General features: G+C 71.7%; 50 protein-coding genes and 1 riboswitch (2 of these 51 only partly in view). Of the genes, 27 read left to right on the top strand and 23 right to left on the bottom strand.

The window, feature by feature from the left end; all coding sequences use genetic code 11:
• Nucleotides 1-405, top strand: partial view of an HIT domain-containing protein gene (locus ASF49_RS00775; protein WP_056466228.1) — the 3' portion only. It extends 12 nt beyond the left edge of the window; 405 of the gene's 417 nt are visible here — the last part of the coding sequence; its start codon lies off the left edge, out of view; its stop codon occupies nt 403-405.
• 3 nt (nt 406-408) lie between these two features.
• Entirely contained in the window at nt 409-1,314 is a 906-nt protein-coding gene (gene nudC, locus ASF49_RS00770; protein WP_056466226.1) for an NAD(+) diphosphatase, read from the top strand.
• Between the two features lie 19 nt (nt 1,315-1,333).
• On the opposite strand, the gene ASF49_RS00765 is transcribed toward nudC, so the two are convergent.
• A complete protein-coding gene (locus tag ASF49_RS00765; protein WP_056466223.1) occupies nt 1,334-2,290 on the bottom strand; it encodes a D-2-hydroxyacid dehydrogenase family protein in 957 nt (318 codons plus the stop codon).
• 178 nt (nt 2,291-2,468) lie between these two features.
• Between ASF49_RS00765 and ASF49_RS00760 the strand changes: the two genes are divergently transcribed.
• From ASF49_RS00760 to ASF49_RS00745, 4 genes are all read left to right on the top strand, one after another.
• The gene (locus tag ASF49_RS00760) at nt 2,469-5,774 is read left to right on the top strand and encodes an error-prone DNA polymerase (protein ID WP_431739883.1); all 3,306 of its coding nucleotides are present in this window, start codon (nt 2,469-2,471) and stop codon (nt 5,772-5,774) included.
• Between the two features lie 91 nt (nt 5,775-5,865).
• Nucleotides 5,866-6,897 (top strand): sensor histidine kinase, encoded by a 1,032-nt coding sequence (locus tag ASF49_RS00755; protein WP_056466221.1) that lies wholly within the window; start codon nt 5,866-5,868, stop codon nt 6,895-6,897.
• A 36-nt stretch (nt 6,898-6,933) separates the two neighbouring features.
• A complete protein-coding gene (locus ASF49_RS00750; RefSeq protein ID WP_056466218.1) occupies nt 6,934-7,389 on the top strand; it encodes a hypothetical protein in 456 nt (151 codons plus the stop codon).
• A 260-nt stretch (nt 7,390-7,649) separates the two neighbouring features.
• Nucleotides 7,650-9,266 carry an FAD-dependent oxidoreductase gene (locus ASF49_RS00745; RefSeq protein ID WP_056466215.1) on the top strand — a complete coding sequence of 539 codons (1,617 nt, stop codon included), beginning with the start codon at nt 7,650-7,652 and terminating at the stop codon, nt 9,264-9,266.
• A 64-nt stretch (nt 9,267-9,330) separates the two neighbouring features.
• Here ASF49_RS00745 and fae read toward each other — a convergent pair whose 3' ends face one another.
• Complete coding sequence (gene fae, locus ASF49_RS00740; protein WP_056466213.1) at nt 9,331-9,870, bottom strand: formaldehyde-activating enzyme; 540 nt, start codon at nt 9,868-9,870, stop codon at nt 9,331-9,333.
• A gap of 204 nt (nt 9,871-10,074) precedes the next feature.
• Between fae and ASF49_RS00735 the strand changes: the two genes are divergently transcribed.
• Nucleotides 10,075-10,290, top strand: a complete 216-nt coding sequence (locus tag ASF49_RS00735; RefSeq protein ID WP_056466210.1) for a hypothetical protein — start codon at nt 10,075-10,077, stop codon at nt 10,288-10,290.
• On the opposite strand, the gene ASF49_RS00730 is transcribed toward ASF49_RS00735, so the two are convergent.
• The 9 genes from ASF49_RS00730 to ASF49_RS00690 form a co-directional block, all read right to left on the bottom strand.
• Entirely contained in the window at nt 10,287-10,733 is a 447-nt protein-coding gene (locus ASF49_RS00730) for a hypothetical protein (protein WP_056466207.1), read from the bottom strand. The two genes, ASF49_RS00735 and ASF49_RS00730, sit on opposite strands and share 4 nt — an antisense overlap.
• A gap of 152 nt (nt 10,734-10,885) precedes the next feature.
• Complete coding sequence (gene metH / locus ASF49_RS00725; RefSeq protein ID WP_056466204.1) at nt 10,886-14,638, bottom strand: methionine synthase; 3,753 nt, start codon at nt 14,636-14,638, stop codon at nt 10,886-10,888.
• Nucleotides 14,639-14,776: 138 nt separating this feature from the next.
• Nucleotides 14,777-15,694 (bottom strand): methylenetetrahydrofolate reductase [NAD(P)H], encoded by a 918-nt coding sequence (metF, locus tag ASF49_RS00720; protein WP_056466200.1) that lies wholly within the window; start codon nt 15,692-15,694, stop codon nt 14,777-14,779.
• An 84-nt stretch (nt 15,695-15,778) separates the two neighbouring features.
• Complete coding sequence (locus ASF49_RS00715; RefSeq protein ID WP_056466197.1) at nt 15,779-16,798, bottom strand: ArsR/SmtB family transcription factor; 1,020 nt, start codon at nt 16,796-16,798, stop codon at nt 15,779-15,781.
• A gap of 77 nt (nt 16,799-16,875) precedes the next feature.
• The gene (locus tag ASF49_RS00710; RefSeq protein WP_056466194.1) at nt 16,876-17,775 is read right to left on the bottom strand and encodes an ROK family protein; all 900 of its coding nucleotides are present in this window, start codon (nt 17,773-17,775) and stop codon (nt 16,876-16,878) included.
• Between the two features lie 24 nt (nt 17,776-17,799).
• A complete protein-coding gene (locus ASF49_RS00705; RefSeq protein WP_056466191.1) occupies nt 17,800-19,203 on the bottom strand; it encodes a dicarboxylate/amino acid:cation symporter in 1,404 nt (467 codons plus the stop codon).
• Nucleotides 19,204-19,645: 442 nt separating this feature from the next.
• Nucleotides 19,646-20,587, bottom strand: a complete 942-nt coding sequence (locus tag ASF49_RS00700; protein ID WP_056466189.1) for a hypothetical protein — start codon at nt 20,585-20,587, stop codon at nt 19,646-19,648.
• Nucleotides 20,588-20,898: 311 nt separating this feature from the next.
• Nucleotides 20,899-21,324, bottom strand: a complete 426-nt coding sequence (gene msrB / locus ASF49_RS00695) for a peptide-methionine (R)-S-oxide reductase MsrB (RefSeq protein ID WP_056466187.1) — start codon at nt 21,322-21,324, stop codon at nt 20,899-20,901.
• A gap of 77 nt (nt 21,325-21,401) precedes the next feature.
• Nucleotides 21,402-22,556 carry a YihY/virulence factor BrkB family protein gene (locus ASF49_RS00690; RefSeq protein WP_056466184.1) on the bottom strand — a complete coding sequence of 385 codons (1,155 nt, stop codon included), beginning with the start codon at nt 22,554-22,556 and terminating at the stop codon, nt 21,402-21,404.
• A gap of 466 nt (nt 22,557-23,022) precedes the next feature.
• Here ASF49_RS00690 and ASF49_RS00685 point away from each other — a divergent pair, with 466 nt between their 5' ends.
• On the top strand, nt 23,023-24,720 hold the full coding sequence (locus ASF49_RS00685) for a methyl-accepting chemotaxis protein (protein WP_056466180.1): 1,698 nt from the start codon (nt 23,023-23,025) through the stop codon (nt 24,718-24,720).
• A 102-nt stretch (nt 24,721-24,822) separates the two neighbouring features.
• Here the strand turns inward: ASF49_RS00685 and ASF49_RS00680 are convergent, their stop codons facing one another.
• The 3 genes from ASF49_RS00680 to ASF49_RS00670 form a co-directional block, all read right to left on the bottom strand.
• Entirely contained in the window at nt 24,823-26,352 is a 1,530-nt protein-coding gene (locus tag ASF49_RS00680) for a malonate--CoA ligase (RefSeq protein WP_056466177.1), read from the bottom strand.
• Between the two features lie 146 nt (nt 26,353-26,498).
• Nucleotides 26,499-27,905, bottom strand: coding sequence for a malonyl-CoA decarboxylase (locus tag ASF49_RS00675; protein WP_056466174.1), 1,407 nt, complete (start codon nt 27,903-27,905; stop codon nt 26,499-26,501).
• Nucleotides 27,906-28,071: 166 nt separating this feature from the next.
• Nucleotides 28,072-28,272 carry a hypothetical protein gene (locus tag ASF49_RS00670; protein WP_056214779.1) on the bottom strand — a complete coding sequence of 67 codons (201 nt, stop codon included), beginning with the start codon at nt 28,270-28,272 and terminating at the stop codon, nt 28,072-28,074.
• Between the two features lie 496 nt (nt 28,273-28,768).
• Between ASF49_RS00670 and ASF49_RS00665 the strand changes: the two genes are divergently transcribed.
• Entirely contained in the window at nt 28,769-29,962 is a 1,194-nt protein-coding gene (locus ASF49_RS00665; protein ID WP_082510708.1) for an MFS transporter, read from the top strand.
• A gap of 7 nt (nt 29,963-29,969) precedes the next feature.
• On the opposite strand, the gene cobD is transcribed toward ASF49_RS00665, so the two are convergent.
• A complete protein-coding gene (gene cobD, locus ASF49_RS00660; protein WP_056466171.1) occupies nt 29,970-30,974 on the bottom strand; it encodes a threonine-phosphate decarboxylase CobD in 1,005 nt (334 codons plus the stop codon).
• Nucleotides 30,975-30,986: 12 nt separating this feature from the next.
• Here cobD and cbiB point away from each other — a divergent pair, with 12 nt between their 5' ends.
• Both cbiB and ASF49_RS00650 read left to right on the top strand, forming a co-directional pair.
• Entirely contained in the window at nt 30,987-31,988 is a 1,002-nt protein-coding gene (gene cbiB / locus ASF49_RS00655) for an adenosylcobinamide-phosphate synthase CbiB (RefSeq protein WP_056466167.1), read from the top strand.
• Nucleotides 31,989-31,996: 8 nt separating this feature from the next.
• On the top strand, nt 31,997-33,136 hold the full coding sequence (locus tag ASF49_RS00650; RefSeq protein WP_056466164.1) for a DUF3616 domain-containing protein: 1,140 nt from the start codon (nt 31,997-31,999) through the stop codon (nt 33,134-33,136).
• Here the strand turns inward: ASF49_RS00650 and ASF49_RS00645 are convergent.
• From ASF49_RS00645 to cobU, 5 genes are all read right to left on the bottom strand, one after another.
• Nucleotides 33,123-34,466, bottom strand: coding sequence for an MFS transporter (locus ASF49_RS00645; protein ID WP_056466161.1), 1,344 nt, complete (start codon nt 34,464-34,466; stop codon nt 33,123-33,125). The genes ASF49_RS00650 and ASF49_RS00645 overlap by 14 nt on opposite strands.
• Nucleotides 34,467-34,531: 65 nt before the next feature.
• A complete protein-coding gene (locus ASF49_RS00640; RefSeq protein ID WP_200929993.1) occupies nt 34,532-35,986 on the bottom strand; it encodes a cobyric acid synthase in 1,455 nt (484 codons plus the stop codon).
• Nucleotides 35,983-36,699: a hypothetical protein gene (locus ASF49_RS00635; RefSeq protein ID WP_156652740.1), complete on the bottom strand. Its 717-nt coding sequence runs from the start codon at nt 36,697-36,699 to the stop codon at nt 35,983-35,985. The genes ASF49_RS00640 and ASF49_RS00635 overlap by 4 nt, the downstream gene beginning before the upstream one ends.
• The gene (gene cobO, locus ASF49_RS00630; RefSeq protein WP_056466158.1) at nt 36,699-37,298 is read right to left on the bottom strand and encodes a cob(I)yrinic acid a,c-diamide adenosyltransferase; all 600 of its coding nucleotides are present in this window, start codon (nt 37,296-37,298) and stop codon (nt 36,699-36,701) included. Before cobO ends, ASF49_RS00635 begins: the two co-directional genes overlap by 1 nt.
• Nucleotides 37,295-37,828 carry a bifunctional adenosylcobinamide kinase/adenosylcobinamide-phosphate guanylyltransferase gene (gene cobU / locus ASF49_RS00625; protein ID WP_431739878.1) on the bottom strand — a complete coding sequence of 178 codons (534 nt, stop codon included), beginning with the start codon at nt 37,826-37,828 and terminating at the stop codon, nt 37,295-37,297. Before cobU ends, cobO begins: the two co-directional genes overlap by 4 nt.
• Before the next feature lie 85 nt (nt 37,829-37,913).
• Nucleotides 37,914-38,106: riboswitch (cobalamin riboswitch) on the top strand.
• 52 nt (nt 38,107-38,158) lie between these two features.
• Between cobU and ASF49_RS00620 the strand changes: the two genes are divergently transcribed.
• Genes ASF49_RS00620 through cobJ form a run of 10 tightly spaced genes read left to right on the top strand, consistent with a single transcriptional unit; the run spans nt 38,159 to nt 48,441 of the window.
• Nucleotides 38,159-38,335, top strand: a complete 177-nt coding sequence (locus tag ASF49_RS00620) for a CbtB domain-containing protein (protein ID WP_056466150.1) — start codon at nt 38,159-38,161, stop codon at nt 38,333-38,335.
• A gap of 27 nt (nt 38,336-38,362) precedes the next feature.
• The gene (locus tag ASF49_RS00615; RefSeq protein ID WP_056466144.1) at nt 38,363-39,121 is read left to right on the top strand and encodes a CbtA family protein; all 759 of its coding nucleotides are present in this window, start codon (nt 38,363-38,365) and stop codon (nt 39,119-39,121) included.
• The gene (locus ASF49_RS00610) at nt 39,114-39,542 is read left to right on the top strand and encodes a DUF1636 family protein (RefSeq protein WP_056466142.1); all 429 of its coding nucleotides are present in this window, start codon (nt 39,114-39,116) and stop codon (nt 39,540-39,542) included. Before ASF49_RS00615 ends, ASF49_RS00610 begins: the two co-directional genes overlap by 8 nt.
• The gene (gene cobW / locus ASF49_RS00605) at nt 39,539-40,573 is read left to right on the top strand and encodes a cobalamin biosynthesis protein CobW (protein ID WP_056466138.1); all 1,035 of its coding nucleotides are present in this window, start codon (nt 39,539-39,541) and stop codon (nt 40,571-40,573) included. Before ASF49_RS00610 ends, cobW begins: the two co-directional genes overlap by 4 nt.
• Nucleotides 40,570-41,490 (top strand): DUF4349 domain-containing protein, encoded by a 921-nt coding sequence (locus tag ASF49_RS00600; protein WP_056466135.1) that lies wholly within the window; start codon nt 40,570-40,572, stop codon nt 41,488-41,490. Before cobW ends, ASF49_RS00600 begins: the two co-directional genes overlap by 4 nt.
• A 52-nt stretch (nt 41,491-41,542) precedes the next feature.
• A complete protein-coding gene (gene cobN, locus ASF49_RS00595; RefSeq protein WP_056466130.1) occupies nt 41,543-44,911 on the top strand; it encodes a cobaltochelatase subunit CobN in 3,369 nt (1,122 codons plus the stop codon).
• Nucleotides 44,908-46,254 carry a precorrin-3B synthase gene (cobG, locus tag ASF49_RS00590; protein WP_056466127.1) on the top strand — a complete coding sequence of 449 codons (1,347 nt, stop codon included), beginning with the start codon at nt 44,908-44,910 and terminating at the stop codon, nt 46,252-46,254. Before cobN ends, cobG begins: the two co-directional genes overlap by 4 nt.
• Nucleotides 46,251-46,883 carry a precorrin-8X methylmutase gene (locus ASF49_RS00585; RefSeq protein ID WP_056466124.1) on the top strand — a complete coding sequence of 211 codons (633 nt, stop codon included), beginning with the start codon at nt 46,251-46,253 and terminating at the stop codon, nt 46,881-46,883. Before cobG ends, ASF49_RS00585 begins: the two co-directional genes overlap by 4 nt.
• Complete coding sequence (locus tag ASF49_RS00580) at nt 46,883-47,674, top strand: precorrin-2 C(20)-methyltransferase (RefSeq protein ID WP_056466121.1); 792 nt, start codon at nt 46,883-46,885, stop codon at nt 47,672-47,674. Before ASF49_RS00585 ends, ASF49_RS00580 begins: the two co-directional genes overlap by 1 nt.
• Nucleotides 47,671-48,441, top strand: a complete 771-nt coding sequence (cobJ, locus tag ASF49_RS00575; RefSeq protein WP_056466119.1) for a precorrin-3B C(17)-methyltransferase — start codon at nt 47,671-47,673, stop codon at nt 48,439-48,441. The genes ASF49_RS00580 and cobJ overlap by 4 nt, the downstream gene beginning before the upstream one ends.
• Nucleotides 48,442-48,647: 206 nt before the next feature.
• On the opposite strand, the gene ASF49_RS00570 is transcribed toward cobJ, so the two are convergent.
• Nucleotides 48,648-49,409, bottom strand: coding sequence for a cobalt-precorrin-6A reductase (locus ASF49_RS00570; RefSeq protein ID WP_056467855.1), 762 nt, complete (start codon nt 49,407-49,409; stop codon nt 48,648-48,650).
• Between ASF49_RS00570 and cbiE the strand changes: the two genes are divergently transcribed.
• From cbiE to ASF49_RS00550, 4 genes are read left to right on the top strand one after another with little or no spacing between them, the layout of a single operon-like run.
• A complete protein-coding gene (cbiE, locus tag ASF49_RS00565) occupies nt 49,408-50,646 on the top strand; it encodes a precorrin-6y C5,15-methyltransferase (decarboxylating) subunit CbiE (protein WP_156652739.1) in 1,239 nt (412 codons plus the stop codon). The genes ASF49_RS00570 and cbiE overlap by 2 nt on opposite strands.
• Nucleotides 50,625-51,059 (top strand): cobalamin biosynthesis protein, encoded by a 435-nt coding sequence (locus tag ASF49_RS00560; RefSeq protein WP_056466116.1) that lies wholly within the window; start codon nt 50,625-50,627, stop codon nt 51,057-51,059. The genes cbiE and ASF49_RS00560 overlap by 22 nt, the downstream gene beginning before the upstream one ends.
• Nucleotides 51,056-51,853 carry a precorrin-4 C(11)-methyltransferase gene (gene cobM / locus ASF49_RS00555; RefSeq protein WP_056466111.1) on the top strand — a complete coding sequence of 266 codons (798 nt, stop codon included), beginning with the start codon at nt 51,056-51,058 and terminating at the stop codon, nt 51,851-51,853. Before ASF49_RS00560 ends, cobM begins: the two co-directional genes overlap by 4 nt.
• Nucleotides 51,850-53,160 carry a cobyrinate a,c-diamide synthase gene (locus tag ASF49_RS00550; protein ID WP_056466108.1) on the top strand — a complete coding sequence of 437 codons (1,311 nt, stop codon included), beginning with the start codon at nt 51,850-51,852 and terminating at the stop codon, nt 53,158-53,160. Before cobM ends, ASF49_RS00550 begins: the two co-directional genes overlap by 4 nt.
• A gap of 19 nt (nt 53,161-53,179) precedes the next feature.
• Here the strand turns inward: ASF49_RS00550 and ASF49_RS00545 are convergent, their stop codons facing one another.
• The gene (locus tag ASF49_RS00545) at nt 53,180-53,602 is read right to left on the bottom strand and encodes a helix-turn-helix domain-containing protein (protein ID WP_056466107.1); all 423 of its coding nucleotides are present in this window, start codon (nt 53,600-53,602) and stop codon (nt 53,180-53,182) included.
• A gap of 481 nt (nt 53,603-54,083) precedes the next feature.
• On the opposite strand from ASF49_RS00545, the gene ASF49_RS00540 reads away from it, so the two are divergent.
• Both ASF49_RS00540 and ASF49_RS00535 read left to right on the top strand, forming a co-directional pair.
• A complete protein-coding gene (locus ASF49_RS00540; RefSeq protein ID WP_056466106.1) occupies nt 54,084-54,398 on the top strand; it encodes an antibiotic biosynthesis monooxygenase family protein in 315 nt (104 codons plus the stop codon).
• A gap of 453 nt (nt 54,399-54,851) precedes the next feature.
• Nucleotides 54,852-56,354, top strand: coding sequence for an exopolysaccharide biosynthesis polyprenyl glycosylphosphotransferase (locus ASF49_RS00535; RefSeq protein WP_056467847.1), 1,503 nt, complete (start codon nt 54,852-54,854; stop codon nt 56,352-56,354).
• A 22-nt stretch (nt 56,355-56,376) separates the two neighbouring features.
• Here the strand turns inward: ASF49_RS00535 and ASF49_RS00530 are convergent, their stop codons facing one another.
• Nucleotides 56,377-56,385 carry the 3' portion of a Fur family transcriptional regulator gene (locus ASF49_RS00530; protein WP_056467844.1) on the bottom strand. 480 nt of this gene lie beyond the right edge of the window, so 9 of the gene's 489 nt are visible here — the last part of the coding sequence; its start codon lies beyond the right edge, outside the window; the stop codon is at nt 56,377-56,379.

Raw genomic sequence — 56,385 nt, 5'->3', positions numbered from 1 at the left:
TTCACCCTCGATCCGCAACTGGCCGCCGACACCGTGCATGTGGGCGACCTCGCCCTGTGCAACGTCCTCCTGATGGACGACGCCCGCTTTCCCTGGCTGATCCTCGTGCCGCGGCGGGCCGGCGCCAGCGAACTCACCGACCTGTCGCCGGCCGATGCACAGGCGCTGATGGACGAGATGCGGATCGCGACGGACGTGATGCTGACCCTCGCCAAGCCCGACAAGGTCAACGTCGCGGCTTTGGGCAACGTCGTGGCCCAGCTCCATGTCCACGTGATCGGACGCTTCCGCTCCGATCCCGCCTGGCCGAAGCCGGTCTGGGGCATCGGCACCGCGACCCCCTACCCGCACCATGCCCGCGCCCAAATGATCGAGCGCATCGGCGCCCTGTTCGCGGCGGCCTGAGGCATGGCCGATCTCCAGGGCCGGCTCGGCTACGTCCACAACCGCCTCGTGCGCCACTCCGCCAAGAGCGCGTCCGCGATCCCCGACCTCACCGCGCCCCATGCCCGCATCGTCCTCCTGGCCGGCGACCGCGTCGTCCTCACGGGCGACACGGCGCTCCTGACGCCGGAGGCGGCCGCCCGGACGGGCCCGCGCAGCCTGACGCTCTATCTCGGGCGCCTCGAGGGCGACCCGGTCTTCGCCGCTGCCGTACCGGCGGAGATGGCCGAGCCTCTCGAGGCCGACCCGGACTTCCGCACCAACGACCTGCGCAGCCTCGCCGGCGAGGGCCGGATCGCGCCCCACGAACTCGGGCTCCTCGCCACCGCGAAGTCGCTGCTCGGCTGGCACGCGCGCCACGGCTTCTGCGCGAATTGCGGAAGCCCGACCACCCTCGCGGCCGGCGGCTACCGCCGCGAATGCACGGCCTGCGGGACGCACCACTTTCCCCGCACCGACCCGGTGGTGATCATGCTGATCACCCGGGGCGATTCCTGCCTGCTCGGGCGCTCGCCGCGCTTCCACGAGAGCATGTATTCCTGCCTCGCCGGCTTCCTCGAGCCCGGCGAGACCGTCGAGGACGCCGTGCGGCGCGAGACCTTCGAGGAGGTCGGCCTGACCATCGGGGCGGTGCGCTACCACGCCTCGCAGCCCTGGCCGTTCCCGTCCTCGCTGATGATCGGCTGCGTGGCCGAAAGCCTCGACGCGGCCATCACCCTCGACCCTGAGGAGCTCGCCGACGCGCAATGGTTCTCGCGGGACACCGTCGCGGCGATGCTCGAGGGCCACCATCCCGCCGGCCTGACCACGCCGCCGCCGCTCGCGATCGCCAACCTGCTGATGCGGGCCTTCGTCGAGGGGCGGGCCTGAGGCTCGCTCCGGACGGTTTTCAGCCCAGGACGCGGATCGGCGCCCCGTCGAGGAACGCGCGGATGTCCTCCACGATCTCGGGGAAGTAGGTGCGGTAGTTCCGCTCCGTGACGTAGCCCAGATGCGGCGTCGCCAGCAAGTTGGGCAGGGTGCGCCAGGGTGAATCCGGCGGCAGCGGCTCGGTCTCGAAGACGTCGAGGCCGGCGCCGGCGATCCGGTTCTCGGTGAGGGCCGCCAGCAGCGCGGCCTCGTCCACGATCGCGGCGCGGGAGGTGTTGACCAGGAATGCGTCCGGCCGCATCCGGCGCAGCGCCGCGTCGTCGACGAGGCCGCGGGTGCGCTCGCCGAGGACGAGGTGGATCGAGACGACGTGGCTCACCGCCAGCAGCGCCTCCAGGGAGGGCGCGAGGGCGACGCCCTCGGCCGCGGCCCGCTCGGCCGTGAGGTTGGGGCTCCAGGCGCCGACCTCCATCCCGAAGGCCTGACCGATCCGGGCGACGCGGGCGCCCGTCTTGCCGAGGCCGAGGAGGCCGAGACGGCGGCCGGCCAGGTCGCTGCCGACGCTGCCCTGCCAGGGGCCGCCCGTCCGCAGGGCCTGCACCTCGGGGACGAGGTGCCGGGCGAGGCCGAGGATCAGCGCCCAGGTCAGCTCCACCGGCGGCTCGGGGTGGCTGGCGGTGCCGCAGACCGTGACGCCGTGCGCCCTCGCGGCGGCCAGGTCGATCGACAGGTTGCGCATCCCGCTGGTCAGGAGGAGCCGCAGCTTCGGCAGCCGCGCGAAGAGCTCGGCCGGGAACGGCGTGCGCTCGCGCATCATCACCACGATCTCGCAATCCTGGATCGCGTCGACGAGCGCATCCCGCGTCGCGAAGGTGGTGCGCAGGTCCCGCAAGGTGAGGCGGTCCGCCAGGCCAGACCAATCTGCCATGGTGGGGCCGACACCCTGGTAATCGTCGAGGATCGCGCAGCGAAGCATGGGACATCCTGTCTGGGGAGGACCGGGCTAGCGCACCCCGAACAGCTTGGCCAGCCGCTTTGGGACTTTGACTCCTCGGCGCGAAACCGGCACGTCGGGATCCGAAACGATCACGATTCGTTCTCAGCCCCGAGTCGGGTGCAGCGGAGCCGGGAGGGAGATGACGTCGATGTCCGGGCTGCCCGCCTATGCCGAGCTCGCCGTCACCACGAACTTCTCCTTCCTGCGTGGGGCCTCGCATCCCGGCGAGATGGTGGGTCAGGCCGCCGAGCTCGGCCTGCACGCCATCGGCATCGCCGACCGGAACACCCTGGCGGGGGTGGTGCGCGGCCATGCCGAGGCGAAGCGGCGGGCCGCGGCCGGCGAGCCCGGCATCCGCTTCCTGCCCGGCGTGCGCCTCGTCACGCACGAGGGCTTCGAGGCCGTGGCCTACCCGATGGACCGGGCCGCCTACGGCCGCCTGTGCCGGCTCCTCACCCTCGGCAACCGCCGCTCCGAGAAGGGCCTATGCCGGTTCGACTTTTCGGAGCTCCTGGCCGCCAGCGAAGGCCAGATGCTGATCGCGGTCCCGCCGGAGCGCCTCGGGGACGAGGATCCCTTCCTCGGCCATGTCCGCCAGCTCGCCGCCGAAGCCCCCGGCCGGGTCGCCCTGGCGGGGAGCCACCGGCGGCGGGGCGACGAGCGCCGCCGCCTCGGGCGCCTCGCCGAACTGGGGCTGCGCCTCGGCGCGCCCCTGGTGGCGGTGTCGGACGCGCTCTACCACCACCCCGACCGGCGCCCCCTTCAGGACATCGTCGCCTGCATCCGCGAGGGCTGTACGCTGAACGGGGCGGGCTACCGCCTGGAGGCCAATGCCGAGCGCCACCTGCGGCCGGCCGAAGAGATGGCGCGCCTGTTCGCCGACCATCCCGAGGCCGTCGCCCGCACGATCGAGATCGCGCAGGCCTGCGACTTTTCCCTCGACGAACTCAAATACGAGTATCCCGACGAGCCGGTCCCCCCCGGCTTCGGGGCGCAGGATTACCTCACCCACCGGGTCATGGAGCGCGCAGGCTGGCGCTATCCCGACGGCATACCCGAACAAATCGTGAACACGATCCAGGACGAGCTGCGCCTCATCGCGAAGATGGACTATGCGCGCTACTTCCTCACCCTGTTCGACATCGTCGAGTTCGCGCGCAAGCGGGGCATCCTGTGCCAGGGGCGCGGCTCGGCGGCCAATTCCGTGGTCTGCTACTGCCTCGGCATCACGGCGGTCGACCCCACCGAGATCCGCCTGCTCTTCGCCCGCTTCATCTCGGAGAACCGGGCCGAGCCCCCCGACATCGACGTGGATTTCGAGCACGAGCGCCGCGAGGAGGTGATCCAGTACCTCTACGACCGCTACGGCCGCGACCGCGCCGCGATCTGCGCCACGGTGATCCACTACCGTCCGCGCAGCGCCATCCGGGAAGTCGGCAAGGTCCTGGGGTTGCCCCCCGACATCACCGGTGTGATGGCCGACACGGTCTGGGGCTCCTGGGGCAAGGACCTGCCCGACGCGCATATCCGTCAGGCCGGCCTCGACCCGGACAACCCGTCGATCCGGCAGGCGCTGGAACTCGCCCACGCGCTGATCGGCTTCCCGCGCCACCTGTCGCAGCATGTCGGCGGCTTCGTGCTGACCCGCGGCCGCCTCGACGAGACCGTGCCGGTGGGCAACGCCGCCATGGCGGACCGCACCTTCATCGAGTGGGACAAGGACGACATCGACGTGCTCGGCCTGATGAAGGTCGACGTGCTGGCGCTCGGCATGCTGAGCTGCCTGCGCCGGGGCGTGGATTTCCTGGCACGGGACTACGGGCACGACTACCCGACCCTGGCCGACCTGCCGCGCGAGGACGAAGCCACCTACGCGATGCTGGCCGAGGCCGATTCCGTCGGCGTGTTCCAGGTCGAGAGCCGGGCGCAGATGTCGATGCTGCCGCGCCTGAAACCGAAGGAATTCTACGACCTCGTGGTGCAGGTGGCGATAGTCCGGCCGGGGCCGATCCAGGGCGACATGGTCCACCCCTACCTGCGCCGGCGCCAGGGGCTGGAGCCCGTCAGCTACCCCTCCCCCCATCCCGCGCACGGTCCGGCGAACGAACTCGAGGACGTCCTGAAGCGGACCTACGGCGTGCCCCTGTTCCAGGAGCACGCCATGCAGATCGCCATCACCGCGGCCGGCTTCCAGCCGCACGAGGCCGACGGCCTGCGCCGGGCGATGGCGACCTTCCGGCACAACGGCCAGATCGTGAACTTCCGCACCAAGTTCGTGGAGGGCATGGTGGCACGGGGCTACCCCCGCGACTTCACCGAGCGCTGCTTCAAGCAGATCGAGGGCTTCTCCACCTACGGCTTCCCGGAGAGCCACGCGGCGAGCTTCGCCCTGTTGGTCTACGCCTCGGCCTGGATGAAGTGCCGGCATCCCGACGTCTTCCTGGCCGCGATCCTGAATTCCCAGCCGATGGGCTTCTACCAGCCGGCGCAGCTCGTGCGCGACGCCCGCGCCCACGGGGTCGAGGTGCGCGGCGTCGACGTCAATGCCAGCGCCTGGGACTGCACCCTGGAGCCGGCCTCGGAACCGCCGCCGCCCGGCATCGCGCGCCGCTTCGCCGTGCGCCTCGGCCTGCGCCAGGTGAGCGGCGTGCCGCGGGCCGCGATGCACCGCCTCGTCGCGTTGCGGGGCAACGGCTACGCCAGCATCGAGGGCCTGCAGGCGGCCCTCGCCCTGCCCCGCAACGCCCTGGAACGGCTGGCCGAGGCGGATGCATTCCGCTCCCTCGACCTCGACCGGCGGGCCGCCCTGTGGGCGGTGCGAGCCCTGGAGGGCAGCTCCGCCCGCAAGGCCGCCCTGCGGGCCGATGGCGACCGGCGGGCGCATCTCCTCGACGCGCCGATGCCGCTCTTCGCCTTCCACGCCGATGACGGACTGTTCCGGGGCGAGCCCTTCGTGGCCCTGCCCGCCATGGCGGCCTCCGAGCACGTGGCGGAGGATTACGCCGCCACCGGCCTTTCCCTGAAGGGCCACCCGGTGGCGTTCTTCCGGACGCGGCTCGCCCGGATCGGCGCGATCCCCGCCCGCGACCACCACGACGGGACCCGCGTCGCGAACAACGCCCGGGTCACCGTGGCGGGCCTCGTCCTCACCCGGCAGCGGCCGGGCACGGCGCGCGGCACCGTGTTCCTGACCCTGGAGGACGAGACCGGCATCGCCAACGTCATCGTCTGGCGCGACGTGTTCGAGGCCAACCGCGCGACCGCCATGGGCGCGCGGTTCCTCGCGGTGCGCGGCCGGGTGCAGCGCCAGGGCCTCGTGGTGCACCTGCTGGCCGAGCAGTTCCGCGACCTCTCGGCGGCCCTGCGCGATCTGCGCGCCGGAGGCCTGCGGCTGCCGCCCGAGACCACCGATTTCGGCGTGCCGGAGGATCGGCGCATTTACCGCAGCCGCGATTTCCATTGAGGCCGAATCGCGGCCGCGGACCGGAGCCGCTGGTCACGGGGACCGGCCCAGACTAGAGCAGTTCCAATCCCTGACGAGACCGACGACCCTGTTGCGATCATCGACACACGTACCCTGGTGGAAAGGCTGGCAGGTCGTCCATGCGACCGAGCGGCTGCGCGCGCGCCCGTGGCTCGGCGAGGGCGCCGCCGTGGCCGCGTCGAGCCTCGCCCTCGGCCTGCGCTTCGCCCTCGACGACGTGCTGCCACCGGGCTTTCCCTACCTGACGTTCTTCCCGGCCGTGATCCTCACGACCTTCTTCTTCGGCCTGCGGCCGGGCATCACCTGCGCCGCCCTCAGCGGGCTCGCCGCCTGGTACTTCTTCATCCCACCCGCCAGCACCTTCATCATCGACGGGCCGACCGCCCTGGCCCTGTGCTTCTACGTCTTCATCGTCGCCGTCGACATCGCGCTGATCCACGTCATGCACCGGGCGGGCGAGCGGCTGCGCGCCGAGCGGCAGATCTCGGCGGGCCTCTACGAGCAGCAACGCACGATGTTCCAGGAGCTGCAGCACCGGGTCGCCAACAACATGCAGTTCGTGGCCGCCCTGCTGACCCTGCAGAAGCGCAAGGTCGGCAACGATCCGAAGGCGGCGCTCACCGCCCTCGACGAGGCGCGGGTGCGACTCGAAACCATCTCGCGCATCCACCGCCGCCTCTACGACCCGAGCAGCATCGAGCGCCCGGTCGGGCAGTACCTCAAGGAACTCTGCACCGACCTCCTCGACGCCACGGGGGCCCAGAACATCGTCTGCCTCGTCGACACGCCGCCCCTGCGCTTCGATCTCACCCAGCTCACCACCCTGTCGCTGCTGGTGGTCGAGGTGGTGACCAACGCCCTGAAGCACGCCTTCCCGGACGGCCGGCGCGGCACCATCACGATCCAGCTCGAACGGCTCGATGCGGAGCGCCTGCAGCTCACCATCGCGGATGACGGGCGCGGCATGCCGGCGGATTTCGATCCGGACACCACCCGCAGCCTCGGCTTCCGCATCGCGCAGGGCCTCGCCGGACAGCTCGGCGGCCAGCTCGCCTACAGCAATGCGGGCGGCACGGTGGTCCGGCTCGTCTTCATCCCCTGACACCCCCCCTTCCGACCGGACAGCCGGAGCCCGCCCATGCGACTGCGTAGCGCCCTCCTCCCTCTTCTCCTCGGCGCGAGCCTGCTCGGCCCCGGCCGCGCGCGGGCCGACGAATGCGATGGCCTCGCCGCCCGGATCGCCGGCGCCATGGGCGGAAAGGTCGGCCGGCGAACCGGCCCGAGCATCGACCTACGAGTACCCGGCGGCCTGAAGCTCGACCTGACCTGCCGGGCCGAACCCATCGTGCAGGCGGCCTCCTCCGACCCGACGCCCTCGGCGGCCTACTTCGCCGACCTCGCCCTGGCGGCCGAGATCGTGGTCGGCGAGAGCGCCGGCGCGGTCCAGACCGCCATCGCCACGGCGCACGCCACCGCCCTGAAGGAACGGCGCAAGTCCTTCATCCAGCAGAACGGCTGGTCGGCGAGTTGCTACACCGACAGCAGCGGCTCGATCCGGACGCTCTGCTCGGTGGGGCGGATCCCACCGGGGTGATCCGCGGCGCGCGCGATGCGCGTCGCAGCTCCGCGAGCCTTCGCTGCCGGCCTCCGGAGGCGGCGGAACCGTATCCGGCGCCGTTAGGCCAGCAATACCCGCGGCATCGTAGGAGGCCGTGCAGGCATTCGTCATGCGCCCGCAGGCAAGCTCGTGAACGAGCGACCGGGGCGGTGATTTTTCGCGTTCGCACAGCTTGTCTGTCACGGAGGCGTGATCGATGCTGCATTGCACCGACCCCGATCCGACGGAAGCCACACATGGAAACGATTGGCCGTGACCTGCGCGAGATGCAGCGGGTTCCCCTCGCCGCCTCTCACGTCACCGCTCTTCGGACCGCCGGAACGGAGCGGCTCTACCCGGCCGGGACGTTCCTGGCCCGTGCCGGCGAACCGGCCGACCGCTTCGTCTATGTCGAGGACGGCGAGGTCGAGGTGGTCAACCCGTTCACGGACGAACGCCACCTTCCATCCACCCTCGGACCGACGCAGTTCATGGGCGAGATCGCGTTCCTGAACGGCGGCAACTGGTCGATGCCCATGCGGGCGGTGCGGGATACCCGGGTGGTCGAGGTGCCGCGGCTCGCGATGCTGCGGCTGATGTCCGAGATCCCCGAGATGTCGGACATCGTCATCACGGTCCTGGCCGCGCGGCGGCGGCGCCAGCTCGATTCGCAGGACGGCACCCTGGTGCTCGTCGGCGAGGACGACGATCGAGCCGTCCGCCGCATCGCGGAATTCGCGAGCCGCAACCGGCTGCCCTATCGCTCCTACGCCCTGGGCAGCCCGGACGCCGTAGCCGTCGCGACGAGTTGCGCGATCGCCTCCGACCGGCCGGCCGTGATCTTCGGCCGTGAGATCGTCGTGGCGGACCCGACCCCCGACAAGGTCGCGCAGCTGCTGGGCCTCAACCACGACCTCATCGACGACGAGGCCTTCGACGTGCTCATCGTGGGTGGCGGCCCGGCCGGCGTGGCCGCCGGCGTCTATGCCGGCGCGGAAGGCCTGCATGCCCTGGTGATCGAGGATATCGCGATCGGCGGGCAGGCCGGCACGTCGAGCCGGATCGAGAACTACATGGGCTTTCCGACCGGCATCTCCGGGGCGGACCTCGTCTGGCGGGGCGAGGTGCAGGCGCTGAAGTTCGGCACGCGGTTCGCGATGCCGCGCCGGGTCGCCAAGCTGGAACGCCTCGCGGACGGCACCTTCTGCGCGACCTTCGACAACGACCAGCGCGTTCGCGGGCACGCCATCGTGGTGGCCACCGGCGTCCAGTACCGCCGCCTGCCGATCGATCGCCTCGAATCCTTCGAGGGCGCCGGCGTCTACTACGCCGCGACCGAGATCGAGGCCCGCTACTGCAAGAACGCCGAGATCGTCATCATCGGTGGCGGTAACTCGGCGGGTCAGGCGGCGATGTTCCTCAGCCGCTCGGCCGGGCATGTCCGCCTGCTGGTGCGTGGGCCCTCGCTGGCGACCTCGATGTCCAGCTACCTGTCCAGCCGGCTGGAGGCAGACCCGGCGATCACCATCGAGTACGGCGCCGAGATCAGCGCCCTCCACGGCACGGACCGGCTCGACGCCGTGACGATCCGCAATGTGGGCGACGGAAGCGTCCGCACCCTCCCGACCTGCGCAGTGTTCGTGATGGTGGGGGCCGCCCCCAACACCCGCTGGCTCTCGGGCCTCGTCGACCTCGACCACCACGGCTTCGTACTGACCGGGGAGGCCATCGGCGCGACCTCGCCCTACGCCACCTCGCAGCCCGGGATCTTCGCGGTCGGCGACGTCCGCGCCGGTTCCGTCAAGCGGGTGGCGTCGTCGGTGGGCGAGGGCTCGGTCGTCATCTCCAAGGTCTGGGAGCATGTCCGCGCCTGAAGATCGTCCTGCTGCGGACGCGAACGCGGAGGTTTCGAAGCCTCCGCGCACCATCTGGAAAAGCTCAGTACTCGATCACGTCTTCCAGGGCGTAGTGCTTCACCGTCTTCCGGTTGGCGATGAGCTCGTCGATCGTCGGTTCGCCCTTCATGGCGCGGGCGATGGCGAGTTTCGTCGCCTCGTAGTTCGTCCGGTAGAGGTCCTTGCGGTCGACGTTCGGGTCGGATCCGCAGCGCTCGTCCAGCCAGATCATGATGATCATGCAGAGCTCGTCGAGCCCGTCCTTGGGCAGGACGCCCTCGATCACGCAGTCGATGATGGCGTCGCCGGTGGCCGCCTGAACCACACCGCCGAGCAATTCGGCATACTCGGCCGTATGAATCGTGACCTTCGTCGTCATGATCGTGGCCGGGCGCACGAGCTGGTTGAGGTCGCGCACCACGAACATCCGGGTGTGGCCCTGGACCTGGCCCATCATGCCGGCGAAGGCGTGGCCCGCCGGACCGCGGGTCGAGCCGATCAGCACCTCGGGCATCGCGTCGGTGTACTGTCCTTCGGCCGCGAGCACGGTCGCCTCGCCGGTCCGGAACCAGATCTCGGACATGGGGTCTTCCTCCACTGTATGGTTGCCACGCCCGGAGGCCGGGATGGGTCGGGGCGCACAAACACCAGGGGGCGGCACGGCGTCAATCGCGGGCCGCCTTCCGCGGCCCCTGGCCTCGCGCCGGCGGATCGGTCATGCAGGACCGGTCATGCGGGATCGCCGTCGACCGGGAGAGTCGGCGGCACGGGAGAGGTGCGAGAGCCCATGAGCGGAGAACGGGACTGGAGCATCGCGGTGGCGGCCGCGCCCGACGGCGTCCGGATCGAGATCGGGCTGCCCGGCATGAGCGGGGCGCCGGTCACGGCGATCCTGGCCCTCGACCGGGACGAGGCCCGCACCCTGGCGCGGGCCTTGCTGGCGGCCTCCGGCGACGCGATGGAGCGGACGTTTCCGCGCGCCTCCGGTTCAGGCGAGCCTTAGAGACCGACGCGGTTGCTGCGGCCCGGCAGGGTCTGCACCTTCGTGTCGCGGGGCTCGACCGGCCCGGCACAGATATAGGTGAACTCGGTCTGCAGATCGGTGAACACGGCCTCGCCGCGGATCCGGCAATCCTCGCGCCCCGTCTCGTTCAGGTAGGTGCGCGCCGCCTCGCGGAAGCGCTTGACCCGGGTCAGGGCCGGGTCGCCCCCGGCGAGCGCATCGTCGATGCCGCAACCCGTGGTCTCGCGCAGGGCGTTGGACACGATCAGCATCTTGCGCACCCGGCGCTGGTCGTAGACCTCGTAGGGGTCCTTGCAGCCGATGGTGACGACCTGGGGCGTCACGCTGACATAGGTCTTCGAGATATAGGCGAAGCCCGTGCAGCCCGAGGCGATGAGGCCGAGCGCGACGGTGGCGACGAGGGAGCCGGTGAGCCGGTACACGATCGGGGCGCCCTTCGCTGGTCTCGGGCCATGGTTGAGCCGGGCCGGCATTGAAGCGCAGCCGCGCCCACGGTCAAGCCTCGCCCGGCCACACTCCAGCGGTTTCGGGTGCCGCCGCCCCGCCGGAGGGGGGAGACGGCGGCACCGGCACCCTACTCGGCGGCGGCCGCGAGATAGCGGGCCGGGTCGTAGTTCAGGATCGGGCCGAGCCAGCGCTCGACCTCCCGCAGGTCCATGCCCTTGCGGACCGCGTAATCCTCGACCTGATCGCGCTCGACCTTGGCGACGCCGAAGTAATGCGCCTCCGGGTGGGCGATGTAGAGGCCCGAGACCGAGGAGCCCGGCCACATGGCGTAGGACTCGGTGAGCTTCACGCCGATGCGCGATTCCGCCTTGAGGAGGTCGAACAGCGTGACCTTCTCGGTGTGGTCGGGTTGCGAGGGGTAGCCGGGGGCGGGACGGATGCCGGCATATTCCTCGCGCACGAGGTCCTCCGGCGTGAAGGTCTCGTCGGCGGCGTAGCCCCAGAACTCGCGGCGGACCCGCTCGTGCATGCGCTCGGCGAGCGCCTCGGCGATGCGGTCGGCCAGCGCCTTGACCAGGATCGAGCGGTAATCGTCGTTGGCCCGCTCGAAGCGCTCGGCGATGCGCACCTCCTCCAGGCCCGCCGTGACGACGAAGCCGCCGACATAGTCGGCGATGCCGGTCTCGGCCGGGGCCACGAAGTCGGACAGGCAGGTATTGGCGCGTCCGTCGCGCTTCGTCAGCTGCTGGCGCAGCCCGAAGAAGGTCGCGAGCGTCTCGGACCGGCTCTCGCCGGTATAGAGCGCGATGTCGTCGCCCACGCTGTTGGCCGGCCAGAAGCCGATGATGGCCTTCGGGTTGAACCAGCGCTCGGCGACGATCTGCGCCAGCATCTCCTGCGCGTCGTCGAACAGGGCCTTGGCGGCCGGCCCCTGGTTCGGGTCCTCGAAGATCGCCGGGTAGCGGCCCTTGAACTCGTAGGTCTGCAGGAACGGCGTCCAATCGATATAGGGCACGAGGTCGGCGACCTTGTAGGACGAGTAGACCCGCACGCCGGTGAAGCTCGGCTTCTTCGGCTGGTACCCCGTCCAGTCGATCTCGAATGGGTTGGCGCGGGCCTTCGCCAGCGGCAGGCGCTGCTTGTCGAGCTCCGAGCGGGCATGGGCGTCCGAGACCTTGCGGTACTCGGCGCGGATGTTGGCGATGGTCGAATCCCGCGTCTCCTTCGAGAGCAGGCTGGAGACGACGCCGACGGCCCGGCTCGCATCGGTCACGTAGACGGTCTGGCCCCGGTTGTACGAGGGATGGATCTTCACCGCCGTGTGGACGCGGCTCGTGGTGGCGCCGCCGATGAGGAGCGGCACGTCGAAGCCCTCGCGCTCCATCTCGGCCGCGACGTGCACCATCTCGTCGAGCGACGGGGTGATGAGGCCGGACAGGCCGACGATGTCGACGTTCTCGCGCTTGGCGACGTCGAGGATCTTGGCCGCCGGCACCATCACGCCGAGGTCGATGATCTCGTAGTTGTTGCAGGCGAGCACGACGCCGACGATGTTCTTGCCGATGTCGTGGACGTCGCCCTTCACGGTCGCCATCAGGATCTTGCCGGCGGCCTGGCGCTTGCCGTCGCCGCCGTTGGCGAGCTTCTCCGCCTCCATGAAGGGCTCGAGATAGGCCACCGCCTGCTTCATCACGCGGGCCGACTTCACGACCTGCGGCAGGAACATTTTCCCGGAACCGAACAGGTCGCCGACCACGTTCATGCCCGCCATGAGCGGGCCCTCGATGACGTGGAGCGGGCGCGCGGACTTCAGGCGCGCCTCCTCGGTGTCGGCCACCACGAATTCGGTGATGCCGTTGACCAGCGCATGCTCCAGGCGCTTCTCGACGGGCGCCTCGCGCCAGGACAGGTCGGCGGTCTTGGCCTGGACGCCGCCGCCGGACTTGAAGCGCTCGGCCGCCTCCAGCAGGCGGTCGGTGGAATCCTCGCGGCGGTTGAGGACGACGTCCTCGCAGAGCTCGCGCAGCTCGGCCGGGAGCTCTGCGTAGATCGCGAGCTGGCCCGCATTCACGATGCCCATGTCCATGCCGACCTGGATCGCATGGTAGAGGAACACCGCGTGCATCGCTTCGCGCACGGGCTCGTTGCCCCGGAAGGCGAAGCTGAGATTCGAGATGCCGCCCGAGATGTGGGCGTGGGGCAGCGTCTCGCGAATGGTCTTCGTGGCCTCGATGAAGGCGACGCCGTAGCCGTTATGCTCCTCGATGCCGGTGGCCACCGCGAACACGTTGGGATCGAAGATGATGTCTTCCGGCGGGAAGCCGATCTCCTCCGTCAGGACCCGGTAGGCCTTGCTGCAGATCTCGACCTTGCGCTCGTAGGAATCGGCCTGGCCCTGCTCGTCGAAGGCCATCACCACCACCGCGGCGCCGTAGGAGCGGCAGACTCGGGCATCGGCGATGAACTTCTCGACGCCCTCCTTCATGGAGATCGAGTTCACGATCGCCTTGCCCTGGACGCACTTGAGCCCGGCCTCAATGACGTGGAACTTCGAGGAATCGATCATCACTGGCACGCGCGCGATGTCGGGCTCGGCGGCGACGAGGTTGAGGAACTCCACCATCGCCTTCTCGGAATCGAGCAGGCCCTCGTCCATGTTCACGTCGATGATGCTGGCGCCCGCCGCGACCTGGTCGCGGGCGACGTCGAGGGCGGCGGCGTAATCGCCGGTGGTGATGAGCTTCCTGAACTTGGCCGAGCCGGTGACGTTGGTGCGCTCGCCCACGTTCACGAAGGGGATCTCCTTCGTGAGCGTGAAGGGCTCCAGGCCCGACAGGCGCATCAGGCGGGGCACCTCGGGGATGGCACGGGGCTTCACGCCCTCCACGGCCTGCGCGATGGCGCGGATGTGGTCCGGCGTGGTGCCGCAGCAGCCGCCGACCATGTTGACGAGGCCGGCGGTGGCGAACTCGCCCACCAGCTTGCCCATGGCCTCGGGGCTCTCGTCGTAGAGTCCGAACTCGTTGGGCAGGCCGGCATTCGGATAGGCGCAGACCAGGGTGTCGGCGATGCGCGACAGCTCCGAGATGTGGCCGCGCATTTCCTTGGCGCCGAGCGCGCAGTTCAGCCCGATGGTGAGCGGGCTGGCGTGGCGGAGCGCATTCCAGAACGCCTCCGGGGTCTGGCCCGAGAGGGTGCGGCCGGACAGATCGGTGATCGTGCCCGAGATCATGATCGGCAGGACCATGCCCCGCTCCGCGAACACCGCCCAGGCGGCGGCGACCGCGGCCTTGGCGTTCAGCGTGTCGAAGATGGTCTCGATCAGGATGAGCTCGGCGCCGCCATCCATCAGGCCGCGCACCTGCTCCTCGTAGGCCTGGCGGACCTGATCGAAGGTCACGGCCCGGTAGCCGGGATTGTTCACGTCGGGCGAGATCGACAGGGTGCGGTTCGTCGGGCCGATGGCGCCGGCCACGAAGCGGCGGCGGCCGTCCTGCTTTTCGGCCAGGGCCGCGGCCTCGCGGGCGAGGCGCGCGCCTTCCGCGTTCAGCTCGTGGATGATCGATTCCATGCCGTAATCGGCCTGGGCGATCGTCGTGCCCGAGAAAGTGTTGGTCTCGCAGACGTCGGCGCCGGCCAGGAAGTAGTCCAGGTGAATCTGCCGGATGGCGTCGGGCTGGGTCAGGATCAGGAGGTCGTTGTTGCCCTTCTGGTCATGGCCGTGATCCGGGAAACGCGTGCCACGGAAGTCCGCCTCGCCGTAGCCGAGGCGCTGGATCACCGTCCCCATCGCTCCGTCGAGGACGAGGATTTTCTCGCCCGCACGCTGGCGCAGGGCGGCTTCGATCTCTTTTCCATCGACGGGGCGTAGGTCGGTCATGGGTTTCTCACGCGTCATTCCGGGGCCGCGGAGCGGCGCCCGGAATCCAGAACCGCGACGGGTCCGGAGAGTGAAGTTCGACAGGGTCGGCGTGTCGGGATCCCGGGCGCGCCTTCGGCGTCCCGGAATGACGTCGGGTCAGGCCGCCTCGGCCGCGACCTTGGGCGCCTGGGCCCGCAGGCCGAGCACGTGGCAGATGGCGTAGACGAGGTCGGAACGGTTCATCGAGTAGAAGTGGAAGTCGTTGACGCCGTGGTCGACGAGGTCGAGCACCTGCTCGGCGGCCACCGCCGCCGCCACGAGGCGCCGGGTCTCGACGTCGTTGTCCAGGCCCTCGAACCGGGCCGCGAGCCAGTACGGCACCGAGGCGCCGGTGCGGCGGGCGAAGTTCGCCGCCTGCTTGAAGTTCTGCACCGGCAGGATGCCGGGGATGATCGGGATGTCGATGCCGGCCGCCCGCACCTTGTCGACGTAGCGCAGGTAGATGTCGTTCTCGAAGAAGAACTGCGTGATCGCCTGGTCGGCACCGGCATCGACCTTGGCCTTCAGGGCGTCGATGTCGGCATCGAGGGAGGAGGCCTCCGGGTGCTTCTCGGGATAGGCCGAGACCGAGACCTTGAAGTCGCCGATGCGCTTGATACCGGCCACGAGGTCGGAGGTCTGGGCGTAGCCACCCGGATGCGGCCGGTAGGCGGTGCCGATGCCGTCCTGCGGGTCGCCGCGCAGGGCCACGATGTGGCGCACGCCGGCATCCCAGTAGGACTGCACGACGGCGTCGATCTCCTCGCGGGTGGCGTCGACGCAGGTCAGGTGGGCGGCCGGCTGGAGGCTCGTTTCCTTGACCATCCGGGCGACGGTGTTGTGGGTGCGCTCGCGGGTGGAGCCGCCGGCGCCGTAGGTCACCGAGACGAATTTCGGCTGCAGCGGCGCGAGGCGCTCGATCGAGGACCAGAGGATCTTCTCCATCTCCTCGGTCTTCGGCGGAAAGAACTCGATGGAGACCCGGATCGGACGATAGCTGTCGCGGCTGGCGCGATGGTGGGAAGCGGATGGCATCGGGTCGTCCTCTATGTCGGTCGGTTCAGACGGGCGTCGAAAGGTTTGGCTTAAAAGGGTTTCACTGGCCGCGGGATGCCGCTCTCAGGCGACGGCCAACTCCGGTTCGAGCGCGGGCGCCGCCATCTCGGCCGCATCGGTGGCGAGCCAGAGCGTCACGGTCAACTGGTCCTCGACCTCGCCGGTGGGGGCGAGGTCCCGGGTGGTGACGGTGGGCAGGCCCGCATCGTTCAACCAGCCCGTCACCTGCTCGGGCGCGAAGCCGAGCCGGCGATGGGCCTGGGCCTCGCGCAGGAATTCGAGGTCGTGGGGAGCGAAATCCACCACCAGCAGGCGCCCGCCGGGCGCGACGAGGCGGGCCGCCTCGCGCAGGGCGCGGGCCGGATCGTCGAGGTAGTGCAGCACCTGATGGACCACGACGAGGTCGAACCCGCCGCGCCCGAAGGGCGGCGCGTGGATGTCGCCCTGGCGCAGGTCGACCCGCGACAGGCCCATCCGCTCCAGGTTCGCCCGCGCCACCGAGAGCATGGCGTGGTTCGAGTCGAGCCCGACCGCGCGGGCGGCGCGTCCGGCCAGGAGCCCGAGCATGCGCCCGGTTCCAGTGCCGAGGTCGACGAGGTTCTGGATCGGCCGGTCGCCGAGCACGTCGAGCACTGCGGCCTCGACGGTCGCCTCCGGCACGTGCAGGGAGCGCAGGCGGTCCCATTTCGGCGCGAGGCGGGCGAAGAAGGCCTGGGCGGCCTCGGCCCGCTGGGCGCGCACGGCCTGCAGACGGGCGAAATCCTCGGAGAGCGGCGCGCGGGTGGCGTCGAGCCCGGCCACCAGCGGCTCGACCAGGACGGCGCGGTCCTCGACCAGGCGGAAGAAGGCCCAGGCGCCCTCGCGATGGCGCTCCACCAGACCCGCCTCTACGAGCAGCTTGAGATGGCGCGAGATGCGCGGCTGCGACTGGCCCAGGATGTCGGTGAGATCGGAGACCGAGAGTTCCCCGGCGGCCAGCAGCGCGAGGATGCGCAGGCGCGTCTCCTCCGCCGCCGCCCGCAGGATGGCGAGGGCGTCGGGAAACGGCAGGGCCGTCGTCGGCGAAGAACCCGTGTTAGACATAAAGATATCTTTATGTGAAAACGAGAGCCCTGACAAGCGTCTCCGGCATCAGCTTCGGCCGCAGCGCCGCCGGCGCGTCAGGGCGCGTTCCAGAGCCAGGCCGCCCCGCGGACGCCCGAGGCATCGCCGTGCAGACTCGCGCGGATCGGCGTGTCGAACGCATCCGAGAACACGTGCGGCGCCACCCGCGCCGGCAGGCCCGCGAGGATCTCCGGCACGCGCGAGAGGCCGCCGCCGATGACGACGACGTCGGGATCGAGCAGGTTGATCACCTGGGCCATGCCGCGCCCGAGGCGATCGAGGTAGCGTTCGAGGGTCACCCCGGCCTCGACGTCGCCCGACCGCAGGGCCGAGATCACGGCCTCGCCGCGCAGCATCGCCCCCGTGCGGCGGCCGTGATCGGCGGCGAGCGCTGGGCCGGAGACCCAGGTTTCGAGGCAGCCGTGCCGGCCGCAATAGCAGGCGGGGCCGGGGCGCTCGTCGTCGCGGGGCGCGGGCAGCGGGTTGTGGCCCCACTCGCCGGCGATCCGGTCGCGCCCCGAGAGGGCGCGGCCCTGCAGGGCGATGCCGGAGCCGACGCCGGTGCCGAGGATGATGGCCCAGACGACGGGCAGGCCGGCCCCGGCTCCGTCGATGGACTCGGACACGGCGAGGCAGTTGGCGTCGTTCTCCAGGCGCACCGGGCGGGCCAGGGCGCGCTCGAGATCCCGGGCGAAGGGCCGGCCGTTCAGCCAGACCGAGTTGGCGTTCTTGACGAGGCCGGTGCGCGGCGAGATCGCGCCGGGCATGCCGATGCCGACGGTGCCGGTGGCGCCCGCCTGCGCCTCCAGGTCCCGCACCAGATCCGCAATGGCCGCGAGGGTCGCCGCGTAGTCGTCACGCGGCGTGGCGACCCGGTGCTCGGCCCGGGTCGAGCCATCGGGCGCGAGGGCGATCCCGGCGATCTTGGTGCCGCCGAGATCGATGCCGATGCGCAGGGTTTCGGACAGGTCCGGGTCCCGTCAGCGCGCCGCGGCCGGGATCGGAGCCGCCGGGCTCGCGGCGGTGCCCGAGTCCATCTCGGGGGCGTGGTCGGAGATGTCGGTGCCGATCGAGACCGGATGCGCCATGACCTGGCGCAGCTTCTCCGTGTCGAGTTCGCCCTCCCAGCGGCTGACCACCACCGTGGCGACGCCGTTGCCGATGAGGTTGGTGATCGCGCGGCACTCCGACATGAACTTGTCGACGCCGAGGATCAGGGTCATGGCCGCCACCGGCACCGGGTTGTTGGGGATGGCGCTCAGCGTCGCCGCCAGGGTGATGAAGCCCGCGCCGGTGACGCCGGAGGCGCCCTTGGAGGTCAGCATCGCCACCAGGATGATCGTGGCGTACTGGCCGAAGGACAGGTCGGCTCCCACGGCCTGGGCCAGGAACAGCGAGGCCAGGGTCATGTAGATGTTCGTGCCGTCGAGGTTGAACGAGTAGCCCGTCGGGATCACGAGGCCGACCACCGAATCCGAGGCGCCGAGGCGGCGCATCTTCGTCATCATGTGCGGCAGCACCGTCTCGGAGGACGAGGTGCCCAGCACGATGAGGAGTTCGTCCTTGATGTAGGCCAGGAACTTGAAGATCGAGAAGCCGGCCACCCGGGCGATGCCGCCGAGAACCAGGATCACGAACAGGAACGCGGTGACGTAGAAGGTGCCGACGAGCCAGGCGAGGTCGATCACCTTGCCGATGCCGTACTGGCCGATGGTGAAGGCCATGGCGCCGAAGGCGCCGATCGGCGCGAGCTTCACCACGAGGCCGATGATGCGGAAGAAGATCTGCCCCATCGTGTCGATGGCGTGGGTGATGGCCTCGCCGCGCTGGCCCATGCCGGTGACGACGACGCCGGTGAGGATCGAGATCAGCAGCACCTGCAGCAGGTCACCGGTGGCGAAGGCGTCGAAGAAGCTCTTCGGGATCAGCGCCATGATGTGGCCGGTCACCGAATCGTCGGCGGCCATCTTGGCGTATTTCTCGACCGCCTTGCCGTCGAGCTTCGTCACGTCGGCGTTGAAGCCGGCGCCCGGCTTGACGACCTCGCCGACCAGGACGCCGATGAGCAGCGCGATGGTGGAGACTACCTCGAAGTAGACCAGTGCCTTCAGGCCGACGCGACCGACCTTCTTCAGGTCACCGATCGAGGCGATGCCGTGCACGATGGTACAGAAGATGATCGGCGCGATCATCATCTTGATCAGGGCAATGAAGGCGTCGCCGAGCCACTTGACCGACTTGCCCCATTCGGGATGCAACCAACCAAGGAGCACGCCGAGAGCGATCGCGATCAGAACCTGGATATAGAGTACCTTGTACCAGGGTTCCTTGACCGGACGAGGGACTGCGGCCGGTGCCGTTCCATAGGTCGTCGTCTGGGCCATGATCCCTCCCGCTGCGCTCTGCGCAACCCACTGATTGTTAATCCCGACGCTAGCCAGTTTATTCGCGCCGCTCAATCGCAGGCGGTGGTCAGCGATGACAATCGGCGAGGGCTTACATGCCCTTCGCGGTCAAAGGGGCGGGAGGACGCCCTCCGGTGCGGGCAGGCCGGCGCCGGAGGGCGCACGCAGCCGTGGCGCCCCGGTCCGGCATCGGTGGCCGATGTCAGGCGACGAAAGGCACCGCCAGTCCGAGCCATGGCAGGGAGGGACGGACCGGGAGGGGCGCGCCGGCGGTGTGCGATCCGGAGGAGCCGAGGCTGGAGCGGCCGGCGCGACGCGCACGGATCCCGGGCGCTGCGCGCAGGATCTGGGGACGATGCCCCGGATCGGCGGTCGCCCTCCCCTCGGCGAGGGCGACCGGGCCGTGGACCCGTCCTTCGGATCAGGTCTGCTGCGTGCGGCGCGGACGGACGGTCCAGCGCTCGAATTCGGCGGCGATATCGTCCTCGCCGCGCGCGCCGCCCTTGGACTGGGGCTGCGGATTGCCGAGGGCCTGCGACAGACTCTCGATCACGTCGTCGATGCGCGAGTCGATGTGCGACGGGGTCTCGGCATGCGCTTCGGTCGCACCGGAATCGGGCTGCGCATGGGCCTCCGCGGCTTCGGGCTCGGCGACGACGTGCCCCTCCACCGGGGCAGGCTCCGCGGGCGGGGGAGCGGGCACGGGCACCACCTCGGCAGCGACCGGGGCCGCGGCCGCGCCGCTGCCCACGACCCGGCGCAGGGCCTTCATCGTCCCGTCGCCCTCGCCGCTGGCGCTGCTGCTGGTCTTCGGAGCGCCAAAGCGGCCGAAGCCGAAGCGCGGCTCGACCAGGTCCAGCACGGCATCAAGGGCGGCGTTGGACAGGGCGATCTCGCCGGGTTGCGGCACGCCCTGGAGGGCGACCGCGTGGCGGTCGTAGCTCGGATCGCCCGAGACCTCGGGGCCGAACCAGGACGGCACCGCGAATGCCTGCGCCTCGTCGGCTCCGTCGAACGACACGCTCACGAGGTCGAACTCGCCCGGGGCCACGTAGCGGTCGATCAGCGCCTCGCGGCCGCCCCCGAGGGCCAGGGCCGTGCGGTCATAGGCGGCCTTGCCGGAGCAGACATCCATCAGCGCGTCGCCATGGGCGCGCGGCACGTCGGTGCGCTCCTCGCTCGCGGTGCCGTCCGGGGCCGAGGTCACCAGGACGAGATGGCAGGTCTGCCCGTCGACCCGGACGTAGGAGACCCGACCGGCCTGGGGCGCGAAGTAGCCCTCGGTGATCCGGGCGCCGCCGCGCTCCTTGCGGATGAGGCGCACCAGGGAGGGGGCCACGAGAAACCGGCGTACGAGGCTCATCGACATTCTCCGCGAGGTCGGTCGGCCCGGGGGCGTGGGTCCGGGCAGACGCTGACGTCAGGGCCGCAGACCTCCGACGACGCGAGGCGGGCGGACCGGGTTCCGGGTGTCCCCGCGCCGGGCCGGCGGCCCTCCACGTGGAACGATGACGTAGGCTATGATCTATGATCATTCCCAGCCGCGCCGGGACAGATCGGCCAATAGTTCGTCGTTCCGGACTAAGCAAAACGACGGCGAAATCAAGACCATCCTCGCCGCCGCACCGCCTCGGGCCTCGCTCCGTCCCCACCGAAACACGGCGGAGGGGCGCGTCATGCCTCCGGTTCGAAGCGCAGCGAGAGCCCGTTCATGCAATACCGTAGACCGGTGGGCGGCGGCCCGTCGTCGAAGACGTGGCCGAGATGGCCCTTGCAGCGGGCGCAATGGACCTCGGTGCGGGTCATCCAGTGGCTGCGATCGACGGTGGTCTCCACCGCCTCGTCGAGGGGGTCGAAGAAGCTCGGCCAGCCGGTGCCGCTCTCGAACTTGGTGCCGGTGACGAAGAGCGGCGCGTCGCAGCCCGCGCAGTGGAAGACGCCCGGGCGCTTCTCGGCGTTGAGGCAGCTGGTGCCGGCGCGCTCGGTGCCGTGCTCGCGCAGCACGCGGTACTGGTCCGGCGTGAGGCGCTCGCGCCACTCCGCCTCGCTGCGGGCCTGGATCTCGTCCAGGGACTGTGAAGACGTCGAAGGGGAAGACATCGGGCCTGTGTGCTCCTCAGGGGCTCGGGGGGCTGCCCCTTAGATAGGCGCCCGGCGCCCGCGTGGGGAGACCGCCCTCAGGCCACGGCCCCGAGCGTGTCGGCCATCCGTGCCCGGCGCGCGCCCATGGGCAGCTCGGGTCCGGTGGTGGTGTCGCGCGCCGTCTGGTGCTCCATCTCGGCGTTGATCTCGCCGCCGAGCAGAACGATCGTGGTGGAGATCCAGATCCAGGTCATGAAACCGATGGCCGCCCCGAGGGAACCGTAGGTCTCGTTGTAGTTGCCGAAGCTGGAGACGTACCAAGAGAACAGGATCGAAGCGCCGAGCCAGAGCAGGCCGGCCACCGCGCCGCCGACGCCGACCCAGCGCCAGCGCGGGCGCTCGCGGCTCGGACCGTAGCGGTAGAGCAGGGACAGGCCCCCGAGCAGGACGAGCAGGAGGGCCGGCCAGCGCAGCAGGGCGACGAGCCAGGCGGTGTCGCTCAGGCCCACGAACGTGAACACCACCGGCAGCACGACGATGCCGGTGAGCGCCAGGATGGTGAAGATCAGAGCCCCGATGGTGAAGGTGAGCGAGCGCAGGTTCAGCATGATGAAGGAGCGCTTCTCCTCCTCCTCGTAGACCACGTTCAGGGCGTCGAACATCGCCTTCATGGCGGCATTGGCGCTCCAGAGGGAGAGGAGAAGGCTGGTGAAGAAGGTCAGTCCGAGGCTGCCGGTGCCCTTGGCGGCGATGCGCTTGACCTGGTCGCCGATGATCTCGATGGCGCCGGATGGCAGCACGCCCTGCATGCTGGCCAGGTGCTCGTTGATGGAATTCACGTCCGCCACGAGGCCGTAGCAGGAGACCAGCGCGGCGACGGCCGGGAACAGCGAGAGAAGGGAGTAGAAGGTCACCCCCGCCGCGACCGAGAGCACCCGGTCCTGATTAAACTCCAGGTAGACCCGGTAGAGGATGTCCTTCCAGCCCGAGGCGGTGATCTCGGCGGGCGAGCGCGCGGCGCGGCCCCGCTCGATCTGTGTGGCTGCGACGTAGGCCGCCGCCGTCCCCTCGTGCGAGCGGGCGCCCCGCTCCGTCGAGGGCGGATCCGGCGCGACGGCGGGACGCGTCCGGGTCGCGCGCCCGGATGCGGCCGCGAGCGCGATCAGCGTGGTCCCGAGCAGCAGCGTCCACAGAACGGGATTCGCCGCCTCGCCATCGGGTGCGGGACTGCGGCGGAGGGAAGAGGGCATGGCGGGACCGGAACGGGATGGACGGCGCTTTGGCGCCTCGTCGTCTCGGCGCCCGGGATCAACGTGACGCAGGCTTGACCGTTCCGGCTCCGACCACTCGTCCACGGGCTTCCGCGTCGCGCCCGATTTCGCAAGCTCATCGTCTCATCGGCCGAGTTCGGCGCAGACGAAGTGATGGCGGACTCGACTGGAACGCGCTGTGTACTTCCTCGACGGCGTCAGCGCGTAGCCCTGAATCTTCCAGGCATCCCGGCCGGAGGCGGACACGCCTCGGGTTCCACACAATCAAATCCAAGGAAAGCTCGGAAGATGACACCCAAGTCAGGATGACTGCACATCTCCCAGAGATAGATACTATAACCGCAAACCCTAAAGACATAAAGTGTATTTTAATCAAAAACCATCAATCTTCCGCATCACGAAAGCTCTCCTGTTCGATCGCCTTTCAACTCGCGGAGCCAAGCACGTGCGTTTCGTCAATCGAGTCAGCATCCTGGCGAAGATCGCCCTCCCCCTGTTCGCCCTGGGGATCCTCGCCGTCGGGCTCGTCCTCTACGCCCGGATGTCGATGAACCACATGGCCGACCAGGCGAAGCAAGTGATCGAAGTCCTCAGCGTGCGGCAGGAATCGTACCTCAAGATCCAGCTGAACATCGCGGACGCAGGCCTGCTGGTCCGGAACATCATCCAGGAAACCGAAGAGGCCCCGATGGCGCGATACAAGGCACAGTATGTGTCGACGGAGAAACGGGCGCTGGACATCATCGATCAGCTGATCGCAATGACCGAAACGCCGGAACGTCGCAAGATCGGTGAGAATCTGCGAAGCCTGGCACAGACTTATTTCGCGGTCATCGCCCGAGCCATGGAGCATGGGCTCCGGAACGAGAATACGATCGCAACCCAGATCGTCCAGCGCGATGCGCAACCCGCCCGGTACAATCTCAACAGCTTCGTGGAGCAGCGCTTGCAGCGGGTCACGGAGGAGATGAAGGCCGGCAAGCAGGCACTCGAGGCAGGCATCTCCACCGCGGTCGAACGGCTGGTCACCGCCACCGCCATCGGTCTCGGTCTGGCCGCCCTCCTGTGCGGCGCCATCGTGGTGTTCGGAATCACTCGGCCGCTCGGCCGACTGGTCTCGATCCTGAACCGCATGGCCCGGGGTGAGATCGATGCAGAGATCCCGGAGGCCCGGCGCGGCGATGAGATCGGCGCCGTCGGCAAGGCGGTGGACGGCATCAAGGCGATGGTCGCTCGGAAGAGCGCGGAAGAGGCGCAGATCCGCCGCCTTGCCGACGAGGCCGCCATCGCCGCACGCCGCGCGACGATGATCGAACTTGCGGACAGCTTCGAGGGTGCCGTGGGCGGCATCATCGGCATGGTCTCCGCGTCGTCCACCGAACTGCAGGCGACGGCGGGGACCCTGACCACCACCGCCAGCGAGACCGCATCGCAATCCATCACCGTGGCGGCGGCGGCCGAGGAAGCCTCCGTCAACGTGGGCACCGTGGCGGCGGCGGCGGAGGAACTCGGCAACTCGGTGCAGGAGATCGGCCGGCAGGTCTCGAACTCCTCCCAGATGGCTCAGTCCGCCGTGACCGAGGCGGACACCACCTCGGCCCTGGTCCAGGAACTGAGCGGTGCCGTATCGCGGATCGGCGACGTGGTGAGCCTGATCTCGACCATCGCCGGCCAGACCAATCTGCTGGCCCTCAACGCCACCATTGAGGCGGCCCGCGCCGGCGAGGCCGGCCGCGGCTTCGCCGTGGTCGCGGCGGAAGTGAAGGAACTCGCCAACCAGACCGCCCGGGCCACCGAGGAGATCGGAAGCCAGATCGGCCATATCCAGGGGGCCACGGGCCAGGCGGTCTCGGCGATCGGCTCGATCACGACGCGCATCCGCGACATCAGTGCGGTGGCGACGGCGATCGCCGCAGCGGTGGAGCAGCAGAGCGCCGCGACGCAGGAGATCGTCCGCAACGTGGCCCAGGCCTCGGTGGGCACCGCGGAGGTCACCACCACCATTTCGGGCGTCGCCCTCGCGGCCGAGGAGACCGGTGCCGCCGCGAGCCAGGTCCTGGGGGCCGCGGGCGAACTGTCCCGCCAGTCGGAGCATCTCAGCGCCGAGGTGCAGCGTTTCCTCGGCACCGTTCGCGCCGCCTAGCGTCCGGACGTCGCGCGGCCCATTCGGACCGTGCGGCCCCACCCAGGCGCCGGGGGAGCATCGGACACGATGCCCGGCGGGTCCGCCGTCTCGCCTCGGCGTTCAGGCGCCGCCGGTCCCGTAGAGCCCGGCATGGGTCTCCCGCAGGACGTTCTTCTGGACCTTGCCCATGGTGTTGCGCGGCAATTCGTCGACGAAGAGCACGCGTTTGGGACACTTGTAGCGGGCGAGACGCCCCTCGAGGATGCGCAGGATGGCGGCCTCGTCCGGCACGTCGGCCCGGCCCACCACCACCGCGGTGACGCCCTCGCCGAAATCCGGGTGCGAGACCCCGATCACCGCGGATTCCACCACGCCGGGGAGCGCGTCGATCTCGTTCTCGATCTCCTTCGGGTAGACGTTGTAGCCGCCCGTGATGATGAGGTCCTTGCCGCGCCCGACGATGTGGACGTAGCCGTCCGGATCGATCTTGCCGAGGTCGCCGGTGATGAAGAATCCGTCGGCCTTGAACTCGGCCGCCGTCTTCTCGGGCATGCGCCAGTAGCCCTGGAAGACGTTGGGGCCCTTCACCTCGATCATGCCGACGGCATCGGCGGGAAGGACCGCTCCCGTCTCCGGATCGACCACCCGCACGGCGACCCCGGGCAAAGCCGGGCCGACCGTGCCGGCCACCCGCGCGCCCGCATAGGGGTTCGAGGTGTTCATGTTGGTCTCGGTCATGCCGTAGCGCTCGAGGATGGCGTGGCCGGTGCGAGCCTCCCAGTCCCGGTGCGTCTCGGCCAGCAGCGGTGCCGAGCCCGAGACGAAGAGGCGGATGCCCGCGGTGACCTCCGGCGTCAGCCCGGCCTCCTTCAGGAGGCGGGTGTAGAAGGTCGGAACCCCCATCATGGCCGTGGCGCGCGGCATCAGGGCGAGCACCTGGGCCGGGTCGAACCGCCCGAGGAACAGCATCGTGCCGCCTGTCGACAGCACCGTGTTGGTGGCCACGAACAGGCCGTGGGTGTGGAACACCGGCAGGGCGTGCAGCAGCACGTCCTCGGCCGTGAAGCGCCAGACCTCCGCCAGGGTGCGGGCGTTGGAGGCCAGGTTCTCGTGGCTCAGCATGGCGCCCTTGGAGCGCCCGGTGGTGCCCGAGGTGTACAGGATGGCGGCGAGGTCGTCCGGGCCGCGGGCCACGTCGGAGAAGGCCTCGGTCTGCGCGTCGGCGGCCTCCGCCAGGGTGCCGTGCCCCTTCGCGTCGAGGGTGTGCAGGGCCGGCACGCCGGCATCGCGCGCCACGGAAGCGAGGGCCTCGCGCTTGGCCGGATCGCAGACGAACAGCGCGGGCTCGGCATCGCCCAGGAAGTAGGCGATCTCGGTGGGCGTGTAGGCGGTGTTGAGGGGCAGGAACACCGCCCCGGCGCGGACGGCACCCAGGTAGAGGAACAGGAAGTCCGGGCTCTTCTCGGCCTGCACCGCCACCCGGTCGCCGGGCTTCACCCCCGCCGCCGCCAGGGCCGCCGCGTAGGCTCCCGAGCGCACGATGAGGTCGGCATAGGAGTAGCGCGCGCCCTCGCCGGTCTCCAGGAACAGCTTGGCGGCCGGATCGGCCGGCAGGTTCTGGCGAACGAGGTCGAAGAGGTGATTGGTCATCGGCGTTTCGGACGGGGTGGGACGAAGATGGCGGGGCGAAATTCGCAGGGACGGATACGCTGTCGATCGTCGGTTTCCTACGATCTTCGCTTCGCTCCATCGGAATGGCGGGAAATCCGGCGTTGCTCAAGCGCGGCGCGGGCGGATCAGGCCTCGGCGAGCGCCACCGCCCGCATCGGCGGCAGGTTGCTCCGCAATTCGCGGCTCACCGCGCCGGAGGCGGCCACGGTGCCGAGATTGGCATAGGTCTCGTGGTTCTTCTCGATGGCCGAGAGGTCGTAGAGGTAGTTGACCATCAATCCGCGGGACTGGGCGAGCCCCTTGGCCGAGACGTCGCCGAGGAAGTTCAGGCGCTCCAGCCGGGCGCCGTTGCCGAGATGGAAGCGCGCGACCGGGTCGAGGGGGCGCCCGCGCTCGTTCTTGGCGCGCAGGAAGTAGGCCGCCGCCGCCGGGATCATCGCCTTGCGGACGGCCTCGCACTTGGCCTTGTCGCTCTGCCAGTCCGGCTCGTCGATGAGCCGCAGGGCCTCGACGTCGTCGCGGGTCAGGCCCTGCGGCGCGTCGGAGCGGCGCTCGCGGTCGAGCCAGGCGGAGAAGCCCGGCACCGGCGAGAGGGTGACGAAGGTCTTCAGGCTCGGGATCTCCCGGGCGAGATCCTCGACCACCTGCTTGATCAGGAAATTGCCGAAGGTGACCCCGGCCAGTCCCTTCTGGCAGTTCGAGATCGAGTAGAAGATCGCGGTGGTGGCGGCCTTCAGGGGCAGGGCCTCGCGCTCATGGGCCAGGATCGGCGCGATGGCGGGAGCGATGCCGGCGGTGAGCGCGACTTCGACGAAGATCAGCGGCTCGTCCACCAGGGCCGGGTGGAAGAACGCGAAGCAGCGCCGGTCGGTCGGCTCGATCCGGCGGCGCAGGTCGTCCCAGCCGGTGATCTCGTGCACCGCCTCGTAGCGGATGATCTTCTCGAGGATGTGCGCCGGTGTCGTCCAGTCGATGTGGCGCAGCACCAGGAAGCCGCGGTTGAACCAGGAGGCGAACAGGTGCTCGAAATCGCTGTCGAGGCTGTCGGCGGCGTCGATGAGGTCGGGATGGGCCTCCTCGCGCCGGAGGTCGCGGCGAAGCCCGAACAGGTCCTCGCGCATCCGCACCAGGGCGCGGGTCCCGTCCCTGGCGAGGTTCAGGCGACGGATGAGTTCCTGGCTGCGCGGCTCGGCCGCGTCGTGGAGCGCTCCCAGGGCGGCCCGGGTCGGATCGGCCCGGTAGGCGGCGATCGCCTCGTCCACGGCGGCATGGTCGGCGGCGAACTCGGTGGCGACGAGGCGCAGGAAGCTGGCGCGCTCGGGTCCCGCCAGGGTGGCGTAGCGCTCGAGGATGAGCCGGGCCAGGGCGACGCCGGAGGCCTCGCCCCGGCGGGAGATCAGATCCTCGCAGAGCTTGACCAGTTCCTGCGCGTTGGCGCGGGCCGCGAGGTCGCCGCGGCCGATGCCGATCAGGTCCCGGCCACGGTCGCTGATCGTCTGGAGCAGATCGCCGAAGAAAGAGATCGCCGCCATGGCCCGCTGCCTGCCCCTTCGCTGGCGCCCGACCTGGGCGCGCCGGAGCCCCCGTATCACGGGGTCCCGGATCGGTCGCTACCTTAGGGCGGCGGCGTGCGCAGGACCAGAGACCGTGGCCGTAAAGACGTGTGCGGCCAGGCCGCCGCGTCGGGCTCGCCCGGGCTCAGTCCTGACCGGAGGCGGGGGCGATCTCCGCCTGATCGGCCCGCTCGCGCCAATCGACGACGCCGTGCTGCCGGGCGAAGCGCAGTTCGGCGGCGCGCAGGGCGCGCATCGGGTCACGGGCACGGGTGATGTCCACCGAGCCGACCGTGAACGGCACCCCGAGGATCTGCTTGGCAAAGTTGACGCGGTACGTCGCCATCCGAAACTCCCTGGTCGATGAGCGTGGCCTCGCCAGAACGCCTGCCCGACCTCCGCGAACACTGCGACTCACCGACTTCCACTTCAATCAGAGCGCAAGTCGCGAAAGAATCCAAGTGCAGGCTGCACGGGGATCGCCGGAACTCTGGTCGCCCATAACAACCGGTATATGGGAACCTTGAAATCCGGCGGAAAGCGCCCCGCGACGACGTGGCCGGTCCCAGGGCGCCAAGACAAAGGCCACGCTCCCGCAAGAGGAGATCAAGGTCTGTCCACGCCTCGGAGCCGGTCGCGGGAGGCCGCTGCGCGTCGCGCCCGGGACCAGGCAAGGTTGCCGAAGCGGGTGCGCAGGCTTAACCGGGCAGCGGATGCCATCGCCAGCGCCTCGATTCCGTCGCGGCACCGGCTTCGTCGACCTCCGAGATCCCATCCATGACCCTCCAAGTCTGTCCGTCGTCGCGCCCGCTCGGGTCCGGATCTGCCCTGGACCGGGGCGCATGAGCGGCGGGATGCGGACCGCCGGCACCGGGAGCCACGGGTTCACGCCGCGCGCCCGGCTCGGACTGACCCTGATCGCGGGCGGGGCCGTCGCCAACATCTACTACAACCAGCCCCTGCTCGGGCTCCTCGTCGGGGAATTCGGCGAGCGCGCGGCCACCTGGGTCCCGACCGCCTCCCTCGTCGGCTACGGGCTCGGCATCCTCGGCCTGGTGCCGCTCGGGGACAGCCTCTCCCGACGCAGCCTGATCATCGGCCAGACCCTCGGCCTCGCCGTGGCGCTCCTCGCCGCGGCACTGAGCCCGAACCTGCCCTGCCTGGCGCTGTCGGGCCTCGTCATCGGCATCCTCGCCTCGGCGGCGCAGCAGGCGGTGCCCTTCGCCGCGGAACTGGCGCCGGACGCCACCCGCGGCAGCGTGGTGGGCCAGGTCATGACCGGTCTCCTCACCGGCATCCTGCTGGCGCGCACGGCCAGCGGCCTCGTCGGTGCCCAGTACGGCTGGCGCGCGGTGTTCTTCGCCGCCGCGGTCGTGGCGCTGGCGATGGCCGGCATCGCCGCCGCCACGCTGCCGAAGGTCCCGCAGACCCGGCCCCTGCGCTACCGCGCCCTGATGCTGTCGATCCTCCACCTCGTGCGCAGCCAGCCGGCGCTGCGCCGGTCGAGCCTGTCGCAGGGACTGCTGTTCGCCAGCTTCAACGCCTTCTGGGCGACGCTGGCCCTGCTGGTCGAGGCCCCGCCCTTCAACCTCACGGCGGCGGGAGCCGGGATGTTCGGCGTCATCGGCGTCGCGGGCGCCTTCGTGGCCCCGCTCTCGGGCCGGTTCACGGACCGGCGCGGCCCGCGGCCGATGGTGGTGGCCGGCGCTCTCTTCGTGGTCGCGGCCTTCGCGGTGCTGTGGGCCGGCGGCGCCTGGTCCCTGGTGGCGGTGGGCCTCGGCGTCCTCCTGATCGACATCGGCCTGAACGCCGCGCTCATCGCCACCCAGACCCGGGTCTATGCCCTGGTGCCGAGCGCGCGCGGGCGGATCAACACCGTGCTGTTCACGGTGATGTTCGTGTTCGGGGCGCTCGGGGCCTTCGCCGGTTCGCAGGCCTTCCTCATGGCCGGCTGGTCCGGCGTCTGCGCCGTTGGAATCCTCCTGGCGGGCGCGGGCTTCCTCGTGAACGTGCTGGAGCCGAGGCGCGGCGTCTGACGCACCCTCAGCGGAGGATGCGCGACAGCCGACACCAGGCCGCCTTGTCCGGCGGCAGTCCGAAGCGCAGGCGGGCCGGCGCCTCGGGAAAGCGCCGGACATAGATCCCGGCCGCGCCGAGGCGGTCGAACAGGCCGGCCGCGTCGGGAAAGTCGGCGGTGCGGAACAGGCAGGTTCCGCCGATGGGCGTGCCGCCGGCCCGCAGGATCATGCGGTCGAGGCGCGCGGCATCCGCGGCGCGGGCGATGGCGGCCTGCCGGCGCCAGGCCGCGTCGGACAGGGCGGCCCGCCCGATGGCGAGGGCCGGGCCCGAGACCGCCCAGGGGCCGAGGGCCTCGGCGAGCGCGGCGGCGAGGCCGGGTTCCGCGAGGGCGAAGCCGAGCCGGATTCCAGCGAGCCCGTAGGTCTTCCCGAAGGAGCGCAGGACCACGAGGCCCGGGCCGAGGGACGGCCCCAGGGTCTCGATCGGCTCGAGGTCGGCGAAGGCCTCGTCGACGACGAGGAGGCCGCCGCGGCCCGCGAGGTCGCCGGCGAGCGCCCGCAGCCTCCCGGCCTCCCAGGTGCGCCCGTCCGGATTGTTCGGGTTCACGACGACGACCACGTCGGCGTCCCGCGCCGCCTCGATGCCCGGCACGCTCGCGACGGCGTGGCCGGCCCGGTCCCAGGCGGCGGCGTGCTCGGCATAGGTCGGCCCCACCACGGCGACGCGGGCGGGCGCCACCAGGCGTGGCAGGGTTTCGATCAGGATCTGGGTTCCGGGCGCGGCGACGATCCGGTCCGGATCGTCCACGCGATAGGCTTGCGCGGCGGCCCGCCGCAGGGCGCCGAGGTCGGTGGCCGAGGGCAGACGCTGGAAGGCGCTGGCCTCCAGGGCCGGACACGGATAGGGCACCGGATTGATCCCCGTGGAGAGATCGATCCAGGGCTCGGGCGCTTGCGGGAAGAGGCGCCGGGCGGCATCGAGGTCGCCGCCATGGGCGATCCTCTCCCCCATCACCGGGCCGCGCGCCATCACCGAGACCGCATGTCCTGGACCGCCCTCACCCATCCGCCCGATACGCTCATCGTCCTGGTGCTCGCGCTGGCCGTCGAGGCGGCGGCCGGCTATCCGGACCGGCTCTACAGGGCGCTCGGCCATCCTGTCACCTGGATCGGCGCGCTGATCGCGAGCCTCGACCGGCGCTGGAACCGCGGCGCACCCGCGCGCCGCCGTCTCGCCGGCATGGCCGCGCTTCTCGTGCTCCTCGGAATCGTCGGCGGCCTCGCCCTGGCCCTGACCGTCCTGGCCGGCGCCGCCGGCATCCTCCCGGCGATCCTCGTCCTGGCCCTGCTCGCGGCGAGCCTGCCGGCGCAGCGCAGCCTCCACACCCACGTCGCCCGCGTGGCGGCCGATCTCCGGCGCGACGGTCTCGCGGGCGGGCGCGTCGCGGTGTCGATGATCGTCGGGCGCGATCCCGAGAGCCTCGACGAGGCCGGCATCTGCCGGGCGGCCATCGAGAGCCTGTCCGAGAACTTCTCCGACGGCATCGTGGCGCCGGCCTTCTGGATCGGGGTCGGCGGCCTGCCCGGCGGCGCGCTCTACAAGGCGATCAACACCGCCGACAGCATGATCGGCCACCGCACCCCACGCCACGAGGCCTATGGCTGGGCCTCCGCCCGCCTCGACGATCTCGTGAACCTTCCGGCCTCGCGGCTGACCGCCCTGCTCCTCGTCGCGGCCGCCGCGCTCCATCCCGGCGCCTCGCCCGGCGATGCCTGGCGGGCGGTGCGGCGGGATGCCGGCCGCCATCGCTCGCCCAATGCCGGCTGGCCGGAGGCCGCCATGGCCGGCGCCCTCGGCCTTCGCCTCGCCGGCCCCCGCACCTACGGCGCCGCCCGCGTCGAGGATGGCTGGATGGGCGACGGGCGCGCCGTGGCGACGCCCGACGACGTGGAGCGGGCGCTTGCGCTCTACCGCACGGCGTGCGGATTCCTGTTCGGGCTCGCCCTCCTGATCCTCGTCCTCCTCAAGGTTGCCCTCCCATGATCCGGTCGATGAAGACGCGCGTCCGGCGAGTCGCCGCGCCGGGCCTCGCCCTGGCCGCCCTCGGTATCGCGGGGCCGGCGCCCGCTTGCGCCGCCGAGGCCCCGCCGACACCCGTCACCGTCACCCGGGACTTCGACGGCGCGATCGAGGACGGCCAGGTCGGCCGGGCCTACGACATCAGCGGCATGGCCTGCCGGCCGGCGGACGCCGACGGCACCCGCCTCTGCGTCGTCGTCAACGACGAGAATCGCGGCGCGCAATTCGCCCGCCTCGGCGAGACCACGCTGACGCCCGGCGCCTCCGCCTACGACCTCGGCACGGCACCCTCGCCGGGCATCCGCGGCACGCCCCCGGCGCAGTCCCATTGCAGCGGCGGGTCGGGCAAGTTCAACCAGCTCGACGGCGAGGCCGTCGCCTATGCCGAGCCCTACTTCTACGTCACCGGTTCGCACGGCTGCACGCGGGGCAAGCGCAAGTACAAGCTCTCGTCGATGATCCTCACCCGCCTGCGCCCGAATGCCGATGGCACCGCCGCGGCGGAGACGGTGAGCACCTACCGCCTGTTCGACGCCCTGATGGCCGCCGGCCCGGTGCGCGACTTCGTGCTGCGCGACCTGGAGTTCGACTGGAACGCCCGGCCGCCGCAGGGCACGCCGCAGCCGAACGGACTGAACGTCGAGGGCCTCGCCGTCGTCGGCGGGCGGCTCTACGCGGGCCTGCGGGCGCCGAGCCTCGACGGCAAGGCCTTCCTCGTCTCCGTGCCGGTCGCGGCGCTGTTCGCGGAGGGGCCGGCCGCCCTGTCGGCCGACGTCGCGACGATCGCCCTGGAGGCCGGACCGGATGCGGGCATCCGCGACCTCACGATCCTGCCGGATGGACGGATGCTGGTGCTCACGGGCTCGTCCCGCAACGGCCTGCCCGTGCCCTACCGGCTGTCCCTCGCCGACCTGCCGTCCGGCACCCTGACCCCCGTCGCCACCCTCGCGCCGGTCCGCGGCGAGACCGAGACGGGCAAGGTCATCGACGGCAAGGCCGAGGCCGCGGTCCCGCTCGGGCCGGACCGGATCCTCGTCCTGTTCGACAGCCTGCGGAACGGGGCACCGCACGCCTACGCGGTCTCGATCCCGCCCGCGCTCACGCCACCCTGAGGCCGGGGTCCGCCTGCGCCGCGACCCGGCGCGCGGCGTCGCGGCGGAGCGCCGAGAGCACGACGAACATCAGGCTCGCACCGAGGCCGAGACAGGCCGCCAGGAAGTACATCGGCGCGAGGTCGCTGCCGGTCCGGTCGCGGATGAACGGCACCGCGTTCTGCGAGACGAAGCCGCCGAGATTGCCAACCGAATTGATGGCGGCGATCCCGGCCGCCGCGCTCGCGCCCTTGAGGAAGGTCGCCGGCAGGGACCAGAAGACCGGCTGGGCGGAGAAGACTCCGGCGGCGGCCACGCAGAGGCAGGCGAACTTCAGCACCGAGCCGGGCAGCAGGACGCTGAGCACCAGGGCCAGCGCCGCGACGAGGCCCGGCACCACCACGTGCCAGACCTGGTCGCCCGTTTGCGCCGCCCGGCGCGGCACCCACCACAGGGCCAGCGCCGTGATCAGCCACGGGATGATGTTGATGAAGCCGTTGACGGTGTTCGAGACCTCGAAGCTGCGCACCACCGTGGGCAACCAGTAGCTGAGCCCGTAGGCGGCCAGCGGGAAGGCGACGTAGACGGAGGCGAGCATCCAGACCCGCCGGTCGAGGAGCGCCGCGAAGGGATTGCCGTGCTCGACCTTCCCGCCGGATTCGCGCTCGGCCACGAGGGTGCGGCTCAGCCAGTCGCGCCCTTCCCGGCTGAGCCAGGGCGCCTGTTCCGGCCCGTCGGGCAGGATGCGCAGGACGATGACCGCCAGGGCCAGGGCGGGGATTCCGGTGGCGACGAAGACCCATTGCCAGCCCTTGAGGCCGAGGGTGCCGTCAAGGTCGAGGAGCGCGCCGCCGATGGCCGCGCCGACCGCGTTGGCGAGCGCGCTCGCGATCATGAACCAGCCGATCATCCGCGCCCGGTGGGATTGCGGGAACCACAGGGTCAGGGCGAACAGGACGCCGGGGAAGAACCCCGCCTCCGCGACGCCGAGGAGGAAGCGGAGGATGTAGAACATCGTCGTGTTCTGGGTGAAACCCAGGAGGATGGTGATCAGCCCCCAGGTGAGCATGATCCGGGCGAACCAGCGCCGGGCCCCCACCCGCTCCAGGATCACGTTGCTCGGCACCTCGAACAGGAAGTAGCCGAGGAAGAACAGCGACGCCCCGAGGCCGTAGACGCTCTCGCTGAGGCCAAGGTCGCCCACCATCTGCAGCTTGGCGTAGGAGATGTTCTGCCGGTCGATATAGGCGATCAGGTACATCACCCCGAGGAGCGGCATCAGCCGCAGCGTCACGGTGCGGATCGTCGCCTCGGCGACACGCGCATCCACCTGGGGAGGGGCCGGGACCATCGGGTGCTTCCTCGCCGCGCCCGTCGTGAGCCGGGCTTCGAGGCCGAGCCTAATCCCTTCGGCCGCTACAACGCTAGGGCGTGGAGCGCCTCGCAGGCGACATGCGCCTCGAGATGATCGGCCAGCCGGTCCAGCACCGCCTCGATGCCGGCCTCGTAGGCGAGACCGCTGGGGGCCGCCCCGAGGCGGGCGAGCCAGGCGCCGCGCTGGCGGTCGTCGGCGAACAGGCCGTGCACGTAGGTGCCGGTCACGCGGCCGTCGGTCGAGACCGCGCCGTCGGAGCGCCCGTCCGCGAGCCGGATCGCCGGGCGCGCCGTATCCGGTCCGGTGGTGTCGCCCACATGCATCTCGTAGCCCGCGAACGGCACGCCGTCCGGCAGGCTGGTGCCGGTGACGGCCGCGAGGTGCTTCTGCGGCGTCATCACGGTCTCGACGTCGAGGAGCCCGAGGCCCGGCACCGAGCGCGGCGCGCCCTCGATGCCGTGCGGGTCGTCGATGCGCCGGCCGAGCATCTGGTAGCCGCCGCAGAGCCCGAGCACCCGCCCGCCGCGCCGGACATGGGCGCGGATGTCGATGTCCCAGCCCTCGGCGCGGAGGGCTTCGAGGTCGTCGATGGTGGTCTTCGAGCCCGGCAGCAGCACGAGGTCGGCCACCGGGATCGGCTCGCCCGGGCGCACGAGCACCACCGCCACGTCGGGCTCGGCCCGGAGCGGGTCGAGGTCGTCGAAATTGGCGATGCGCGGCAGCACCGGCACGGCCACGACCTTGCGGCGCGCGTCGCCCGGTTCCGATCCGGCAAGCCCGAGCATATCCTCCGCCGGCAGGCGGGCCGCATCGGGAAAGTGCGGGATCAGCCCGAAGCTCGGCCATCCGGTCGCCTGCGCGATGGTGGCCATGCCGTCGGCGAAGAGGCTCGGATCACCGCGGAAGCGGTTGACGAGGAAGCCCCGGATCATCGCGGCATCGGCGGGGTCGATCACCGCCTTCGTGCCGACGAGGCTGGCGATGACGCCGCCCCGGTCGATGTCGCCGAGCAGGATCACCGGCGTGCCGGTGGCGCGGGCGAATCCCATATTGGCGATGTCGCCGGGCCTGAGATTGACCTCCGAGGCCGAACCCGCGCCCTCCACCACCACGAGGTCGGCTTGCGCCTTCAGGTACGAAAAGCTCTCCAGCACGGAGGCGAGGAGGCGCGGCTTCCAGGCCTGGTAGTCGCGCGCCCGGGCGGTGCCGACCATGCGGCCCTGGACCACGACCTGGCTGCCGGTCTCGCTCTGGGGCTTGAGCAGCACCGGGTTCATGTGCACCGAGAGCGCCACCCCGGCGGCCCGCGCCTGCAGCGCCTGCGCCCGCCCGATCTCGCCGCCATCGGCGGTGACGGCGGCGTTGTTCGACATGTTCTGCGGCTTGAAGGGCCGCACGGCGAGCCCCCGCCGCGCGAAGACCCGGCACAGACCGGCCACGATCAGCGACTTGCCGACATCCGAGCCGGTGCCCTGGATCATGATGGCGCGGGTCATGGCCGAGGCCGCTCCGACGGGGGCGCGGCACAGGCCGGATCGGCCGGCCGCGCGGCGCGACGGAAGGCCAGGACGGCGGCGCCGTAGGTCTCGACGACCTCCGCGAACGGCACCCGCCCCGCCGTGAACAGCACGGCCCGGTGCCGGAACAGGTGGTCGGGGATCGCGAGGGCGCCGCAGGTCTCCGCCGGGGGCGGCGCCTGCTCCCACCCTAACGGCAGGGGCTGCCACAGGAACTCCGCGCCGACGGTCTGCCGCGTCGTGCCGAGGGCCTGGACCGCCCGGCCGAACGGCGTGTCGGTCGTCTCGAGAAGGCGGTTCATCTCCGGCGTCAGGCGTTCCGGCACGTACCAGTTGTCCGCCTCCGACAGGAGGTGATCGCCGCAGGCGAGCTTCACCTGTCGGTAGCGGAGGACCGTGTCCGAGCCGGCATTCAGGCGCCGCCGGGTCTCGTCCGAGGCCGGTTTGTCCACCCCGCTCTGCAGGTTCGCCGCGAGCCGGGGCGTGGCGGCCATCCCATGCTCGGCACACCACCCTTCGAGGGTCGCGGTGGCGGAGCGGCTGGCGAGCAGCCGGGCGTTCAGCCCCTCCATCACCGCCAGGGCCTCGACGCGGCCGAGATAGGTGGCGGGCCAGGCCGGCGCGGGCTCGGCGCGCAGCCCGTGGGGTCCCGTCAGCGTGGACAGCGCGACCGCAACCATGGCCACCCGCATCAGAACTCGATCCCCTCCTGCGCCTTCACCCCGGCGGCGAAGTGGTGCTTCACGCTGCCCATCTCGGTGACGAGGTCGGCGGCCTCGATCAGGGCCGGCTTGGCGTTGCGCCCCGTGACGATGACGTGGAGGTCCGGCCGGCGCGCCCGGAAGGCCGCCACCACGGCGTCGAGGTCCAGGTAGTCGTAGCGCAGCGCGATGTTGAGCTCGTCCAGCACCACGAGGCGGATCGTCGGGTCGGCCATCAGGTCGAGGGCCTTGGCCCAGGCATGCTCGGCGGCGGCGATGTCGCGGGCCTTGTCCTGGGTCTCCCAGGTGAAGCCCTCGCCGAGGGTGTGCCAGTCGATCCGATCGCCGAAGGCCTTCAGCGCGTGCTTCTCGCCCGTGTCCCAGGCCCCCTTGATGAACTGCACCACGCCGACCCGCCAGCCGTGGCCGAGCGCCCGCAGCATCAACCCGAGAGCCGCCGTGGTCTTGCCCTTGCCCGGGCCGGTATTGACGATGAGGAGACCCTTCTCGATCGTCTTCTCCGCGACCTCGGCGTCCTGCACGGCCTTGCGCTTCTCCATCTTCTCGCGATGGCGTTCGGCGTCCGTCATGGGGTGGCTCCGGGTTGGGGTTTCACGATCAGGGGAAGGCCCGCCACCGTGAGCACCACGCGGTCCGCCTGCGCCGCGAGGCGCTGGTGCAGGCGCCCGGCGGCGTCGCGAAAACGGCGGGCGAGCGCGTTCTCCGGTACGATCCCGAGGCCGACCTCGCTGCCGACCAGGACCACCGGGCCGGGCGCCGTCGCGCAGGCCGCGAGCAGCGCGGCGGTGGCGGCCTCCAGGTCGGCCTCGGACAGGATCAGGTTGGTGAGCCAGAGGGTCAGGCAATCGACGAGCACCGGCCCGGTCGCGGCGGCGACCGCCTCGGCCAGGGCGAGGGGCACGTCCTGCGTGATCCAGCCGTCCGGGCGGCGGGCGCGGTGGAGCGCGATGCGCTCGCGCATCTCGTCGTCCCAGGCCCGGGCGGTGGCGAGGTAGAGCCAGGGTCGAGGGGACGCCTCGATCAGCGCCTCGGCGTGGGCGCTCTTGCCCGAGCGCGCGCCGCCGAGCACGAGGGTCATTCGGGGCGTGGGGTGCGGCATGCGGAATGCTGTGCCCGAATTCGGGGCTCGAGGTCAAAGGCGGGAAACCGGCCCGGGTCGCGTTGTCAGCGGATCGGCAACCGCGTAGAAGCATGGATCGGACGGTGCCCCGGGAATGGGGTGAAAAGGGAATGCGGTGAGGGGGCGACCCTGAAACCGCGGCTGCCCCCGCAACTGTGAGCGGAGACGGGACTGCCATCGGCCACTGGAGCGATCCGGGAAGGCGGCAGGACCAGCGACCCGCGAGCCAGGAGACCTGCCGTCCAGAGGGGACTATCGTCCCACCCGCTCGATGACGGCCGCCGGCGGGGCGGCCAGGAGATGAACGCGATGTCGACCAATACCCTCGTCCTGACCGGCACCCGCACCAACGAGCGCCTCGGCGCCGTGCTCGTGGCCGCCTTCCTCGGCCTCGGCCTCGTGTTCATGGTGGGCTTCGCCCCCGCGATGGCGCTGCACAACGCGGCCCACGACTTCCGGCACAGCCAGAACTTTCCCTGCCACTGAGCGCCCCCGCCTAAGGCAGACACCCCCATGATCATCCGGCTCGTGTCGGCGGCCCTGGTCGCCGGCTTCCTCGCGGCTGTCGTCGCGACGGGCCTGCAGCTCGCGCTCACCTCGCCGCTCATCATCGCGGCCGAGCGCTACGAGACGCAGGCCTCCGCCGCTGAACCGGCCCTGCTGTCGCCCGCTTCCCTGATCGTGCGGGTCCACGGCGGTCACGATCACGGCACCCGGGACCCGTCCGTCGCGGGTGGCGAGGTCGCGCCCGACTGGCAGCCCGGACCCGGCCTGCCGCGCATGGCCTTCACGGCGCTCGCCACCCTGGTGGGCGGCGTCGGCTACGCCCTGCTGCTCGGCGCCGTCCTGCTGGCCTGCAACCGCGAGCCCAACCCCGAGACGGGCCTGCGCTTCGCCATCGGGGGCTTCCTCGCGGTGGCGCTGGCCCCCGCCCTCGGCCTCGCGCCGGAACTGCCCGGCATGGAGGCCGCGCCCCTGGCCGACCGCCAGTTCTGGTGGGTGATGACCGCCGCGGCCACCGCCATGGGGCTGTATCTCATCGTGATCCGGCGGGCGCCGATCACCATCGCGGGCGGCATCGTCCTCCTCGTCGCGCCGCATCTCGCGGGCGCGCCGGAGGCGAGCCACGCCGCCTCGAACCTGCCGGCCTCCTACGCGGCGCAGTTCGCCGCGCGCTCGCTGGGCATCGCCTTCGTGTTCTGGGCGGTGATCGGGCTGGCCTATGGCTGGGCCTGGGGCCTGTTCGGCCGGAGCCGGGCCGTCCATGCCTGAGCCCGAGACCGCCGCGCCCGTCACCCTCTACGTCTGCGCCACCTGCCGGGCGGCGGGCGACGCATCGGAGCCGCGCGCCGGCGCCCGCCTGCTCGCCGCCCTCCAGGAGGCCGTGGGCGCCGGCGGCCACCCCGGCATCGCGGTCGAGAGCGTCGAATGCCTCTCGGTCTGCAAGCGGCCCTGCACGGTGGCGGTGGCGTCGCAGGGGCGCTGGACCTACGTCTACGGCGACCTCGACCCGGTGGAATCCGCCGCCACCATCCTGGACGGCCTCGCGCTCTATGCCGAGACGCCGGACGGTATCGTGCCGTGGAAGGCGAGGCCCCAGGAATTCCGCAAGGGCGTCGTCGCCCGCATCCCGCCGTTCCCCGCTCCCTTGCCGCCCGTCGCGGCGACCCCCCATCCGGACGCCGCCGAATGACCCTCGTCGCCAAGATCCCCTGCACCATCGTCACCGGCTTCCTCGGGGCCGGCAAGACCACCCTGGTGCGCCACCTCGTGGAGAACGCCAACGGGCGGCGCCTCGCCATCATCGTCAACGAGTTCGGCGACATCGGCTTCGACGGCTCGTTCCTGGCCGCCTGCGGTATCGAAGGCTGCGGCGACGAGGATATCGTCGAGCTCGCCAACGGCTGCATCTGCTGCACCGTGGCCGACGATTTCGTGCCCGCCCTGAACAAGCTCCTCGACCGGGCCGATCCGCCCGAGCACATCCTCATCGAGACCTCGGGCCTCGCCCTGCCGAAGCCCCTGGTCCAGGCCTTCCAGTGGCCGGCGATCCGCTCGCGCGTGACGGTGGACGGCGTGGTCGCGGTCATCGACGGCCCCGCCGTGGCCGCCGGCTTCTTCGCCGACGATCCGGCGGCGCTGGCCGCCCAGCGCGCGGACGACGCCAGCGTCGACCACGACAATCCCCTGGAGGAGGTGTTCGAGGACCAGCTCCTCTGTGCGGACCTCGTGGTGATGAACAAGGCCGACCTCCTCGACGAGGCCGGGCGCGCCAAGGTCCGCGCCGAGGTGGCCGGGCACCTGCCCCGCGCGGTGAAGATGGTGGAGGCCGAGCACGGCCGCCTCGACCCGCGCGTGATCCTGGGGATCGAGGCCGCGGCCGAGGACGACCTCGACGCGCGCCCCTCCCACCACGGCGAGGGCGAGGACCACGACCACGACGACTTCGACTCGGTGGCGCTGCCGGTGGCGGCCGCGGCCTCCGCCGAGGACCTCGCGATCCGCGTCGCCCGTGCCGCCGAGACCGAGGGCGTGCTGCGCATCAAGGGCTTCGCCGAGGTGACCGGCAAGCCGATGCGGCTCGTGGTCCAGGGCGTCGGCGCCCGCATCGCCCACCATTACGACCGTCCCTGGAAATCCACCGAGCCGCGCGACGGCCGCCTCGTGGTGATCGGCCTGAAGGGCTTCGATCAGGGCGCCGTCGCCGAGGCCCTGGCGGGATGAGCCGCCGCGCGGCCCTGCGGCGTGGCCCGGCCGGCTGCCGGCGGCCACCGCTGGCCGCCTTCGGCCTCGCGGCGCTGATCGGCCTCGGAGGCTGCACGGATTCCAAGGAACGGCCCGCCTCCGACGCGGCCCGCAACGCCGCCCCGGTCAGCCCGGTCGCCCAGGCTCAGCGGAACGCCGCCCGGCTCGCTTACGCGCACGACCTGACCATCGGCCTGCCGGCGGATCGCGTCGGCGCGCATTTCACGGCGGCGCGGGACCGCTGCCTGACCGGGACCGCACCGGGCTGCGTATTGGTGTCCGCGTCGCTGGAGGAGGGCTCGCGCCCGTCCGGCCGGCCCCAGGCGCAGATCCAGGTCCGGCTCCCCCACGCGGCGGTGGACGCGTACGTCGCCTTTCTCACGGCGCCCCTGCCGGGCGAGCAGCCCGGCGACGTCGTCGTGCGGCGCCAGGCGACGCGGGCCGACGACCTGACCCGCGCCATCGAGGACGGCGAGCGGCGCCTCGCGCAGCGCACCGCCTATCGCGAGCGCCTCGACGCCCTGGCGACCAAGCCCGAGACCCGCGTCGAGGACCTCATCCGGATCGCGCAGGAACTGGCCCAGGTCCAGTCCCAGATCGAGGAGGGCGAGGCCCAGCAGCGCGGCCTCCAGCAGAGGGTCGACACCGAAACCGTCGCCGTCGCCTTCCGGGCGGACCAGGCCCGTTCCGGCCCCCTGGCGCCGGTGCAGGAGGTCTGGGATCAGGCCGGTGCCACCCTCGGGGCCAGCGCGGGGGCCGCCCTGCGCTTCGCCATCGTGAGCCTGCCCTGGCTCCCCCTCGTCGCCCTCGGAACGCTCATCCTGCGCGGCCTCTGGCGCCTGCGCCGCCGCCGTCGCGGCGGGCTCCGGAGGCCCCTGAGGCAGGAGCGGCCATGAACGGGGCCAAGAACGGGGCCATGAACAGGTGCAGGACGCCGGGTCGGCTGCCATGCACCTGATCCGCATCGATACGGTCTCCCTCGACGAGGGCGAAGCCGCGGTCGATCTCGGCCAGGCGCCGGGAGACATCGTCTTCCTGTCCTTCACCGATTCCGACCTGTTCGGCATGGCCAGCGCCCACGCGGCCGCCTTCCCGGCGGGCTCGGCCGCGGCGCCGACCCTGCGGCTCGCCAAGCTCGCGAAGCTTCGCCACCCGATGTCGGTCGACCTCTACGTCGAGTCCGTGATCGCCAAGGCACGGATCGTCGTGATCCGCTGCCTCGGCGGCCTCGACTACTGGCGCTACGGCCTCGAGCGCGCCAGCGCGGCCGCCCGCGCCGCCGGGGTGGTGCTCGTGGTGCTGCCGGGGGACGACCGGCCCGATCCGCGCCTCGACGGCTATTCCACGAAGCCCGACCTCGCCCCCGACTTCGACGCCTATTTCCGGGCCGGAGGCGCTGCGAACCTGCGCCGCCTGATCGGGCGCATCGCCGCCGAGATCGGATGCGCCGGAGCGGTCGAGCCGCCTCGGCCCCTGCCCCGCGGCTTCGTCTGCTGCCCGGGCTGCGGCCCCGTCGACGAGGCGCAGGCCGTCGCCGCCGGGCGGCCCTTCCAGATCGGTTTGGACCAGGCGCCGGTGGCGCTGCTCGTGGTCTACCGGTCGAGCGTGCTCTCCGGCGACACCGCGCCGATCGCCGCGTTGGGCGCCGCGCTCCAGGCCCGCGGCCTCGCGGTGCTGGTGGTGGCCGTGTCGAGCCTGAAGGACCCGGCCGCGACCGCTCCGCTCGGGGCGGCCATCGCCGCGCATCGGCCCGCCATCGTGATCGCCGCCACCGCCTTCTCGGCCCGGGAGGATGCGGATTTCGTCCTCGATACCGCCGATTGCCCGGTGATCCAGGCCTTCAGCATCGGCGCGGCGCGGGACGCCTGGACCGCCTCGGCCCGGGGCATGGGGGCCGCGGATCTCGCCATGCAGGTCGCCCTGCCGGAATTCGACGGGCGGCTCTCCGGGTTCCCGATCGCGTTCAAGGAAGAGGGACCGGAGACCGAGGGCTTCGCCGAGCGCCGCGCCGTGCCCCATGCGGAGGGCATCGCGGCGCTCGCCGAGCGCGCCGCCGCCTGGGTCCGCCTCGCTCGCCTCCCCCGCGCCGAGCGCCGCCTCGCCCTGGTGCTGTCGGACTATCCCGCCCGCGGCGGCCGCGCGGGCTTCGCCGTCGGCCTCGACACGCCGGAAAGCGCCCGGGCGATCGTCGCGGATCTGCGCCAAGCCGGCTACGGCGTCGGCGCGCTGCCCGGGGCCGAAGCCCTGATGCGGAGGCTGACGCGGGGGCCGAGAGACTTCGCGGTCTCCCTCGATGCCTATCGCGACTGGCTCGGCACGCTGCCCGAGACCGCCCGCGCCGGCCTCGATGCCGAATGGGGGCCGCCGGAGGCCGACCCGGCCTGCCGGGACGGCGCCTTCCGCTTCGCGAGCCTGGCCCCGGAGGGCGGGCGCCTCGCCGTCTTCCTCCAGCCCGATCGCGGGCGGTCGAAGGACCGCAAGGCCGCCTATCACGACCCCGACGCGGTGCCGACCCATGCCTATCTGGCCTTCCATCTCGGCCTGCGCAGCCGGTTCGATGCCCTGATCCATCTCGGCACCCACGGCACCACCGAGTGGCTGCCGGGCAAGGCCGTGGCGCTCTCGCCGGATTGCTGGCCGGCCCGCGCCGTCGGGGCGCTCCCGGTGGTCTATCCCTTCATCGTCGACGATCCGGGCGAGGCCGCGCCCCTGAAGCGGCGCCTCGGGGGCGTCGCCCTCGGGCACCTGACGCCGCAGACCGGCGTGACGGGGCTCGACCCCGACGCGGTACGGCTGCGCGAACTCGTGGAGGAGTATTCCGCCGCCAGCGTGCTCGATCCGCGCCGCGCCGCGATCCTGGCGCGCACCATCCTGGACGAGGCGATGTCGGCCGGGCTCCTCGCCGGCGCCGGAATCGACGCCGACACCCCGATGCCGGACGCGCTGGCGGCCCTCGACGCGCATCTCTGCGACCTCGGCGAGGTGACCGCGCGCGACGGGCTGCACGTCTTCGGCCGCGCGGCCCCGGAGGCGCCCGCCGCCGTGGCGGCCTGCGCCGAGGGCGAGCGCCTCGGCCTGCTGCGCGCCCTCGACGGGCGCTTTGTGGCCCCCGGACCTGCCGGCTCGCCGTCGCGCGGGCGCACCGACGTGATGCCCACGGGGCGCAACCTCGCCACCCTGGACCCGCGCAGCCTGCCGACCCGGGCCGCGACGACCCTGGGCGCCCGGGCGGCCGACGCCGTGGTCCTGCGCTACCTGCAGGACGAGGGCGAGTACCCGGCCCGGATCGTCATGGACCTCTGGGCCTCGCCGACCCTGCGCACCGGCGGCGAGGACATCGCCCACGCCCTGGCGCTGATGGGCGTGCGTCCGGTCTGGGACCATGCCTCCACCCGCGTCACCGGCTTCGAGGTGCTGCCGCTGGCCCTCCTCGACCGGCCGCGCATCGACGTGACGGTGCGGGTCTCGGGCGCCTTTCGCGACACCTTCCCCGAGACCCTGTCGCTGCTCGCCCGCGCCGCCGAGGCGGTGGCCGCCCGCGAGGAGGAGGACGATGAGAACCCCCTCGCCGCCGCCCGCCGCCGGGGCGAGGCGCCGGCCCGGGTCTACGGCGCGGCGCCCGGGCGCTACGGCGCGGGTGCGGGCGGCCTCGCCCTGGACGGCGCCTGGGACAGCCGCGACGATCTCGGACGCGCCTATCTGGATGCGACCTCCCACGCCTATGGCGGCACGGCGGAGGCGGCGGATGCCGGCTTCGCGGCGCGGGTCGCGGGCGCCGACGCCTACGTGCATGCCTTCGACGTCGCCGAGCGCGACCTCCTCGACGGCGACGCGGCCGTGGAGGCGATGGGCGGCTTCTCGGCCGCCGCCGCCCTGACGGGGGCGAGCCCCGCCCTCTACAGCCTCGACGTCGCCGCGCCCGAGACCCCGAAGGCCCGCACCGCCCGCGAGGACGCCGCCCGCCTGATCCGGGGCCGCCTCGCCCATCCGCGCTGGATCGCGGCGCAGCTCCGGCACGGCTATCGCGGCGCCCAGGAACTGGCGCAGGGGATCGACGCGGTCTTCGTCCTCGCCGCGACCACGGACGCGGTCTCCGACGCCGACCTCGACCGACTCTACGGCGCGATGATCGCCGACCTCGAGACCTTCGAGGCCCTGCGGGCGGCCAATCCGGAGGCGGCCCGCGCCATCCTCGAACGCTTCGACGAGGCCCGCCGGCGCGGCCTCTGGACCACCCGGCGCAACGCCATCGCTGCGGACGAGATGGCTGCGGGCGAACTGGCTGCGGGCGAACTCCCGCGCGAGGCCGCCGAATGAACGCGCCCCGCCGCGTCGCTCCGGAGGCGCCGAGCCGGCGCGGCTGGTGCCCGAGCCTTGCCCGGCCGATGCCCACCGGCGACGGCCTGCTCGCCCGCGTCCACCCGCCCCTCGGGCGCCTCACCGCGGCCCAGGCCCGGGCGGTGGCGGACGCCGCGCGCCGCTTCGGCAACGGCCATGTCGACGTCACCGCCCGGGCCAACCTGCAGATCCGCGGCGTCACCGAGGCGAGCCGCTGCGGTCTGGCCGAAGCCCTGGCTGCCGCCGGGCTCGGGGATGTCCGTCACGACGGCGGCCCGCAGCGCCTCACCCTGACCACGCCGCTGGCGGGGTTCGAACCCGCCGGGACGGTCGATGTCCCGGCCCTGGCCCGCCGGATCGAGGCGATCGGGCTGGAGATCGCCGGCCTGCCGCCGAAATCCCTGGTCGCCGTCGAGTCGGACGTCCACGGCATCGCCCTCGGCCCGGCGGAAGCCGACCTTCACTGTGTCGCCATCCGCGGTGGCCTGGCCCTGCATCTCGCCGGCGATGCGGCCTGGTGGCGCCTGCCCGACGACGGGGAGACCATCGTGGAGGCGGCCCTGCGCCTGCTGGCGGCGAGCGGGCAGCGCCGGATGCGCGATGTCTTCGACGTGGCGCGCGCGGAGATCCCGGCTCGCTTCGCCCTGCCGCCAATCCCGGCCCCGGCCGCGTCGTCCGCCCCGAGCCCGGGCGCGTTCCCCCTGCCCACGCCCGTCGGGCCCGAACGCGGCTCCCCGCGATCCGCGCCCCCGGTGGCGGATGGCCCCGTCGCCCTCCTCGTCGACGCTCCCTTCGGCCGCGGCACGGCCGATGCGCTCGGCCGTCTCGCCGACACGGCGGACGCCGCCGGGGCTGCGGATCTGCGCCTCTCCCCGACCCGCGGCGTCCTCCTCGTCTGCGTCGATGCCGGAGCCGCCGAGACCGCGCGCAGAGCCCTGGCCGAGGCCGGCTTCCTGACGCGGGCCGACGATCCGCGCGGGGCCGTGGCGGCCTGCCCCGGCGCACCGGCCTGCGCCTCGGGCTCGACGCCGACCCTGCACGACGCGGCCCGCCTGGCCGAGGCGTTCCGGCCCTTCGCGGCGCGGGGCCTGCGCGCCCATGTCTCGGGCTGCCCCAAGGGCTGCGCCCATCCGGGCGCCGCCGACCTCACCCTCGTCGGGCGGGACGGCCGCTACGACGTCGTGCTGTCCGGGCGCCCCGATGCGTTGCCGGCGACGCGCCTCCCTTTCGAGGCCGCGCTGGAGCGCGTAAGGAGGGCGGATTCGGCATTATCCCTCGCCCAGATCGTCCCAGACCCCCCGCCAGGACCGCGACCGTCATGAGTTCCCGCCTCGACTACCTGCGTGACGGAGGGGCGATCTACGCCCGCTCCTTCGCGATGATCCGGGCCGAGGCCGATCTCGCGCGCTTCCAGGGCACCGCCGAGCGGGTCGTGGTGCGGATGATCCACGCCTGCGGCATGACCGACCTGCCGCGCGACGTGGAGGCCTCCCCCGATTTCGCACAGGCCGGCGAGGCGGCCCTGAAGGCCGGCGCGCCGATCCTGTGCGACGTCCGCATGGTCGCCGACGGCGTCACCCGGGCGCGGCTGCCCGCCGACAACCGGGTGATCTGCACCCTGAGCGATCCGCGCGTGCCGGAGCTGGCCGCCGCCATGGGCACCACCCGCTCGGCCGCCGCCATGGAGCTCTGGCGCGAGCACCTGCCCGGCAGCGTCGTGGCGGTGGGCAATGCCCCGACCGCGCTGTTCCGCCTGCTCGAACTCCTCGACGAGGGCGTGCCGCCCCCGGCCGCCGTCATCGGCATCCCGGTCGGGTTCGTCGGTGCCGCCGAATCGAAGGAGGCGCTCGCCCGCGACGGCCGCGTGCCCTTCATCGTGGTCCATGGCCGGCGCGGCGGCAGCGCCATGACCGCCGCGGCCGTCAACGCGCTCGCGCAAGAGATCGAGTGATGGATTCGGGCGAGCGGCTTCCCCCCGACGCGGCGGAGCGGACCGAGAATCCGCGCGCGGTGACCACCGGCACCCTGTTCGGCGTCGGCATGGGTCCGGGCGAGCCGGACTACCTCACCCTGCGCGCCCTGCGGGTGCTGGAGCGGGCTCCCGTGCTGGTGCATTTCTGCAAGAAGGGCCGGCGCGGGAATGCCCGCACCATCGCGGATGCCGTGCTGGCCTCGGAGCCGGCGCGGGAATGCCCGCTGGTCTACCCCTACACCACCGAGCTTCACCCCGAGCATCCCGAATACGTCGCGGCGCTCGCCGCCTTCTACGACGACGCCTCGGCCCGCCTCGCCGACCATCTCGGCGCGGGCCGGGACGTCGCGATCCTGTCGGAGGGCGACCCGTTCTTCTACGGCTCCTTCATGCACCTGTGGCGCCGCCTGAAGGACCGCTTCCCCGTGGAGGTGGTGCCCGGCGTCACCGGCATGTCCGGCTGCTGGACCCGGGCCGGCACCCCGATCACCTGGGGCGACGACGTGCTCACCGTGCTGCCCGCCACCCTGCCGCACGCCGACCTGGTTGAGCGCCTGGCGCGCACCGACGCCGCCGTGCTGATGAAGCTCGGCCGCCACCTGCCGAAGGTGCGGGCGGCGCTCGCCGAGGCCGGCGTGCTGGAGCGGGCGGTCTATGTCGAGCGCGGCACCATGGCGGGCGAGCGGGTGATCGCCCTCAAGGACAAGCTCGACGACGTCGCGCCCTACTTCTCGATGGTGCTCCTGCCGGGCGAGGGACGCCGGCCGTGAGCGGTCCCGTCCCGGGGTCCGTCACCATCGTCGGCCTCGGACCCGGCGATCCGCGCCTGCTCACGGCCGCCGCCCAGGAGGCTCTGGCCCAGGCGCAGGACCTCATCGGCTACATCCCCTACGTCGCCCGGGTGCCCGAGCGGCCGGGGCTCGTCCGCCATGCCAGCGACAACCGCGTCGAGGTCGACCGGGCGCGCCACGCCCTCGAACTCGCCGCCTCCGGGCGGCGCGTCGCGGTGGTCTCGGGCGGCGACCCCGGCGTGTTCGCCATGGCGGCGGCGGTGTTCGAGGCGGTGGAGGCCGGCGACCCGGCCTGGGCCAGGCTTCCCATCACGGTGGAGCCCGGCATCACCGCGATGCTGGCCGCGGCCGCCCGCCTCGGCGCGCCGCTGGGCGGCGATTTCTGCGCGATGTCGCTCTCGGACAACCTCAAGCCCTGGGAGGTCATCACCGCCCGGCTGGAAGCGGTCCTGCGGGCGGATTTCGTGGTCTCCCTCTACAACCCGATCTCCTCCGCCCGGCCTTGGCAGCTCGGCAAGGCCCTCGACCTGGCCGCCGGGATCCGGCGCGGCGACACGCCGGTGGTCTTCGCCCGCGCGGTCTCGCGGCCCGACGAGGCGATCCGGGTGCTCACCCTCGACGAGGCCCGCGTCAGCACCGCCGACATGGCCACCGTCGTGATCATCGGCGCCTCGGCCACCCGCCTAATCCCGCGCGGCGAGGCGACGCCCTTCGTCTACACGCCGCGCAGCGTGCCGGCTGCCTGATGGGCGTGTCGGCGCAGGCCTCCGCGCGGCTCCGGCCGAACCAGTCGGATTCGGACGCGCTCGGGTCCCCTCTCCTGGAAGGAGAGGGACGGGGTGAGGTGTGGGACGTCTCCGGATGGGGCACGCCCCTCACCCCAACCCTCTCCCACACGGGAGAGGGGGTCCGTTCCGGCCACGTCGACCGTTGCGATCTGCCGGATCGACGATCAGAGCGCGGCGATGCGCGCGAGGGCTTCCGCGACGTCCGGCACGCGCGGCACGTCCGGTTTCTCCGGTCGGTCGACCATCACCACGGGCAAACCCAGCGCCCGCGCCGCGGCGATCTTGCCGGAGGTGGCGTCACCGCCGGAATTCTTGCTGACCAGGATTTCGATCGCGCGCGCGGTCAGGAACGCCGCCTCGGCGGCCGCGTCGAACGGGCCGCGCGCTTGAATGGACGTCAGCCTCGGGACCGCCAGATCGATGCCCTCGATGGCGCGCACCACGTAATCGTGCTGCGGCGCCGCGGCGAAGGCGCCGACCTCCTGCCGCCCGATGGTGAGGAAGACCCGGCGCGGCGCGGGGCCGAGCGCCCGGGCGGCGGCCGCCATGTCGGGCACGACCGTCCAGCGGTCGCCGGGCAGCGGCTTCCAGGCCGGACGGCGGATCGCCAGCAGGCGCGTCCCGGTCCGGGCGCAGGCCTCGGCCGCGTTGGCACTCATCCGGGCCGCGAAGGGATGCGTCGCGTCGACCATGAGATCGGTGCGGTCCTGCCTCAGCCAGGCGGCCAGGCCCTCGGGCCCGCCGAAGCCGCCGATGCGCGTCGGCACGGGCTCCGCCTTCGGCTGGCTGGTCCGGCCGGCGAGCGACAGGGTGACGGCGAGGCTGCGATCCGCCGCCAGGAGCCCGCGCACCAGCGCGCTCGCCTCGCCGGTACCGCCCAGGATCAGAATCCGCATGCTTCCCCCGCCCATGAGGGCGTTGTCCATGACCGGTGACACCGAGTCCACCCGGCGGGCGCACGTCCCCTGGCTCACCATCGTGGGCATCGGCGAGGATGGCCGGGCGGGCCTGAGCCCCGCCGCCGCCGCCGCCCTCGACGGCGCGCACCTCGTCTATGGCGGGCGCCGGCACCTGGCGCTGGCAGCCCCCCTCGCCGCCGAGGCGCGGCCCTGGCCGAGCCCGATCTCCGACGCGTATCCGGGTCTCCTCGCCCGGCGCGGGACACCCACCTGCATCCTGGCGACGGGCGACCCGTTCCATTACGGCATCGGCGCCGAGATCGCCCGGCTCGTCCCGGCCGAGGAGATGCGGGTCTTCCCCCACCCCTCCGCCTTCAGCCTCGCCAGCGCCCGCCTTGGCTGGCCCCTGGCGGAGACGAGTTGCCTCACCCTGCACGGCCGGGCGCTGTCCCGGCTGATCCCCCATCTCCAGCCCGGCGCCCGCCTCCTCGTCCTGACCTGGGACGAGACCACGCCGGCGGCGGTCGCCGCGCTCCTGGCCGAGCGCGGCCTCGGCGCGTCGCGCCTCACCGTCCTGGAGGCCATGGGCGGCCCGCGCGAGCGCCGGCGCGGCGCGACGGCCGCGGGTTTCGACCTCACCGGGCTCGATCCCCTCAACACACTGGGCATCGAGGTGGCCGGTTCGCCCACGGCGCAGATCGTCGCCCTCAGCCCCGGCCTCGACGACGCCTGGTTCGAGAACGACGGCCAATTGACCAAGGCCGATATCCGGGCCGTGACGCTGGCGGCCCTGCGCCCGCGTGCCGGCCAGACCCTGTGGGACATCGGCGCCGGGGCCGGCTCGATCTCCATCGAGTGGATGCTGCGCCATCCGAGTCTCAGGGCCATCGCCGTCGAGGGCAATCCGGCCCGGGCCGCCCGCGTCGCCCGCAACGCAGGGCGCCTCGGCGTACCCGACCTGCGCGTGGTGGAGGGCCCCGCCCCGGCGGCGCTCGCCGGCCTGCCGGCGCCCGACACCGTTTTCATCGGCGGCGGCGTCACCGCGCCGGGGGTGCTCGACGCGGCCGTGGCCGCCCTGCCACCGGGCGGACGCCTCGTCGCCAACGTGGTGACCCTGGAGGGCGAGGCCGTGCTGCTCGCGGCCTTCGCGCAGCGCGGCGGCAGCCTCAAGCGCCTGACGATCGCCCATGCCGATCCGGTCGGGCACCTGCACGGCTGGCGCGGCGCGATGCCGGTGACGCAATGGGCCTGGGTCAAGGGATGACACCGGCCGCGCGCGACCTCGTGGCCGGGATCGGGTTCCGCCATGCGACGTCGCCCGCCGAGATCCTCGCCCTGATCGAGCGGGCCTGCGACGCGGCCGGCCTGCCGGGCCTCCGCCCCGCCCGCCTCGCCACCGCCGGCGACCGGGCCGGGGAGCCGGCGATCCGCGCGGTCGCCGAGACGCTCGGATGCCCCCTGGACGCGGTTCCGCCCGAGGCCTTGATCGCCGTGGATGCCAACGTGCCCACCCGTTCGCGGCGGATCGAGGCATCGCGCCGGGTCGGCTCGGTGGCGGAGGCCGCCGCGCTCGCGGCCGCCGGCCCCGGCGCGACCCTGCTGGTGCGGCGAATCGCCAGTGCCGGGGCGACCTGCGCCCTTGCGCTTCGCGCACAATCCGTCACGCAGGGACCATGACCGTTCACTTCATCGGCGCCGGCCCGGGCGCCGCCGACCTCATCACCGTCCGCGGCCGCGAGCTGATCGCGCTCTGCCCCGTCTGCCTGCATGCGGGCTCCCTCGTCGCCCCCGAGATCCTGGGCTGGTGTCCGCCGGGTGCCCGCATCGTCGACACGGCGCCCCTCGACCTCGACGCCATCGTGGCCGAATGCGCGGCCGCCCACGCGGCGGGCCAGGACGTCGCGCGCCTGCACTCCGGCGACCTCTCGATCTGGAGCGCGCTGGCGGAGCAGACCCGCCGCCTGACCCAGGCCGGCATCCCCTTCACGGTGACGCCGGGCGTGCCGTCCTTCGCCGCCGCCGCCGCGCTCCTGCGGCGCGAACTCACCGTGCCGGGTCTCGCCCAATCCGTCGTGCTGACCCGGACCTCCGGGCGCGCCAGCGCGATGCCGGAGCGCGAGACCCTGGCGGCCTTCGCGAGCACTGGGGCGACGCTGGCCCTGCACCTCTCGATCCACGTCGTCGACGCGGTGGTCGCCGAGTTGAGTCCGTTCTACGGCGCGGATTGCCCGGTCGCGGTGGTGTTTCGCGCCACCTGGCCCGACGAGCGGGTGCTCACCGGAAGCCTGGCGACGATCGCGGGCCAGGTGGCGGAGGCGGGGCTGGAGCGCACGGCGCTGATCCTGGTCGGCCCCGCCCTCGACCCGGCGGAGTTCCGGGAGAGCGCCCTGTATTCCACCGATTACGACCGGCGCTTCCGGCCGACGGGCGAGAGCGTGCTGGGCGCGCGCGCGGACGGAGCCCCCCGTTGAGCGTGCCCGGCCTCCTCGTCGCCGCCCCGCGCTCCAGCTCGGGCAAGACCACCGTGACCCTGGCGCTGATGCGGGCGCTCGCCCGCCGGGGTCTCGCCGTGCGCGGGGCCAAGTGCGGGCCGGACTACATCGACCCCGCCTTCCACCAGGCCGCCACGGGGCATCCGAGCTTCAACCTCGACAGCTTCGCCATGCCGGAGCCGATGCTCGACGCGGTGGCGGCCCTCGCGGCCACGGATGCCGACCTCGTCGTCGCCGAGGGCTCGATGGGGCTGTTCGACGGCATCGTGGCGCCGGAGGGGCGCACGGGCGCGAATGCCGACATCGCCGCCCGCTACGGCTGGCCGGTGATCCTCGTCCTCGACGTCTCGGGCGCGGCGCAGTCGGCCGCCGCCCTCGCCCTCGGCTGCAGGGCCTACGATCCGCGCATCCGCATCGCCGGGGTGATCCTCAACAAGGTCGCGAGTGCCCGCCACCGCCGCCTCGTCGAGACCGGACTGAGCCGCATCGACATGCCGGTGCTCGGGGCGCTGATGCGGGATGCCAGCCTCGTCCTGCCCGAGCGCCATCTCGGCCTCGTCCAGGCCCGCGAGACCAACGACCTCGAGCCCCGCCTCGACCGGCTCGCCGACCTCGCCGAGGCCGGCCTCGACCTCGACGCGATCCTGGCCGTCGCGGCCGGGGCGGCGCCGGCTCCGGGCGCGGGCCGCCTGCCGCGCCCGCCGGGCCAGCGCATCGCCATCGCGTCGGATGCGGCGTTCTCGTTCCTGTATCCGCACATGGCGACGGGCTGGCGGGCGGCGGGCGCCGAACTCATCCCGTTCTCGCCCCTGGCCGACGAGGCGCCCCCGGCCGATTGCGATGCCTGCTGGCTGCCCGGCGGCTACCCCGAGCTCCATGCCGAGCCCCTGGCGCGGGCGGATCGCTTCCTCGGCGGCTTACGGGACTTCGCGTGGGCCAAGCCGGTGCACGGCGAGTGCGGCGGCTACATGGTTCTCGGCGAGAGCCTGGAGGATGCGGCAGGGGTCACGCATCCCATGGCGGGCCTGCTGCCGGTGGCGACTTCCTACCGGACGCGCCGGCTGCATCTCGGCTACCGGGTGGCGACGCTCCTGGCCGCGGGGTCCCTCGGGGCGGCGGGCGCGCGCCTGGTCGGGCACGAGTTCCACTATGCCAGCGAGCGGAGCGGGCCACCGACGCCCGAGACGGGGCTCGCGGCGGTGACCGATGCGGAGGGCGTGTCCCTCGGCCTGGCCGGGCATCGCCGCGGCTCCGTCACCGGCAGCTTCTTCCACTGGATCGGCTAGGGCGCTCGCGGCGAGCGCCCTAGCTGGCGGCGACGGCCGCGGGCGCCGCAGCGGCGGGCTCGGGCGCCTGCTTGCCCATCTTCGCGGCCGTCCGCACGATGGCGAGCACGTCGCGTCGCAGCTGATCGTCCTCGATCAGCGCGTAGGCCCGCAGGAGTTCGATGGCACCCTGCGCGCTCAGAAAGCCGAACACGTCGGACTGGGTGCCGCCGACCTCGTCCTCCTCGAAGAACGCCGAGACCGGGACCTCCAGGAGACGGGCGATCTCCCGCAGGCGCCCGGCGCCGACGCGGTTCTGCCCCTTCTCGTATTTCTGAACCTGCTGGAAGGTCACGCCGACGGCGGTTCCGAGCGCGGTCTGGCTCAGACCGCGCGCCTTGCGCAGGGCGGTGATCCTCAATCCGACGAGGCGATCGACGTCGGTGGTCTGCTTAGGCATCATCTCTCGATTCAGTCCCTGTAGAATTTCCCAGCCCCCGCCCGGACCAGCCCCGGGGACGATGAGGTTTGAACGCTTTCGTACGGAGGCGTGCAGGATTCCTTAAGTTCATTCGCCACGAAACCAGCGCAGTCGACCGTCGATAGAACGAGGTGGAGGAGACTATCCTTGTCTGCAGTCAAATGCCACTAGATGTTTACTCCGCATCAGCATCGACCGTGACCGTTCTGACAGCTTGACCACAAAGCCGGCACAAATTGCAAGCCTGACGTTGTATCCGTCCCTCGCCAGTTTCGCTGCACTGCGAACGGGCCGGTCCTCTGCGGATGCGTCACGGATCCGGACCCGGCCCCCGGTTTCGGCGGCCGCATCTCAGCGGGCGGAGCGCGACGCATGCGCCGGGGCGATGACTTTCGGCCGCTGCCGCCCCAGGTTTAGGGTGTCGGACCGGATCGTTCGCGACGCCGAAAAACCCAGGTGGATCATGTATATCGCAATGAATCGCTTCAAAGTCGTCAAGGACGCGACCGAAGATTTCGAGCAGGTTTGGCTCGGGCGCGACAGTCATCTGGGCGAAATGCCGGGCTTCGTCGAGTTCCATCTACTGCGCGGTCCCGAAGCGGAAGACCACGTCCTGTATGCCTCCCACACGATCTGGTCGTCCAAGGCCGATTTCGAGGCCTGGACCCGCTCGGAGCAGTTCCGGAAAGCCCATGGCCGCGTGCCGTCGACCAAGCCCCTCTACCTGGGCCATCCGCAGTTCGAAGGGTTCGAGACGATCCAAACCGTCGCGCGCTGATTCGGCCGCGCCGACCTGATTCGTCGATCGGGTCCGCGCCGCGCCGGTCTCCCGTGCGCGAGAAAGGGCGGTCGATCCGGACAGGATCGGCGCGCCTCGCCCGGGCCGGCCTCGATGCGTCGGAGGCCGCGTGCCCCGGCGCACATGTCGACAGCAAGTCTTCGCGCAACCCTATCCGCCGGACCGGCGTTGCTGGGCAGTGCACAATGCACCGTGCGGTTTTCAGACCGTTGATCCACGCGCATAGCTCGATAAGAACACTTTCCTTTTTCAAAGACTATTCAAATGGTCGGCCCTGCGGCGGCTTCGGAGACGCTGCCTGAGCCTGCGCCGGACAGGTCCAGCGGGCTTCAGGCCCGGGACTTGCACCGCTATTCTCGGTTACCATGATTGATTCGTGACTTGGTTCAGATTCGCACAGTCTTCGCATCAGGATGGGACATGGCGCTTCAGATGTTTCATGACCGCATCCCAGCCTCGCTCGAAAAACTCCCGATCTTCCGGACACGCCGCGATGTCTGGGCGGCGCTCCTGCCGCGCCGCAGCCGCACCGCCTTCCGGATCGGCCTCTCGGCCGCGACCGCCCTGGCGGAGATCCTCGTCATCTTCCTCGTCGCGGCGGGCATCGATCTCGCCTACCACGCCGCCTTCGACGGCACGGTGCCGATGGCGGCCCGCAGCGGCAGCTTCGAACTCGCCGCCCTGATCGCGCTCTTCGTCCTGCTGACCAACCTCGTGCGCGAGGACTACAACATCGAGACGCTGCTGTCGCGTCGGCCCCACCTGCGCCGGGCGGCGACGGTCTGGACCGGCGCCTGGGCCATCGTCCTGCTGATCGGCTTCGCGACGAAGACGACCCACGAGTATTCGCGCCTCGTTTCCCTGGGGTTCTTCCTGACCGGGCTGCCGGCGGTGCTGCTGGCCCGCGGGGCGATGCTGCGCGTGGTCCGCAGCGCGGCGGCGACGACCTCCGGCAACACCAACCGCGTCCATCTCGTCGGCTACGAGGAGGACATCGCCCGCTTCTACGCCCACAACGACCCGGAGGCGCTCGGACTTCGCGTGATCGGGACGAGCTACCTGCGCGCCCTCGACCCGGTGGCCGATGCGGCGTCCCGCACCGCCCAGATGTCGGAGGATCTCGATCTGGCCGTCTCCGTGGTGCGCTTCCTGCGCCCGGACGACGTGTTCATCCTGGTGCCGTGGTCGGAGGCCTCGGATATCGAGCGCTGCATCGATGCGTTCCTGCGGGTGCCGGCGGCCCTGCATCTGCGCCCCGGCTCGGTGATGGACCGGTTCCCAGACCTGACCCTCGCCCGGGTCGGCCGCCTCTCGGGCATCAATATCGGGCGCCGCCCGCTGCAGGCCGGCGAGTTGTTCCTAAAGCGCAGCCTCGATCTCGCCCTGGCCCTGGTGGCCCTGGTGCTGCTCAGCCCGCTCTTTCTCGTGGTGGCGGTGCTGGTGAAGATCGACAGCCCGGGTCCGGTGTTCTTCCGCCAGAAACGCTACGGCTTCAACCAGCAGCCCTTCGGCGTCTTCAAGTTCCGCAGCATGAAGGCGGAGCCGGAAACGGTCTTCAAGCAGGCGACCCGCAACGACAGCCGCATCACGCCGATCGGCCGGGTGCTGCGCCGCTCCAACATCGACGAATTGCCCCAGCTCCTCAACGTCGTGCTCGGCGAGATGTCCCTCGTCGGGCCGCGTCCCCATGCCCTGGCGCATGACCGCAGCTTCGAGAACCGCATCGCGCTCTACGCCCGGCGCCACAACGTGATGCCGGGCATCACCGGCTGGGCGCAGGTGAACGGCCTGCGCGGGGAAACCCTCACCGATCTCGACATGGAGCGGCGGGTCCAGCACGACCTGCACTACATCGACAACTGGTCGATCTGGCTCGACCTGCGGATCATGTTCATGACGGTGTTCTCGCGGCGCGCCTACAGGAACGCCTGCTGAGACGGACCGGTCCGCCCGAACTTCACTCCTC

The sequence above is a fragment of the Methylobacterium sp. Leaf104 genome (assembly GCF_001422885.1).
Taxonomy (GTDB): Bacteria; Pseudomonadota; Alphaproteobacteria; order Rhizobiales; family Beijerinckiaceae; genus Methylobacterium.
Note: the sequence above shows the minus strand (reverse complement) of the source record. Positions and strands in the feature narration are given on the sequence as shown.

Bases quoted from the DNA above. Each gene is read 5' to 3' on its own strand.
- msrB (WP_056466187.1), bottom strand. From the start codon at position 21,324: ATGTCTTCCCCTTCGACGTCTTCACAGTCCCTGGACGAGATCCAGGCC.
- cobU (WP_431739878.1), bottom strand. From the start codon at position 37,828: ATGCCGCACCCCACGCCCCGAATGACCCTCGTGCTCGGCGGCGCGCGC.
- cbiE (WP_156652739.1), top strand. From the start codon at position 49,408: ATGACCGGTGACACCGAGTCCACCCGGCGGGCGCACGTCCCCTGGCTC.
- ASF49_RS00645 (WP_056466161.1), bottom strand. From the start codon at position 34,466: ATGGTCCCGGCCCCTCCCCAGGTGGATGCGCGTGTCGCCGAGGCGACG.
- ASF49_RS00610 (WP_056466142.1), top strand. From the start codon at position 39,114: ATGCCTGAGCCCGAGACCGCCGCGCCCGTCACCCTCTACGTCTGCGCC.
- cobD (WP_056466171.1), bottom strand. From the start codon at position 30,974: ATGGCGCGCGGCCCGGTGATGGGGGAGAGGATCGCCCATGGCGGCGAC.
- nudC (WP_056466226.1), top strand. From the start codon at position 409: ATGGCCGATCTCCAGGGCCGGCTCGGCTACGTCCACAACCGCCTCGTG.
- cbiB (WP_056466167.1), top strand. From the start codon at position 30,987: ATGTCCTGGACCGCCCTCACCCATCCGCCCGATACGCTCATCGTCCTG.
- ASF49_RS00650 (WP_056466164.1), top strand. From the start codon at position 31,997: ATGAAGACGCGCGTCCGGCGAGTCGCCGCGCCGGGCCTCGCCCTGGCC.
- ASF49_RS00670 (WP_056214779.1), bottom strand. From the start codon at position 28,272: ATGGCGACGTACCGCGTCAACTTTGCCAAGCAGATCCTCGGGGTGCCG.
- ASF49_RS00715 (WP_056466197.1), bottom strand. From the start codon at position 16,798: ATGTCTAACACGGGTTCTTCGCCGACGACGGCCCTGCCGTTTCCCGAC.
- ASF49_RS00750 (WP_056466218.1), top strand. From the start codon at position 6,934: ATGCGACTGCGTAGCGCCCTCCTCCCTCTTCTCCTCGGCGCGAGCCTG.
- ASF49_RS00675 (WP_056466174.1), bottom strand. From the start codon at position 27,905: ATGGCGGCGATCTCTTTCTTCGGCGATCTGCTCCAGACGATCAGCGAC.
- cobG (WP_056466127.1), top strand. From the start codon at position 44,908: ATGAACGCGCCCCGCCGCGTCGCTCCGGAGGCGCCGAGCCGGCGCGGC.
- cobN (WP_056466130.1), top strand. From the start codon at position 41,543: ATGCACCTGATCCGCATCGATACGGTCTCCCTCGACGAGGGCGAAGCC.
- fae (WP_056466213.1), bottom strand. From the start codon at position 9,870: ATGTCCGAGATCTGGTTCCGGACCGGCGAGGCGACCGTGCTCGCGGCC.
- ASF49_RS00765 (WP_056466223.1), bottom strand. From the start codon at position 2,290: ATGCTTCGCTGCGCGATCCTCGACGATTACCAGGGTGTCGGCCCCACC.
- ASF49_RS00680 (WP_056466177.1), bottom strand. From the start codon at position 26,352: ATGACCAATCACCTCTTCGACCTCGTTCGCCAGAACCTGCCGGCCGAT.
- ASF49_RS00600 (WP_056466135.1), top strand. From the start codon at position 40,570: ATGAGCCGCCGCGCGGCCCTGCGGCGTGGCCCGGCCGGCTGCCGGCGG.
- ASF49_RS00585 (WP_056466124.1), top strand. From the start codon at position 46,251: ATGAGTTCCCGCCTCGACTACCTGCGTGACGGAGGGGCGATCTACGCC.
- ASF49_RS00535 (WP_056467847.1), top strand. From the start codon at position 54,852: ATGTTTCATGACCGCATCCCAGCCTCGCTCGAAAAACTCCCGATCTTC.
- metF (WP_056466200.1), bottom strand. From the start codon at position 15,694: ATGCCATCCGCTTCCCACCATCGCGCCAGCCGCGACAGCTATCGTCCG.
- ASF49_RS00615 (WP_056466144.1), top strand. From the start codon at position 38,363: ATGATCATCCGGCTCGTGTCGGCGGCCCTGGTCGCCGGCTTCCTCGCG.
- ASF49_RS00635 (WP_156652740.1), bottom strand. From the start codon at position 36,699: ATGCGGGTGGCCATGGTTGCGGTCGCGCTGTCCACGCTGACGGGACCC.
- cobO (WP_056466158.1), bottom strand. From the start codon at position 37,298: ATGACGGACGCCGAACGCCATCGCGAGAAGATGGAGAAGCGCAAGGCC.
- ASF49_RS00570 (WP_056467855.1), bottom strand. From the start codon at position 49,409: ATGGACAACGCCCTCATGGGCGGGGGAAGCATGCGGATTCTGATCCTG.
- metH (WP_056466204.1), bottom strand. From the start codon at position 14,638: ATGACCGACCTACGCCCCGTCGATGGAAAAGAGATCGAAGCCGCCCTG.
- ASF49_RS00745 (WP_056466215.1), top strand. From the start codon at position 7,650: ATGGAAACGATTGGCCGTGACCTGCGCGAGATGCAGCGGGTTCCCCTC.
- ASF49_RS00545 (WP_056466107.1), bottom strand. From the start codon at position 53,602: ATGATGCCTAAGCAGACCACCGACGTCGATCGCCTCGTCGGATTGAGG.
- cobM (WP_056466111.1), top strand. From the start codon at position 51,056: ATGACCGTTCACTTCATCGGCGCCGGCCCGGGCGCCGCCGACCTCATC.
- ASF49_RS00690 (WP_056466184.1), bottom strand. From the start codon at position 22,556: ATGCCCTCTTCCCTCCGCCGCAGTCCCGCACCCGATGGCGAGGCGGCG.
- ASF49_RS00560 (WP_056466116.1), top strand. From the start codon at position 50,625: ATGGGCCTGGGTCAAGGGATGACACCGGCCGCGCGCGACCTCGTGGCC.
- ASF49_RS00580 (WP_056466121.1), top strand. From the start codon at position 46,883: ATGGATTCGGGCGAGCGGCTTCCCCCCGACGCGGCGGAGCGGACCGAG.
- ASF49_RS00620 (WP_056466150.1), top strand. From the start codon at position 38,159: ATGTCGACCAATACCCTCGTCCTGACCGGCACCCGCACCAACGAGCGC.
- ASF49_RS00640 (WP_200929993.1), bottom strand. From the start codon at position 35,986: ATGACCCGCGCCATCATGATCCAGGGCACCGGCTCGGATGTCGGCAAG.
- ASF49_RS00665 (WP_082510708.1), top strand. From the start codon at position 28,769: ATGAGCGGCGGGATGCGGACCGCCGGCACCGGGAGCCACGGGTTCACG.
- ASF49_RS00705 (WP_056466191.1), bottom strand. From the start codon at position 19,203: ATGGCCCAGACGACGACCTATGGAACGGCACCGGCCGCAGTCCCTCGT.
- ASF49_RS00735 (WP_056466210.1), top strand. From the start codon at position 10,075: ATGAGCGGAGAACGGGACTGGAGCATCGCGGTGGCGGCCGCGCCCGAC.
- ASF49_RS00540 (WP_056466106.1), top strand. From the start codon at position 54,084: ATGTATATCGCAATGAATCGCTTCAAAGTCGTCAAGGACGCGACCGAA.
- cobW (WP_056466138.1), top strand. From the start codon at position 39,539: ATGACCCTCGTCGCCAAGATCCCCTGCACCATCGTCACCGGCTTCCTC.
- ASF49_RS00700 (WP_056466189.1), bottom strand. From the start codon at position 20,587: ATGAGCCTCGTACGCCGGTTTCTCGTGGCCCCCTCCCTGGTGCGCCTC.